The following is a 56,885-nucleotide window of genomic DNA, read 5'->3' on the forward strand; positions in this document are numbered from 1 at the left end:
AGCAGCAGCTGGTTGCGGCGCGAGGAGACGCCGTCGCACAGCGTCTCGATGGAGTCGCCCGCCGCGATCTGCTCGGGACGGACCTTGGTACGCAGGGCCACCAGCATGCGGGTGGCCGCGGGGGCGCCGAAGGTCAGGTCGTCCGGGCGGGGCGCGCCGGGGGCGGCGGTCGCGGCCGGAGCCGCGCTTTCTGATCGGTCCGCACCGGCCGTGCCGGGGGTGTTGACGGCCGGTGCGGGGTCTGTGGGGGCCGCCGAGTCGGCGGCCGGGGTGGAGGACCCGGTGGCGTCCACCGAGTCGTCGTCGTCGACCTCCACGCTGGGCGGCAGGGTGCCGTACAACGTCGCGGAGTCGCGCTCGACGTTGATCACCTGGGCGCGGGGGCCCCGGTGCGTGGGCAGGTCGAGGGTCTTGGAGGCGAGGTTCGCCACGGTCGGGGCGTTGGCCACGCCGACCTCGATGAAGCACTCGATGCCGAGTCCACCGCGCTCTACGGGCGTAAAGAGCAGCTCCTGGGTCTCGATCCAGCGGACCGGGCTGGCGAACTGCCAGGCCAGCAGCTCCACGAGCAGCAGCCGTCCGAGGCGCACGGGCGTGGCCGACCAGGCGTCCCAGTTGGCCAGCACGTCGGCCAGCGCCTCGGCGGGCACGAGGTCGGCGATCTCCTGCACGAAGTCCCGCTCGAGGCTGAACAGTCGCGGCACGAGGTTGGGGATGTACCGGCCCACGAGCACCGAGATGTCGATGTCGTGCGGGATCAGCGCGTCGAGGGTGGCCCGGAAGTCCGGGACCCCGCCGCGCAGGACGGTGGAGTGGAACGGGACGTCGATGCCCGGCACCAGGATGAAGGCGTTCTTGCCGCCCGAGACCTCGAGCTCGCGCGTCACGGCCTTCTCCAGCGCGTCGCAGCCGGCGACGGTGCCGGCGAGCGCGTACTGGGAGCCGGCGAGGTTGTAGTTGACGATCTCGATGAACTCGCCGGACTCGCGCGCCACCCGGGCGACCCAGTCCACCACCTCGTCGTCCGAGATCCCCATCTGCGAGGGGCGGATCGCGGCCATGCGGTAGTCGGAGCGCCCCTGCGCGTCACGCGGGACCAGCTGGTGCATGGTCGATCCGCGCTGGAAGACGATCTCCAGCAGCGGCTCGAGCTCGAGCACGCCGGAGATGGCGGCCAGGGCGTCGTACTCCCCGATCGAGTGGCCGGCGAAGTAGGCGTCGGCCGAGAACAGGCCGTCGGCCTCGAGCTCGGCGCGCTGCGCCACCGCAAGGCACGCCATGGCGACCTGGGTGAACTGCGTGAGGTAGAGCACGCCGTCGGGGTGCCGGTGGACGGTGCCGCGGACGGTCACCTCGGTGGGGTTCTCCCGGACGAGCGCCAGGATCGAGAAGCCGAGGGCCTCGCGGGTGTGCGTGTCGGCGCGGTCCCAGACCTCACGGGCGGCCGGGCAGCGGGTGCGGCCCTCCATGCCCATCCCCTTGGCCTGGATGCCCTGGCCCGGGAAGGCGTAGACGGTGCGCGGGGCCTCGGTCAGGGCGGTGGCCGCCATGACGGTGGCGCCGTCGACCGTGCACGTGACCTCGAGGACCTGGCCGCCTGAGTGGCGGCCGGTCTGGACGGCGCGGACCGTGATGTGGTCGCCGGGGCGGACCGGGGCGAGCATGCGGGCGGTCCAGCCGGCGATCCGCAGGGCGGGGGTCTTGCCGTCCGAGGACTGGACCGCGTGCTGGGCGGCTGCCGAGAGCCACATGCCGTGGACGATCACGCCGCCCAGCCCTGCCAGGTCGGCCGCGGTGTCGGAGACGTGGATCGGGTTGTGGTCGCCGGAGACCAGCGCGAAGGCGGTCATGTCGTGCGGCGCGGTGAGCGTGGTGGACACCCGCAGCTGGCGCGACGTCCCGGCGGGCTCGACGGCCCCTCCCGACGGGGTGACGAGCGCCCCGCCGGCCGGGCGGGGGTCCCCCACCTCGGCGCGGCCGGTGCGGCCGCGGATGGCGAACCGCTCGGACAGGGTGCACAGCGGGGCGCGGGCGCCGTCCGCGGCGACCGTGGCGACCTCGACGGACACCTCCACCACGCGGCCGAGGTCGGTGTCGCGGACCCCGCCCGACCGGGCGACGACGGCGAGGTCGGTCGTGGACTGCGGCAGCGCCGCGTGCATGCGGACACCGTGGTCCAGGTGGACCAGGTCGAGCAGCCCCTCGACCACGGTCCCGGCGCCGCCCGGGCGGCGGGCCTGGCCGAGCACCGCGAACACGGCCGGCCACGCGGCGCCCACGAGGGCGTCCGGCACGCCGTCCGAGGCGATGAGCGAGGTGGGCAGGCTGCCGGCCGTGACGCCGGTGTGGTCGGAGGCGAGGGTGGGATCAAACGTGAAGCGGGCGGTCGCGACCCCGCCGTCGACCTCGGGAAGCGAGTCGATCACGGCGCCGCCGGCGCCGCTGCGCCCGACCCCCGCCGCGGTGGCGAGCAGGGTGCGCATGGCCGACTCGGCGGCCTCGTCGGTCACGACCGGCGCGGCGCCGGTGGCCACGGACTGGCCGAGGGCGATGGTGATGGTCATCTCGGACGGGCCGATCGGCAGCGTCAGGTCGACGGTCCGGCCGTCGGCGGCCGGGGTGAGCACGGCGCCGGTGACCGGGTGGCGGCCGACGCCCTCGGCATCGATCTCCCAGGCGTGGAGCACGCCCAGGCGGTGGACCGGGCTCACCACGAGCCGGCCCGCCCACGAGACGTCGGGGGCGTTGAGGACGTCCGCGACCGGGCCCTGTGCGGTGGTCACGGTGCCCCGGCGGCGACCGCTGACGGCCTCGGTGGAGGGCAGGTAGCCGCGGACGCGGTCGGCCGTGGCGCTCTCGAAGCGGTCGAGCAGCTCGCCGACCGGCTCGTCGACGCGGGTGATCCCGGCGACCGCGGTCGTGCCGGGGATGACGCACACGGCGTCGGCGTCGTAGCGGGCGTCGTGGGCCTGCCACAGGGAGTCCGAGCGCCACCAGCGGCGCACGTCCCCGTCGATGACCGGCACGAACGGCACGGGCTTGCCGGGCAGCCGGCAGATGTCGAGGAACTCGATCGCGTCGGCGGGGTGCAGCGTGGCCGTGGCCAGCTCGGGGTAGCGGGCGGCGAGGGTCCGGACGACCTCGGCCGGGCGCTCCATCGCCTCGACGCGCGGGAAGGCCGAGAGGATGCGCCCGGTGTCGACGGAATCGAGGCGGGCCTCGGTGCGCTGCACCATGCGGTGGAAGCGGTCGCGGATGGTGGGATCGAGCCACACGGAGGCGGCGGAGTCGGGCGCCGAGTCGGGCGCGGCCGAGAGCTCGGCGAAGCGGCGCAGCCACTGCTCGTAGGTCATGGACTCGAGGTCACCGAAGTAGGGCTTGGCGGTGCCGTTGATCGCGGCGATGATCTCGTCGCGGCGCGCGGCCACAGCGTCGGCGTCACCGGCGACCTCGTCCAGCAGCCGACCGGTGCGGGCGGCGGTGTTGTCGATCTCGTGGATGTCGGCGCCGAGCTGGCTGCGGCCGGAGGCCATGCCGCCCTCGGCGTGGCCCGCGCCGACCCAGTGGTCCACGCCCACGGTGTCCACCAGGAGCTGCTTGACCTGGGGGCTGGTGGTGGCCTCGAGGGTGGCCATGGCGGCGGTGCCCACGAGGATGCCGTCGACGGGCATGGCCGGGTAGCCGTGGGCGTTGGCCCACGAGCCGGTGAGGTAGTCGGCGGCCCGCTCCGGGGTGCCGATCCCGCCGCCCACGCACAGGACCACGTTGGGCCGGTCGCGCAGCATAGGGTAGGTGGCCAGCAGGAGGTCGTCGAGGTCCTCCCACGAGTGGTGGCCACCCGCGCGGCCGCCCTCAACCTGGACGATCACCGGCATGTGCGGAACCTCGGCGGCGATCCGCACGACCTGGCGGATCTGCGCGACGGTGCCCGGCTTGAAGCTGACGTGGCGCAGCCCGGCCTCGGTTAGCTCGGAGATGAGGGCCACGGACTCGTCCAGCTCGGGGATGCCGGCGGTGACGATCACGCCGTCGAACGGGATACCCGCGGCGCGGGCCCGCTGCACGAGGCGCTTGCCACCCACCTGGAGCTTCCACAGGTACGGGTCGAGGAAGAGCGAGTTGAACTGGGCGCTGCGACCGGGCTCGAGGAGCTCGGCCAGGCGCCGGGTGTTCTCGGCGAAGATCGCCTCGGTGACCTGGCCGCCGCCTGCGAGTTCCGCCCAGTGGCCCGCGTTGGCCGCGGCGGCGACGATCTCGGGGTCGACGGTGGTCGGGGTCATCCCGGCCAGCAGGATCGGGGAGCAGCCGGTGAGGCGCGTGAACGAGGTCTCCACGTGGACGCTGCCGTCGGGGAGGGAGATCAGCTGCGGCTGATAGGCCGTCCACGGACGCTCGATCTCCGGCGTCGCGCCCGGGGTGAAGAGGTTCCGCAGCCCGCCGCGGGTGGCCGCGGCCACCACGCCGACGCCCTGTCCGCGGACCACGGAGCGGTTGAGGCGGGTCAGGGCCTCGCCCGGCCCCATGTCGAGGATCCAGTCGGCGCCGGCGTGAAGCGTCTCCGCCATCTCCTCGACCCAGTCGACCGGTTCGGTGAAGACCTCGCGGGCCAGCGAGGCCGCGCGCTCGGCGTCGAGGCCGCAGCGGCCGGCCCAGTGGTAGACGACGTCCACGGCCGGCGCCATGGCCGGATGGTGGAAGCCCACCTCCACGTCCAGCGGATCGAATACGGGGGCGAAGATCTCGCCGCCGGTGAGTTTGGCCTCGCGCCGACGGCGCGACTCCGCCTCGAGGTCGGCGCAGTGACTCCGCAGGTCCTCGAGGTCGGTCGGCCGGCCCACCACGACGTGGCGGCGCTGGGCGTTGCGGATGGAGACCGAGGGCCGGAGGGAGGGGTCGACCCCGGAAAACAACTCCTCGACCAGGGCCCGCAACTCCTCGCCGTCGATCCCCGACACGCCCACCATGGGGCTGGACTCGCCGCGGCGGAAGAGGCCGACCCGGCGCCCGACCAGGGTGGCGGCCGCACCGATGAGCTCGGCCACCGCGAGGAGCCGGTCGTCGATCGAGCCGAAGGTCTGGACCGACTCGACGGCCAGGATCCCCTGCGAGTGACCCACGACGGCGGCGGGGGCGGTGTCGTTGACGTCGAAACCCTCCGCCGCCAGCGCGCGGATCGCACCGATCTGGGTGAGGAGAACCGCCGGTAGCGAGACCGCCGCGGAGGAGAGCGAGGCGTCGTCCGGGAGATGGCCGTGATCCTCGTCCTCGCCCGTGGTGGTGTTGGCCCACTCGATGGGCCGGAAGCCGTGGGTCCGGACCACCGCGATCTCGTCGTGGACCGGCTCCGTGAGCGCGACGGAGGAGTCGACGAGGTCCTGGAGTTCGGGGCCGATCCCCGTTCCGTCGATCAGGTCGCTCAACGCGTCACGCCACGCGATCCCCTGGCCACCGAAGGCCAGCGCGTAGGCGGTGCCCTCACGGAGTTCGTCCGCGAGAGGGCTGGTCCGGCGGCGGGCCGCATCTCCGGTCTCGAGCGGGCGGGGGGTGAGGTCGCGGTCGTCGATCGTCACGTGGGGAACTCCTTGGCACTTGCGTCAGGGACATCTGTGCCGAACCAGTGACTGGTCCGGCGCAGCGCACAGACTGCCACAGAAACTTGAGGGAGTCCTCAGCTTGATGGGGTACGACCGACCTGTTCGGGGTCGCGCCCGGGCCGCGAGGCGTGACGCTCATCACAACAGGACATGATGGCCTCCTCATCTTCACAGGTGAGGGGGGCCTCAGGTTTGCCAGGCGGGGCCGTTATCCAATCGTTATACGATGCCCAGGGGAATCGGCGCCGGCCCCGGCGTGTCGCGCCCGGCCCCCGCCGTCACGCGCCGCAGCGGAGCGCGGCCATCTGGGCGGCGTCGAGCCCCCCGGCGGGACAGAGATCGGCGGTCAGCCTCCGCGGCCCGGACGACCATTCGACGTGCGCCGTGCGCACCGCGTCGCCGAACGCGAGCGTCACCAGACCGCCGACCCCCGGGACCTCGTCCGTAGCCAAGCCGCCCTCGCCGATCGTCTCGACCGCGGTCACCTCGGCGACCGTCGCGGGGCCCGGGGCGGGGATGAGCCGCAGCCGGATCGCCGTGCCGTCGTACGCGCCGACCCACGCCGCGAACTCGCCCGTCCCGTCGGGCCGCAACTCGAGCGTGTATCCGTGCGAGATCCACGAGCCGGTCTCGCGCACCACCTCCGCCGGGGTGGGGACCGCGGGGCCGGTCACCGCCGGGGCGGCCCCCGTCGGCACCGCGACGACCGTCGCGGCCCCCGCCATCATCACGGCGAGAGCGGTCGCCAGCGCCCCCCGCACGATCCCCCGACCCGCGCCACCTGTTCTCATGAATTCAACCTAGCCCCACCAGTCACACCGCGCGATACAGTACTTGCGTCGAATCGGTCACCAAACGGCAACTGGCCGACTACAAGTAGTAGATCGGCTGCCCGGAGCACTGAGTCTCCCCCTCTAGGAGGACGTCATGACCACACCCGCCGCCAAGGCCGGGACGCGACCACGGGAGACCTTCTCCCGACGGTCCGTCTTCGTCTTTGCCGCCATCGGTTCCGCCGTCGGCCTCGGCAACATCTGGCGCTTCCCGTTTGTCGCCTACGACAACGGGGGCGGCGCGTTCCTCATCCCCTACCTGGTGGCGCTGCTCACGGCGGGTCTACCGCTGTTGTTCTTCGACTACGCCATCGGCCACCGCTTCCGCGGGTCCGCACCGCTGAGCTTCCGGCGGATGAACCGGTTCGCCGAGCCGATCGGATGGATCCAGGTCCTCGTCGCCTTTGTGATCGCCGTCTACTACGCGGTGATCATCGGCTGGGCGGCGTGCTACGCCTGGTTCTCGCTGGACCAGCGCTGGGGCCAGACGTACGAGGAGTCCGCGACCTTCTTCCTCGAGGACTTCCTCAAGATGGGCAGCGGCTTCGGGGTGGACTTCGTCCCGATGATCGCCATCGTGCTCGTCGCGGTCTGGGTGATCACGCTCGGCGTCCTGCTCGCCGGCGTCCAGAAGGGGATCGGCGGCACCGCGCTGGTGTTCGTGCCCCTGCTCGTCGTGCTCTTCGCGGCGCTCGTCATCCGCTCGCTGTTCCTCGACGGCGCGATGGAGGGGCTCAACAAGTTCTTCACCCCGAACTGGGCCGTGCTCACCGAGCCGAGCGTGTGGATCGCCGCCTACGGGCAGATCTTCTTCTCGCTCTCCGTCGGCTTCGGCATCATGCTCACCTACTCCTCGTATCTCAAGCGCAAGACCAACCTCACCAGCTCCGGCCTGGTGGTCGGCTTCTCCAATTCCGCGTTCGAGGTCCTGGCCGGCATCGGCGTGTTCGCCACCCTGGGCTTCCTCGTCTCCACCTCGGCCGGCGCCGGATGGGATGACGTCGGCGGCGGTCCGGGGCTGGCGTTCATCGCCTTCCCCGCCCTCATCTCGCAGATGCCCGGCGGGCCGATCTGGGGCGTGGTCTTCTTCATCTGCCTCATCCTGGCCGGCCTCACCTCGCTCATCTCGATCGTCGAGGTGGTGATCTCCTCCTTCCAGGACAAGATCGGCGGCTCGCGCACCGTCGCGACCCTGGCGATCGGCGTCCCGATGGCCGTGATCTCGCTCGTGCTCATGCCCACCGAGCAGGGCCTGCAGAACCTCGACATCATGGACAAGTTCTCCAACAACCTCGGGATCGTCGGCATCGCGCTCATCGCCCTGTGCTCGGTGATGTTCGTCCTGCGACTCGGGCCGCAGCTGCGCGACCACCTCAACTCGGTCTCCTCCTGGAAGGTCGGGACGTTCTGGCTCTTCTGCCTGGCCGTCCTCACCCCGATCGTCCTGGCGTACGCGCTCATCACGACCATCATCGAGCTCATCAACGAGCCCTACGAGGGCTACGACGCCGCCGTGCTCGGGGTCTGGGGGTGGGGCATGCTCGCCACCGTCCTCGTTCTCTCGGTGATCCTGTCCGCACTGCCGTGGCGCGGATCCCGGCAACTCGACGGCCCTCCCTCCGTCGACGACGATCCGAGCGACTACACCTACGAAGAGGGCCTCACCCGACCCGCCGCGACCCCGGCACCCACCCGCTCCCCGAAGGAGGCCTGAGTCATGGACGCTCCCGCGCTCATCATGATGGTGCTGTTCCTGCTCGTGATCTGGGGCGGACTCGTCGCCAGCATCATGCACTACGTCGCCAACCCGGACGCCGAGGACGGCGCTCCCCCCTCACTGCCGCGCGAGCTCTAGATCCCGCCCGGCGCACCCGGACGTCGACTACCCGTCTTCCCTCCAGTAGGTCCTCGGCCACTCGGACTTCGGAGGGAGGTTGTCGATCTCCGGCTTCTGCCACTTCGACCTCGGGGGCAGGTGGTCGCGGTTGATGGCGCCGGAAACACGAGGCTCGGAGACGGTGCCCGTGATGAACCACTCGACCTCGAACTGCTCGGGGCTGTAACGGTGGATCAGACCGAGTGGGGAGAGAATCATCCAGTCGCCCCGCTTCACGTTCTGTTGGACAAGCCCCTTGTACGCGCCGAACCTGAACGCGGGGGGGTACCAGGCCTTGTTGACGTGAGGCAGGATCCGTCGGTCGTACGGGTCGGCGTCCCCGCCCGTGACAACCAGGTCACCGAACATGTGCCTGATGACGTCCTCGTTCTCAGGCAGCGAGCGGACAGCGATGAACTGACTCTCCCGATTCAGGGGTTCCGTACGACCCCTCTCCGCCTGTGCTCTCGAGACGACGGCTACCACCTCGCCCATCGCTGGCCTCCCCACCGCGTAGAGATCGGATATCCCACCGCGAAGGATGCACCACGCATACGACAGGGGTGCGCCCGGGGAGACTTGAACTCCCACGTCCGTAGACACTGGAACCTAAATCCAGCGCGTCTGCCAATTCCGCCACGGGCGCGTCACCCGGGGGTACCGGGCGAGGTGAGTTTACCCGGAGGTCGGCGGTACCGTGGAGGCGTGTCCGACACCCTGGGTTCCCCCGCGACCGGAAGCGCCACCGCGTCCGGCGAGTCGGCGTCGACCAGGGTCAGGCATCGCCCCGCGTGGATCGCGTTCGTCACCCTGGGCGCGATCTTCTGCCTGGGGATGGGGCTGTGGCAGCTCGCCCGGTACCGGGAGGCCACGGGGACCGTGCAGAACCTCGGGTACACGTTCATGTGGCCGTTCCTCGCCGGGTTCCTCGTCTACGCCTACGTGAAGTACGTGCGCATGGAGGCCGAGGAGGCCGACCGCATCTCCGCCACGGACGGCGCCGTGGGTGGCCATGCCGCGCGGGTCCGGGGCGAGGAGCGGGACGACGACGACGAGGTCGACCGCCCGTCCGGAACCGCGCCGACCGCCGGGACGAACCAAACCGGCCGGCGCCGCGGTCCCGTCGTGACGGAGATCCCCTCCGACCTGCTGCCGACTCGTCGGCCCGCCCGCGACGAGGGGGCCCGGGACGAGGGCCTGGACGCCTACAACGCATATCTCGCCGAGCTCGCCCGGAAGGACCGGGCCGACGGCACCCACCAGGAGAAGCCCGCCACATGACCGCCGCAGCCACCACGCACACCGACGACCGCACGCCGGATCCCGACGGAAGGATCCGCGGGGCCCTCACCCGGTACCGGGTCCTGGCCTGGATCACCGGCGTGTGGCTCCTGGTCCTCACCGCCGAGATGGTCTACAAGTACCTGATCCTGGACAGCTCGTCCGACGCCCCCGACTGGTTCACCTACATCGGGCAGGCCCACGGCGTCTTCTACATCCTCTACCTGTTCATGACCCTCGACCTGGCCATCAAGGCCCGCTGGCCCGCGGTGCGGACCCTGCTCACCGCGCTGGCGGGGACCATCCCGTTCCTGTCGTTCTGGTTCGAGCACATCCGGACCCGGGACGTCCGGGCGCAGTACGCGGTCTGACGTCAGCCGAGGGCGGCGAGCTCCCGCAACGCCGGCACGAGCGCGCGCAGTGCGCGGCCGCGGTGGGACGCCGCGTCCTTCTCCCCCGGCGTGAGCTCGGCGGCCGCGCGGTCCGTGCCGTCGGGGAGGAAGACCGGGTCGTAGCCGAACCCGCCCTTCCCGCGGGGCCCGCGCAACACGCTGCCCGGCCAGCGCCCCTCAGCGACCGTCTCGCCGTGGGCCACCCCGTCCGCCGGGCTGGGCGCCGGGCCGGGCGCCGGGCCGGGCGCCGGGCCGGGCGCCCGACCAGTCGCCGTGCCGGGCACACCCGGGCCGACCAGCGCGCAGGCGGACACGAACGCCGCGCCGCGGCGGTCGTCGGGGACGTCGGCGAGCTGCGCCAGCAGGAGCGCGTTGTTCGCCGCGTCGTCGCCGTGCCGGCCGGCCCAGCGCGCGGAGAGCACGCCGGGCATCCCGTTCAGGGCGTCCACCGCGAGCCCCGAGTCGTCGGCCAGGCACGGCAGCCCGGTCGCCCGGGCTCCCGACCGGGCCTTGATGAGCGCGTTCTCGGCGAAGGTGGCGCCGTCCTCCGGCTCCTCCGGGAACCCGGGCACCTCGTCCAGGCCGATCGGCTCGATCCCGACGATCCCCTCCGCCTCCAGCACCCGGCGCAGCTCGGCCAGCTTCTTGGCGTTCCGGCTGGCCACGAGCAGCCGCACGGTCACCGCTACCGCCCCTGGGACCGCGCGAGCGCGGGCGTCGGGAGCGCACCCGGGTAGGGGGCCGCCAGCGCCTCGCGCTGCAGGGCGAACAGCCGCTCGCAGCCGGCCTGCGCGGAATCGAGCATCGCGTCGAGGGTGTCCCGACCGAACGCGGCGCCCTCGGCGGTCCCCTGGACCTCGACGAGCTCCCCGGCATCGGTGCAGACGACGTTCATGTCCACCCCGGCCCGCGAGTCCTCCTCGTAGGGCAGGTCGCACAGGACCCGGCCGTCGACCACGCCGACGCTCACCGCGGCCACCGCGCAGACGAGCGGGTTGCCGGTGACGGCGCCCTTGTGCTGCAGCCAGGTGACGGCGTCCGCCAGGGCCACGTAGGCGCCGGTGATGGCGGCGGTCCGGGTCCCCCCGTCGGCCTGGAGCACGTCGCAGTCCAGGGCGATGGTGTTCTCCCCGAGCGCGGACAGGTCGATGCACGCGCGCAGCGACCGGCCGACCAGGCGGCTGATCTCGTGGGTCCGTCCGCCCACCTTGCCGCGCACCGACTCGCGGCCCGAGCGCTCGTGGGTCGCCGCCGGGAGCATCGCGTACTCGGCCGTCAACCAGCCCAGCCCCGAGCCCCTGCGCCACCGGGGCACGCCCTCGGTGACGCTGGCCGTGCACATGACCCGGGTCTGCCCGAAGGTGACGAGGACCGACCCCGCCGGGTGCGAGGTGAAGCCCCGCGTGATGGTCACGTCACGGAGGTCGCCGTCGGCGCGTCCGTCTACTCTGCCGTCAGAAGATGAGGTCACGACCGCCGATCCTAGCTGGTCACCACGCCCGGGGACCCGGTGCTACACGTCGATCCGCAGATCCGGCTCGGCCAGCAGGACCTCGCCGCTGAACTCGACGGCGGCCTCCGCGCGGACACGCTCGCGGTCGGTCCACGGCGGGATGTGGGTCAACACCAGCCGCCCGACCCCGGCCCGCCGGGCGGTGCGACCGGCCTCGGCCCCCGACATGTGGATCCCCGGCGGCCGGCCCTCCTCGTGCGTCCACGACGCCTCGCAGAGCAGGACGTCCGCGCCGGCCGCGAGGTCGACCAGCGCGTCGCAGTAGGCGGTGTCACCGCTGTAGACCAGGACGCGACCGGACACCGAGGTCAGGCGCATCCCGTAGGACTCCGGCGGGTGATCCACCCGACCGGCCCGCACGTGGAGGCCCACCTCGCCGTCGTGGCCCCTCATCTCCACCTCGGGAGTGACGTCCCACGACCCGACGTCGAAGGTGTCCGACAGGTCGTCCACCGCCCCGGGCTCCTCCGCGGAGGCCACCCCGATCCGGTACGCGGTGCCGGACGGCCCGATGAGCGGGACCCGCCGCGCCCGTTCGGCCTCCGGCCCGTAGCGCCGCAGCACCAGCAGCCCCGGGACGTCGAGGCAGTGGTCGGCGTGCAGGTGGGACAGCAGGACCGTGGCGTCCTCCGGCGAGACGAAGCGCTGCAGCGCCCCGAGCACCCCGGGCCCCATGTCGATCACGACCGGGGCCACCCCGTCGACCTCCACGAGGTACCCGGACGCCGGCGAGGTGGGTCCGCCGATACTTCCCGAGCACCCGAGGACAGTCAGAAACATGGGGACCATCGTGCCACGGCGGCACCGGCACCGTCCGGACGGTGCCCCTGTCGGCGGACCGCGGTACGGCGCGACCGGAGCGTCACGAGCCGTCCACGCGGCCGACCGCGACCAGTCCCGGACCGAGGAACCTCGACGCCACCCGCCGGAAGCTGTCGGGGTCGCCGGTGACGAGGAACTCGCGGGTGGCCGGCACGGACGGGTCGTGGGGGCGCAGCAGGTCCTCCGTCGTGAGGACGCGCAGCACGTCCTTGGCCGTCTCCTCCGCGCTGGACACCAGCGTCACGTGGTCGCCGACGGCCAGCTGCACCACCCCGGACAGCAGCGGATAGTGGGTGCAGCCCAGGACGAGGGTGTCCACGTCGGCGTCCCGGATCGGGGCCAGGTAGGCCTCCGCCAGTCCCAACACCTGGCGCCCGCTGGTGATCCCGCGCTCGACGAACTCCACGAACTTGGGGCACGCCACCGAGGTCAGGTCCACCCCGTAGGCGGCGGCCACCGCGTCGTCGTAGGCCCGGGACGCCACTGTCGCGCGGGTGGCGATCACCCCGATCCGGCCCGAGCGGGTGGTGGCCACCGCGCGCCGCGCCGCCGGCTGGATCACCTCGATCACCGGGACGGGGTAGCGCTCGCGGGCGTCGCGCAGCATCGCCGCCGACGCCGTGTTGCAGGCGATCACCAGCGCCTTGACCCCCCGGCCCACCAGGGAATCCGCCACCGCCAGCGCGTGGCGCCGGACCTCCGCCAGGGGCAGCGGACCGTACGGACCGTTGGCCGTGTCGCCGACGTACACCAGTGACTCGTCCGGGAGCTGGTCCATGATCGCGCGGGCCACGGTGAGGCCACCCGCGCCCGAGTCGAACACCCCGATCGGGGCCTGCGGATCGGGCGCCGTCACCTCGGCGGTCCGGCGGTCCACCGCACCTGCCCGGCGGTGACGGCCCGGGGCTTCCTGTCACGCTTGTGGCCGTACGCCGCCACCACGCCTCCGATCGCACCACCGAGGTGCCCCTGCCAGGAGACGCCGTCCTGCAGGGGGGACAGCCCGGCGAGCGCCCCGAGCCCGTAGTAGAAGCCGATCAGCACACCGATGATCAGGTGGAGGAAGCTGCGGGTGAACAGGCCCCTGACGATCACGTAGAAGATGTAGCCGAACACGATCCCGGAGGCCCCGATGTGAACGGTGCCGACGCCGCCGAGCAGCCACGACACCACGCCCGAGGCCACCCACGAGACGAGCGTGACCCGGATGAGCGGGGCCAGGCCCGAGAGCGCGATGATGGAACCCAGGATCAACAGGGCGATCGAGTTGCCGATCAGGTGACCCCATCCGCCGTGGAGGAACGGCTGGAAGAGGATCCCGAGGAGCCCGTCCGTCGTGAGCGGGCGGACCCCGTCGTCGTCCAGGCCCGGTGACCCCACCGCAGCCTGGATGACCTGGTCCGCCGCCTCGACCACCCACATCAGGGCGACAAAGGAGAAGAGCAGGATCAGGGCCGGCCAGCGGCGGGGATCCTTCGGCGTGGGCCCGGCCGCTCCGGCGGCCCCGGCCCCGTAGGCCCGCGGGTCTGGGTTCACGATTCTCTCCTCACTGGCGCTGTCCTCACTGCCCCATCAGGGCGGTGCACAGGGAATCCTGCATGAAGGTCAGCCAGTGGTAGACGTCGAGATGCGCCGACCGCGGGTCGTCCTCCGGAACGAATTCGGGGATGTCGGTGGCCGGGACGCCGTCCACGGACCCGGCGTCGAGGAGCAGCGCCCCGAGTCCCAACCGGACGTCATTGAGGCACCCCATCCACGCCTGGGCCTGCTCGGGGGTGAGGGACACCGTCCCGCCGCGCGCCGGCAGGGACCGCAGGACGACGACGGCGGTGGAGAGCTTGGCGTCGATGATCTCCGGCTCGTGGATCATGCGCATCCCCGAATTGTGGGCGCGGGTCACCGCGAGGGCGTCCGGGTCGTGGTCCTTGCCGGGCTCGGGCCGGTGGAAATCCGGCAGCAACCGGGCGAGCGGCGCCTGGTCGGGCAGGGCCGAGTGGCCGCTGCGCATCCCGGTGAGCTCGGCCAGGTCATCCCTGGGCGCGGAGTCGCGTCGCTGCTCCAGCATGTCCACGATGTTGGAGACCAGGGCGTGGAGGATCTGCACCTCGTGCGCCTCCATCACCGCCTTGATGCGGGGGCCGCCGAGCGAGCCCTTGCGCTGCCACGCCTTCACCGCGTCACGCCTCCCGCTGCATCGTGGCCCACAGCCCGGCCTCCTGCAGCTTGCGGACGTCGTTCTCCACCTTCTCCCGGCTGCCGGAGGACACCACCGCCCGACCGTCGTTGTGGACCTTGAGCATGAGATCGTGCGCCTTCTCGCGGCTGTAGCCGAACACCCGCTGGAAGACGAACGTCACGTAGCTCATGAGATTGACCGGGTCGTCCCAGACCACGGTGAGCCAGGGGTTGTCCACCCCACCGTCCAGCTCCGCCTCCGTGGACTCCACGGGCGCCGCCGACGGCATCGCCATCACGGGGACGACGTCCCGGTCGGCCGCGAGAGGCGTGGTCACGGTGTACATAGGGCCAAGGATACGGATATCCGGCGGGTCGGCCACGCCGTAGAGTCGTGCAGGTGACCTCGACGCCGCCCCCGCACTCCCCTCGCCCGGCGGGCCGCCCGTCCACCGCGCTGCTCACCGACAAGTACGAGCTCACGATGATCCGCGCCGCGCTGGCCGACGGAACCGCCGACCGTCCCTGCGTCTTCGAGGTGTTCACCCGACGCCTGCCCGCCGGCCGCCGGTACGGCGTCGTCGCCGGCACCGGCCGGCTCCTCGAGCGGCTGGCGGATTTCCGCTTCGGCGACGAGGAGATCGAGGTCGTGGCCGACTCGCTGGACGAGCGGACCACCGAGTGGCTCCGGGGGTTCCGCTTCTCCGGCCGGATCGACGGGTACCCGGAGGGCGAGTTGTTCTTCCCCGGGTCGCCGGTGCTGAGCATCCGCGGCGGGTTCGCCGAGTGCGTGGTGCTCGAGACGCTGGTGCTGTCCGTGCTCAACCACGACAGCGCCATCGCCTCCGCCGCCGCGCGGATGACGTCCGCCGCCGGCGGTCGTCCCATCATCGAGATGGGGTCACGCCGCACCCACGAGGAGGCGGCGGTGGCCGCGGCCCGCGCCGCGTACCTCACCGGCTTCGCCTCGACCTCCAACGTCGAGGCCACCCGGCGGCACGGCGTCCCCTCCGCGGGCACGTCCGCGCACGCGTTCACCCTCCTGCACACCGGACCGGGCGGACCCGACGAGGCGGCCGCGTTCCGCTCGCAGGTCGCCACCCTCGGGGTGGACACCACCCTCCTGGTGGACACCTACGACATCACCCGCGGGGTGGCCACCGCGATCGAGGTGGCCGGACCGGAGCTCGGCGGGGTCCGCATCGACTCCGGCGACCTGGGCGTACTGGCCCAGCAGGTCCGCACCCAGCTCGATTCGCTGGGTGCCCACGCCACCAGGATCGTCGTCTCCGGCGACCTCGACGAGTACGCGATCGCGGCCCTGCGCGCCGAGCCCGTCGACGTCTACGGGGTGGGAACCCGCCTGGTCACCGGGTCCGGGGCCCCCACGGCCGGGATGGTCTACAAGCTGGTCGAGGTGGACGGCATCCCCGTGGCCAAGCGCTCCGCCCACAAGGAATCCCTGCCGGGCGCCAAGCGGGCGATCCGACTGCACCGGCCCTCGGGGACCGCGGTCGAGGAGGTGCTCCTGCCGTGGGGCGGCGCGGCGCCCGACGAGCCCGGTCTGCGGCAGCGGGACCTGATGGTCCCCCTCGTGCGCGACGGCGACCCGGTGCCGGGCCTGCCGTCGCTGGCCGAGTCGCGGGAGCTGCACGCGGCCGCGATGGTGACCCTGCCCTGGGAGGGGCTCGCACTGAGCGAGGGCGACCCCGCGGTCCCGGTCCGCGTCGTCCCGCCGCCGACGTCCGGACGCTGACGCGGGATCGACTCGAACCGGTCCCCCACCTCCTGAGGTGGGATAAGTTTTCAACCACTCGGCAGCGCGCCGTCCACTGTGGCCGGCGGGGTCGGCCGGGACCGGCCGGGCCAGATCGACCGGTCCCCTCGCGAACGGGAGCACCAGATGAGCTATCCGAATTCCGGAGACGACCAGTCCGGCGACCAGGGCCAGGGCGGCCAGTTCGGCGGCGAGCCCCACTACGGTGGCGACCAGCCCTACGGCGGCGGCCAGCCGTACGGCTCGGGCCAGCAGTTCGGGTCAGGGCAGCAGTTCGGCGGGGGCCAGCAGTTCGGCGGTGGCCAGCCCTACGGAGCCGGCCAGCAGTTCGGCGGTGGCCAGCCCTACGGAGCCCCCGGGCCCGCGCCGGACAACAACCTGGTCTGGGCGATCCTCTCCACCCTCCTCTGCTGCCTCCCGCTGGGCATCGTGTCGATCGTCAAGTCGACCAGCGTCAACTCCCTGTGGGCCCAGGGTCGGTACCCGGAAGCGCAGAAGGCCGCCGAGGACGCCAAGAAGTTCGCCGTCTGGGGCGCGATCGCCGGGGTGGTCGTGGCGGTGGCCTACGCCATCTTCGCCGTGGTGATGGGCGTCGCGTCCTCGGGATACTGAGCCCCTCCCCCGTTCCTGAGGAACACCCGTGCACGCGACGACCCCCGCGACGACGGGCCCGGCGGTGACCGGTCGGTGGACCCGCCTCGCCGGCCCGGTGGCGACGCTCGCCGGCGCCGCCGGGGTCTGCGCCCTGGTCGCGTTGACCGACCCCACCACGCCGGGCGGGATGAGCCCGCCCTGCCCCACCAAGGCGCTGTTCGGGATCGTGTGCCCCGGGTGCGGCTCCGCGCGGATGCTGTACTCGGTCCTGCACGGCGACCTCCGCGCCGCGGCGGCGTACAACGCCGTGGGCCTGGTCGCCCTCGTGCTGGTCGTGTGGACCTACGTCGCGTGGTCGACGCGGACGATCACCGGGAGACGGATCCGGCGGTGGGAGACGTGGCGGTGGTCGCCGGTAGCAGTCGGGGTGGTCGTCGCGGTCTGGGCGATCATCCGGAACCTGCCGGTTTCCCCCTTCACCGCCCTCGCGGTCTGATCGTCCGCCGCGCCGTCCGACCGGGCCGCTAGGGTTACCGCGTGACCGACTCGCTCCCCTCCGTCTCCGACCTGCTCGCCACCGCGGTCGAGAGCCTGGGCGGGAGCGAGCGGCAGGGCCAGATGCTGATGGCCGAGGCGGTCGGCAACGCGCTGGCCACGGGCGAGCACCTGGCGGTCCAGGCGGGCACCGGCACCGGCAAGTCGCTGGCCTACCTCGTGCCGGCGCTGCGGCACGCCGTCGCCACCGGCGGCACGGTCGTGGTCTCCACCGCCACGATCGCCCTGCAGAACCAGCTGGTGGACCGGGACCTTCCCCGCCTGGCGGCCGCGCTCCGCCCCGAACTCGGCGTGACCCCCTCCCACGCGATCCTCAAGGGCCGCGGGAACTACCTGTGCCTGCACCGCGTCGGTTCCGGCCCGGTGGACCAGGTCGACCCCGACGAGATGGTGACCGAGGAGCTCTTCGACCTGCCGATCGGCGGCGAGTCCACCGCCGCGCGCGCCCCCGCCGGGTCCTCGCCCCGGGACACCGGCCCGAACTCCTGGCTGGGTCGCGAGATCGCCAGGCTCCACGACTGGGCGCAGGACACCGAGACCGGTGACAGGGACGACCTGCCCCGCGGCGTGTCCGACGCCGCCTGGCGCCAGGTGTCGGTGACCAGCCGGGAGTGCCTGGGCCAGCTGTGCCCCGAGTTCACCGAGTGCTTTGCCGAACTCGCCCGCCAGGAGGCGGGACGCGCCGACATCGTGGTGACCAACCACGCCCTGCTCGCGATCGACGCGATGACCGACGTGTCCGTCCTGCCCGAGCACGACGCGGTGGTGATCGACGAGGCGCACGAGCTCTCCGACCGCGTGACGGGCGTGACGACGGCGGAGCTCACCGGCGCCGCCGTGATCCAGGCCGCCCGGCGCGCGGCCAAACTCGTCGACCAGCAGACCGCCGACCGCATGGTGGCCGCCGGCGAGGGCCTGGCCGGGCTGCTGGACCTGTGTCCCGAGGGTCGGTGGGACCTCCTGCCCGAGGGCGCCGACCTCGCGCTCGCGGCGGTCCGCCAGACCGCGGAGAACTGCCGGAGCGCCGTCCCGGGCCCCAAACCCGGGGAGGCGGCGGGGGACCCCCAGGGGGCGTCCGACCGGCAGAAGACCCTCGCCGCGCTCGACGAGGTCGCCGACGCCGCCGATCGGATGCTCTCCTCGTTCGAGCGCGCCGTCACCGACCGTCTGGAGATCGTCTGGATGACCGAGGAGGACCGCCGCGGGCGGATCCTCCGCGTGGCCCCCCTCTCGGTGGCGGGGCTCCTCCGCGCCCGGCTGTTCGCCGAATCCACCGTCATCCTCACCTCCGCCACCCTCACCACGGGCGGGCGGTTCGACGGCCTCGCCGCCACCTGGGGGCTGCCCCCGGCCTCCTCCGCCCGCCCCGACCCGGCGAGCGCCGTGGCGCTCGAACCACCATCCGACGACGACGAGAGCAGCCTGCGATGGACCGGGCTGGACGCCGGTTCGCCCTTCGACTACCGCCGCAACGGCATCCTCTACGTGGCGGCGCACCTTCCCGCGCCCGGGCGGGACGGCGGCTCCCCGGAGGCGGGTGACGAGCTGGTCGACCTCGTCACGGCCGCGGGCGGGCGCACCCTCGGGCTGTTCTCCTCGATGCGCGGGGCCAAGGCGGCCGCGGAACTGCTGCGGGACCGCCTCGACACCCCCGTGCTGTGCCAGGGCGAGGACTCGACGGCCAACCTCGTCGCGCAGTTCGCCGCGGACGAGGAGACCACCCTCGTCGGCACGCTCTCCCTCTGGCAGGGTGTCGACGTCCCCGGGCGGTCGCTCTCCCTGGTGGTGATCGACCGCATCCCGTTCCCCCGACCCGACGACCCCCTGCTCTCGGCGAGACAGCGGGCGGTGGGGGCCCGCGGCGGCAACGGCTTCCTCGCCGTCGCCGGCAACCACGCCGCCCTCCTGCTGGCGCAGGGCGTCGGCCGCCTCCTCCGACGCACCGACGACCGTGGCGTGGTGGCCGTGCTGGACTCCCGACTGGTCACCGCCCGCTACGGCGGGTATCTCCGGGCCTCACTGCCGCCGTTCTGGCAGACCACCGACCGCGACGTGGTGATCGGGGCCCTCGAGCGGCTCCGCGACGCCTGACGCCGCCCGGCCGCCGTCCTCGGCGATCACCGTCACCGATCCCGGGGCGACCTCCGTGTACCCGGCGTCGACCACCCCGACCACCCCGGGGACCCGCGCGGCCACGGCCCCGGAGAGCTCACCCCACCGGCCCGGGTCGGCCTCGCGCACGGCCACGGGCAGACCGCCGGCGATCCACGCGTCGAGCCGGGCGCGGTCCATGCTCGCCGCCGACAGCATCACGCCGTGGCCGACCTGCGCTGCGGCCTTGCCCACGGTCATCGCGAGGGCCCCGTCGATCCAGATCACCGGGACGCCTGCGGGAGGCGGACCGGGGCGGTCGCGATCGAGGTCCGTGCCGCCGATCTGCAGCCGCCCCAGCCGGGGGTCGACCTCGTCGACCGGGCCCGGGACGAACGCCCTCGCGACGCATCCCGCCACCTCGCGCGTCACCCCGGGAACCTCGAGCGCGGCCTGCCACTGGGCGCCCCGGGCACGCCGGGCGATCTTGCGCATCCGGGCGTCCAACCACGCGGCGTAGGCCGGGTGCCACGGACCGCCCGGGGCCACACGCTCGTCCAGGCACAGCGCGGCCACGGCGCCCGCCACCGCCTCCAGCAGCGGGGTGCGACCAGGCGGCTCCGCCCTGGGCAGGTGCAGGACGATCGGCATCGACCGGATCGTGGTGCGGTCGTCGGGATCCTCCGCGCCGGCCGAGCCCTCGCGGAGCCGGGCATGGCACCAGTCGAGCGCGGCCCCCGATGCGATCACGCCAGCGGCACGCGGCGGTAGGTGCCGGCGGCGCTGTCGGCGGCCTCGATCTCGTCCCGCGTGATGCCGAGCACGAACAGGACCGTGTCGAGGAACGGCTTGGACAGCGAGGCGTCCGCGACCTCCCGCAGGGCCGGCTTGGCGCAGAACGCGATGCCCAGCCCGGCGGTGGTGAGCATGTCGATGTCGTTGGCCCCGTCCCCCACCGCGACCGTCTGGCTCAGCGAGATGCCGAGGTCGTCGGCGAACTCGCGCAGGAACGCGGCCTTGGCCTGACGATCCACCACATCGCCGACCACCCGTCCGGTGAGGACGCCGTCCACCACCTCCAGCGTGTTGGCGCGGGCGAAATCCAGCCCCAGGTCCTCGACGAGCCCGGAGATCACCTGGATGAACCCGCCGGAGACCACGCCGCACCGGATCCCGAGCCGCTTCAGCGTCCGGATGGTGGTCCGGGCGCCCGGTGTGAGGACGATGCTCGCGGCGACCTCGTCGAGGACGGTCGCCGGCAGCCCCTCCAGGGTCGCCACCCGCTCGTGCAGGGATTGCGCGAAGTCCAACTCGCCCCGCATCGCGCGCTCGGTGACGGCGCGGACCTCCTCCTCCTTGCCCGCGTGCGCGGCGAGCATCTCGATCACCTCGCCCTGGACGAGGGTGGAGTCGACATCGAACACCACGAGGCGCTTGGAGCGCCGCCCCAGGCCCGCCCGGTCCACCGAGATATCGACACCGTGGGCGTCCGAGAGCGGGGCGAGCGTCTCGCGCAGCCGGGCGTCGTCGGCGGCATCGCGCCCGGCCGTCGACACGTGCAACTCCAGGCCGGTGACCGGGTAGTCGGCGATGCCCCGGATCGCGTCGATGTTCGCCCCGATGGAGGCCAGCGACCCCGACACCGCGGAGAACGCGGACGCCGTGACGGGGCTGCCGAGGATCACCACGGCGTGGGTGGACGGTGGGGCGGCGGGCGCGATGTCGTCGAACTGGACGTCGAGCTGCATTCCCAGGTCATCGACCTGGTCGGTGAGTTCCCGCACCACCGTGACAGCGTCGACGTCCGCGCCCACCCGGACCATCAGTCCCAGGGAGAGGTGACCGTTGACCACCACCTGCTCCACGTCCACGAGATCGGCGTGGTGGGAGGCGAGGACGGACATCACCCTCGCGGTGACACCGGGCCTGTCGGGACCGGTGACGGTGAGAAGGGCCGGGGTGCCGGGGGTGCTCACGGGTGCTCCTGACGAACGGTCTGGGTGGGGATGGTCGGCCGCGCCGAGGGGCCGACACGCGGGAACCCCGCCGGTGGACGAGCCTACCGACGGGGTTCTCCGGGCCTGCGCCCGCGGGTGAGAACGGGCGGGGGTGTCAGGCCTTCTGCGGGGACGGGCCGCGCTCGGCCACGTCCTTCGCGGAATCCGGGTCCGTGGCCTTGGCGCGGCCGCCCACGTGGGCCTCCGCCCGCATCCGCTCACTCATGTGCGGGTAGTGCAGCTCGAACGCCGGGCGCTCGGAGCGGATCCGCGGCAGCGTCACGAAGTTGTGGCGCGGCGGCGGGCACGAGGTCGCCCACTCGAGGGAGTTGCCGGCGCCCCACGGGTCGTCGACCGTGACGATCTCGCCGTAGCGCCAGCTCTTGATGACGTTCCAGATGAACGGCAGCATCGCGATGCCGAGGATGAACGACCCGATGGTGGAGATCTGGTTGAGGACCGTGAAGTTGTCCGAGGGCAGGTAGTCCGCGTAGCGGCGGGCCATGCCCTGGTTACCCAGCCAGTGCTGGACGAGGAACGTGGTGTGGAAGCCGATGAACATCAGCCAGAAGTGCCAGTGCCCCAGCTTCTCGTCGAGCATCCGGCCCGTCATCTTGGGGAACCAGAAGTACACGCCGGCGAACGTGGCGAACACGATCGTGCCGAAGAGCGTGTAGTGGAAGTGGGCCACGATGAAGTACGTGTCCGAGATGTGGAAGTCGATCGGCGCCGAGGCCATCATGATGCCCGTCAGGCCGCCGAAGAGGAAGGTGACGATGAAGCCGAGCGCGAACACCATCGGCGTCTCGAAGGTCATCTTCCCGCGCCACATGGTCCCGATCCAGTTGAAGAACTTCACCCCGGTGGGAACCGCGATGAGGAACGTCATGAAGGAGAAGAACGGCAGCAGCACGGCGCCGGTGACGAACATGTGGTGCGCCCACACCGCCATGGACAGCGCGGCGATGGCGAGGGTCGCAAAGACCAGGCCGGCGTAACCGAAGAGCGGCTTGCGCGAGAACACCGGGAAGACCTCGGAGACGATGCCGAAGAACGGCAGCGCGAGGACGTACACCTCGGGGTGACCGAAGAACCAGAACAGGTGCTGCCACAGGATGGCGCCACCGTTGCCCGGATCGTAGATCCGCCCGCCGAACTGGCGGTCGTAGAAGACGCCGAGGGCGGCGGCGGTGAGCAGCGGGAAGATCAGGAGGATGAGGACCGAGGCCACGAGGATGTTCCACGTGAAGATGGGCATGCGGAACATGGTCATGCCCGGCGCACGGAGGCAGATGATCGTGGTGACGAAGTTGACCGCGCCGAGGATGGTGCCGATGCCGCCGAGGCCCACGCCGAGGATCCAGAGATCCGCGCCGACGGCCGGGGAGTGGATCTTGTCGGCCAGGGGCATGTACATGGTCCAGCCGAAGGCCGCCGCACCGCCGGGGGTGAGGAATCCCGAGAGCATGGTGATGCCACCCACGGTGAACAGCCAGAACCCGAAGGCGTTGAGACGCGGGAACGCGACGTCCGGGGCGCCGATCTGGAGCGGCATGATGTAGTTCGCGAATCCGACGACGATCGGGGTGCCGTACAGCAGCAGCATCACCGTGCCGTGCATGGTGAAGAGCTGGTTGAACTGCTCGTTCGACAGGAACTGCATGCCCGGGAAGAAGAGCTCCGCACGGATGAGCAGCGCCATGAGGCCGCCGATGAAGAAGAAGATGAAGCACGAGACGATGTACATGATGCCGAGCATCTTGTGATCGGTCGTCGTCAGCATCTTCCACACGAACGACCCCTTGCGGGCGTTACCCGTGGGTTCGCCCGGTGGGTGGTCGAGATCGTGGACCGGCTTGGGGGCCACTGCGGTCATAAGGGTCCTCCTGAACGCCTCACCCGACGCCGTGGGCCGAACCACCGACCCCACGTCGAACGCATAGGAATAGTGCGTGAGCGCAATCCTAACCCTCCGCTGAGACAGTGCACCACCCACCCCGCCGAACTCGTCACGGGTGCCGACCCCCGGGAATCGCGGCCCGCCGCGTCGGGCCGCGAACGACGTCCATACCCGCCGCCACCGGCACGGGGACGGGGCCCGGGCGGCGATCTCCTAGGCTCTCCCCATGACCGTTTCCGCCCCGATCCGACCCCGTCGCCCCGACCGGGGGTACCTGAGTCGGCCGGCACGGGCCGCGGCGCCTCTCGTCGCCGGTCTGGTGCTGGCCGCCTGCGGCCCCTCCCCCGTCGACATGGTCGACCAGCCGATCACCACGACGCCCTCCCGGATGGCCGGCGAGGAACTCCAGAGATCCGCCGAGCCGGACGAGTCGTGCGCGCCCGAGCCGGCACCGGTCGAGTTCCCCGGAGGCGGGGAGCGCCGGGTCCCGTCCGGGGTCGCGGGACCGGACCAGGTCGGGGTCCCGCGATCGCCGGAGCGGATCCTCGCGCTCGGGGCGGGCGCCGTGGACGTCGCCTGCGCCCTGGGGCTGCAGGGTCTCGTCGTCGGGACGTCCGGGTTGCCGCCCGACGCCGACGTCTACCTACCCGCCTCCCTCCTCGGGCTGCCCGACCTCGCGATCACCGCCGGGTCCGCGCCCGCCGGGGTCGCGGACGCGGCCCGCGCACTCGGGCCCGACCTCATCGTGGTGGCCGCCGACCAGGTGCCGGACCCGGACGTGGCGCGGGCCCTGGCCGGGGTGGCCCCCACCGTGGTCTACGACTCGGACGTCCTGCGGTGGAGCGAGGCCACCGCGGAGATCGCCGACGCCTACGGCCGACCCCGCGCCGGCGGGGACCTCCTTCTGGACGTGATCGAGCGGGCCCGGATCACCGCCGGCGCCACCACCCCCTCCGATACGTGGGTCTCCCTGCTCTCGGTGGCGGGCGCGGACGGGGAGGCAGTCTCGGTCCAGGGCCCGGACACCCTCGGATCGTTGATGCTCGAGGCCGTGGGGGCCGGCCGGCCCCCGGCCCAGCGCACCCGGGACGGCCGGGGCGTCCCGCCGGCGCCCGAGTCGCCTCCCGTGGGTGACCCGCTCGACGGCGACGTGATCTTCGCGGTGGTGGGCGGCGGTGACCGGTCGGAGGAGGCCGCCCGGGAGGTGTTCGCCTCGACCAGGTGGAGGGACCTCGACGCGGTGGGCGCCCGCCGCGTGTTCGTGGTGGACCGCGCCGTGTGGGAGGGCGCCGGGCCCGTCGCCGCCCGCGCCGTCCTGGACGACATCAGGAACTCCATCAACGGGATCGCCCCCGACGGCTAGGGGCGATGTCCGGCCGGACGGGTGAGCCCCCGACATCTCCGGGTGGATGTCGGGGGCTCACCACGCGCTGCGGGAGGGTCAGAAATCCCAGTCCTCGTCCTCGGTGGCCTCGGCCTTGCCCATGACGTAGGAGCTGCCGGACCCCGAGAAGAAGTCGTGGTTCTCGTCGGCGTTGGGGCTCAACGCCGACAGGATGGCCGGGTCGACGTTGGTCTCGTCCTTGGGGAACATCCCCTCGTAACCGAGGTTCATCAGCGCCTTGTTGGCGTTGTAGCGCAGGAACTTCTTGACGTCCTCCGTCCAGCCGACCGAGTCGTACAGGTCCTCCGTGTAGTCCGCCTCGTTGTCGTACAGCTCGAACAGCAGCTCGAAGGTGTAGTCCTTGAGCTCGTCGCGCTCGGCCTGGCCGACGTGCTCGAGGCCGCGCTGGTACTTGTATCCGATGTAGTACCCGTGCACCGCCTCGTCGCGGATGATCAGCCGGATGATGTCCGCGGTGTTGGTGAGCTTGGCCCGCGAGGACCAGCGCATCGGCAGGTAGAAGCCGGAGTAGAAGAGGAAGGACTCGAGGAGGGTCGAGGCGATCTTCCTCTTGAGCGGGTCGTCCCCCGAGTAGTAGCCCAGGATCACGTGGGCCTTGCGCTGCAGGAACGTGTTCTCCTCGGCCCAGCGGAAGGCGTCATCGATCTGCGGGGTGGAACAGAGCGTCGAGAAGATGGTCGAGTAGCTCTTGGCGTGGACCGACTCCATGAACGCGATGTTGGTGAGGACCGCCTCCTCGTGCGGGGTGGAGGCGTCGGGGATCATGCTCACGGCCCCCACCGTCCCCTGGAGGGTGTCCAGCAGGGTCAGGCCCGTGAAGACCCGGGTCGTGAGCTCCTGCTCGACATCCGTCAGCGTCTGCCACGACGGGATGTCGTTGGACACCGGGACCTTCTCCGGCAGCCAGAAGTTGCTGGTGAGTCGTCCCCACACCTGGTCGTCGACCTCGTCGGTGACCCGGTTCCAGTTGATCGCCGACACGCGGTCGACCAGTCGCGGGGCGAGCCCGGCGGCGGGGCTGTGGGAACCGGGAGCGTGCAGCTCGGCGGTCATCGGATCTCCTCGTGGTGGCGGGTGTGGTTCGGGCCGCAGGCCTGCGGTCGGCGGGTCAGAGCATGCACGAGACTCAGAGCATGCACGAGACTCAGAGCATGCACGAGACGCAGCCCTCGACCTCGGTGCCCTCGAGCGCGAGCTGGCGCACCCGGATGTAGTACAGGGTCTTGATCCCCTTGCGCCACGCGTAGATCTGGGCCCGGTTGACGTCGCGCGTGCTGGCCGTGTCCTTGAAGAACAGGGTCAGCGAGAGGCCCTGGTCCACGTGCTGGGTCGCCGCCGCGTACGTGTCGATGATCTTCTCGTACCCGATCTCGTACGCGTCCTGGTAGTAGTCCAGGTTGTCGTTGGTGAGGTAGGGCGCCGGGTAGTAGACGCGCCCGATCTTGCCCTCCTTGCGGATCTCGATCCGCGAGGCGACGGGGTGGATCGACGAGGTCGAGTTGTTGATGTAGCTGATCGAACCGGTGGGCGGGACCGCCTGGAGGTTCTGGTTGTAGATGCCGTACTGCTGCACGTCGGCCTTGAGCGCGCGCCAGTCGTCCTGCGTCGGGACGGCGACCTCCGCGTCCGCGAAGAGCTGACGGACCCTCTCGGTGGCCGGCTCCCACCTCTGGTCGGTGTACTTGTCAAAGAACTCGCCGGAGGCGTACGTGGACTCGGGGAAGCCCGCGAACCACGTCCCCCGCTCCCGCGCGAGGGCGTTGGAGGACCGCAGCGCGTGGAACAGCACCGTGTAGAAGTAGATGTTCGTGAAGTCCACGCCCTCCTCGGATCCGTAGTGGATCCGCTCCCGCGCGAGGTAGCCGTGGAGGTTCATCTGCCCCAGGCCGATCGCGTGGGACTCCGAGTTGCCCCGCTCGATCGACGGGACGGAGTCGATGTGGGTCTGGTCCGACACCGCGGTCAGGCCCCGGATCGCCGTCTCGATGGTCTGGCCGAAGTCCGGCGAGTCCATGGCCTTGGCGATGTTGAGCGAACCGAGGTTGCAGGAGATGTCCTTACCCACGTGCGAGTAGGTGAGGTCCTCGTTGTACTCCGACGGCGTCGAGACCTGGAGGATCTCCGAGCACAGGTTGGAGTGCGTGATCTTGCCGGCGATCGGGTTGGCCCGGTTCACCGTGTCCTCGTACATGATGTACGGGTAGCCGGACTCGAACTGCAGCTCCGCGACGGTCTGGAAGAAGTGGCGGGCGTTGATCTTGGTCTTCTTGATCCGGCTGTCCTCGACCATCTCGTGGTAGTGCTCCGAGATGTCGACGTCCGCGAACGGCTTGCCGTAGATGCGCTCGACGTCGTACGGCGAGAACAGGTACATGTCGTCGTTGCGCTTGGCCAGCTCGAACGTGATGTCCGGGATCACCACGCCCAGCGAGAGGGTCTTGATGCGGATCTTCTCGTCGGCGTTCTCCCGCTTGGTGTCGAGGAACTTGAAGATGTCCGGATGGTGGGCGTGCAGGTACACGGCGCCCGCGCCCTGGCGGGCTCCGAGCTGGTTGGCGTAGGAGAAGGAGTCCTCGAGCAGCTTCATCACGGGGATGACGCCGGACGACTGGTTCTCGATGTGCTTGATGGGCGCGCCGTGCTCACGGAGGTTCGAGAGCAGCAGTGCCACGCCGCCACCCCGCTTGGACAGCTGGAGGGCGGAGTTGATGCTGCGGCCGATCGACTCCATGTTGTCCTCGATACGCAGGAGGAAGCACGAGACGGGCTCGCCGCGCTGCTTCTTGCCCGAGTTGAGGAACGTGGGCGTGGCCGGCTGGAAGCGGCCGTCGATGATCTCGTCGACCAACTGCCGTGCCAGCACCTGGTCGCCCGCCGCGAGGGTCAGCGCCACCATGCAGACGCGGTCCTCGTACCGCTCGAGGTACCGCTTCCCGTCGAAGGTCTTGAGCGTGTACGAGGTGTAGTACTTGAACGCGCCGAGGAACGTGGGGAAGCGGAACTTCTTGGCGTAGGCATGGTCGAACAGCTCGCGCACGAAGTTCCGCGCGTACTGGTCGAGCACCTCGCGCTCGTAGTAGTTCTTCTCGACCAGGTAGTCCAGCTTCTCGTCCAGGTTGTGGAAGAAGACCGTGTTCTGGTTGACGTGCTGGAGGAAGTACTCCCGCGCGGCCCGACGGTCCATGTCGAACTGGATCTTCCCGTCCGCGTCGTACAGGTTGAGCATGGCGTTGAGCGCGTGGTAATCCAGGCGCTGCCCCTCGCCCGCCTCTCCCGCGATGGTGCTGTCCGGGGTCACGGTTGGTGCTGCCAAAACTCTTCCAATCCTTCTCGGACGCGGATGACGTCCTCGTATGTGCCCATCAACTCGAACCGGTAGAGGTACGGGACCTCCAGCTTGCGAGCGATCACGTCGCCGGAGCGACCGTAATCCGATCCGAAGTTGGTGTTGCCGGCGGCGATGACGCCCCGGCAGAGGCTTCTGTTGTGCGCGTTATTGAGGAACGCGACCACCTGGCGCGGAACCGAGGCCCCGCTTCCCCCCGTGATCTCGAGGCTTCCCCCGTACGTCGGGACGATCAGAACATACGGGTCCGACACCACCAGCTCGGGCTCGGACCTGCGCACCGGGATGCGCAGTGCCGGCAGCCCCAACCTGTCGACGAACCGCTTGGTGTTCTCGGAGATGTTGGAGAAGTAGACGATCCCCACCGGCTCGCCGGCCGGCAACGGAGCCGCCATGACCGCCCCCTCTACCTCACGTCAGTGTGTTCCCACCGGTTCCGGACCGACCGGGCCTCAGGCCGCCACCGAGGCGAGCGCCTTGATCCGATCCGGGCGGAAGCCCGACCAGTGGTCGCCTCCGGCCACCACGACGGGCGCCTGGAGGTACCCCAGCGCCATCACGTACTCCCGCGCGTCGTCGTCCATCGAGATGTCGACGATCTCGTAGTCGATGCCCTGCTTGTCGAGCGCCTTGTAGGTGGCGTTGCACTGGACGCAGGCGGGCTTGGTGTAGACGGTGACCATGAGTCGGGGTCCTCTTTCGGCACGGGCGCCGGGCGGCGCGGAGGGGTCTTCTCTAGCGGTCATCGGTTCCGGCGCTCTCGCCCGGCCTGTGGACAACCGCGGTGTCTGTCATGGTTCACGACCCGAACTCCACGAGTGGCATTCATCGGGACCGCGACGCCTCTAGACACTACCCCTAGTGGCTGGAAGGTCAACCAACCACAACATTTTGGTCTTACAACGCTGGTATTCCCAGGTCGCGATCCCGCCTTGTGGACGCTCGCGACCCCGCCCCGGAACCGCCGTCCCCGAGCCCCGCCCGGGGCCGGCGCCCCGTCCCCCGCCCGACCGGCGGACGCCCCTCGCGGCGGATCCCGACCGTCCACAGGCCCTCCCCATGTGGCCCACATGTTGTCCCCACTCCCTCCACACGACGGACCGGGGCGGGAGGGGACGGGACGACGACGACAACGACGACGACGAGGGCCCGCCGCCGGCAAACCGGAGACGGGCCCTCGAGGGTGCGTGGGAACCCACGCGGCGGAACTCAGCCCTGACGGGCCTTGAACCGGGGATCTTTCCTGTTGATCACGAAGACCTTGCCGTGACGACGGACAACCTGGGCGCCCGGCTTGTTCTTCAGCGACCGAAGGGACTTGCGGACCTTCATCTGGCGCTCCTTAGGCTCTCGGGCGGCCATGAGGGCCGCCGACTCGTCTGGGGATGACTGTGCGAGACGTCCGGCCACGGGGCCGGATGCACGACACACAACTGGTCCATCGTAACGGAAGGCCCCACCAGAACTCCAACCGGCGGAGAAGTCCCCGCACCCTATGCTGGCACCCATGGCTGACACCCCCATCGGAACAGAGATACGGACCGCGATCATCGAGGAACTCGGGGTCCGGCCCGAGATCGATCCGGCGGCCGAGGTCGATCGCCGGGTCTGCTTCCTCGTCGACTACCTCCGCTCGACCCCGGCGACGGGATTCGTGCTGGGCATCAGCGGCGGTCAGGACTCGACGCTGGCGGGTCGGCTCTGCCAACTCGCCGCGGAGAAGCTCCGGGACGAGGGCCTGGCGGCCGCCCGGTTCGTGGCGATGCGGCTGCCCTACGGTGCCCAGTCCGACGAGGCCGACGCGCAGACGGCCCTTGAGTTCATCCGGCCCGACGCCGCCATCACGGTGGATGTCCGGGCCGCGTCCGACGCCGCGTCCGCCGCCGCGGCCACGGCCCTGGACGCCCTCCCCGATCACGCGGGCCCGCTCCGCGACCTCGTCCGCGGCAACATCAAGGCGCGCGAGCGGATGATCGCGCAGTATGCGGTCGCCGGGCAGTTGGGCCTCCTCGTCGTGGGAACCGATCACGCCGCCGAGGCACTGACCGGGTTCTTCACCAAGTACGGCGACGGTGGCGTGGACCTCACCCCCCTGACCGGCCTCACCAAGCGGCAGGGCGCCGCCCTGCTGCGCCACCTGGGCGCACCGGAGTCGACCTGGCGCAAGGTCCCCACGGCCGATCTGGAGGACGATCGCCCGGGCCTGCCCGACGAGGTCCGGCTGGGCGTGACCTACGAGCAGATCGACGACTACCTCGAGGGTCGCGACGGCGTCCCGGCGGACGCCGCGGCCCGGATCGAGCAGATGTTCGTCGTGTCCCGCCACAAGCGCGCCGTGCCCGCCTCCCCGCTCGACACATGGTGGAGAGAAGGCCGCCCGTAAGGCGCATCACGTTGCCGTGTTGACTGTTCTCGATCCATTCACTCCAGGAAGGGCACCACTTATGCCAGCACACAGACTCCTCACCGGACTCGCGACGGCGACCCTGCTCGGCGCCGGCCTCACGACCACCGCGGCCGTGGCCACCGCCGCAGAGGGCGGTCAGCGCACCGGACCGGTCCAGTTCTGGGCCGAGGACCTCGGAAACTGCAAGGCCGAGTTCACCATCCGCAACACGACCAACGTCACCACTTACACCCTCGACTGGCGCATCGACGACGAGCCGCTGCGGACGGTGGACGGCATTCCGTTCGACATCGGCCGCACCGGAGGCATGGCGTCGACCGTGCTCGAGGGCCCCCGGTGGCCGGACGACATCCCGACCGAGGGCCCGAACACCGTCGACAAGAGGTGGATGGTGTCGGACCGGGCGCCGTCGACCAAGACCTACGTCCAGGACCTGAAGGACATCACCGGGACGTACAACCCGCCGCTCCCCAACCCGGAGTCCGACACCCACACCGTGTCCTACCGCATGGTGCTGGGCCCCCCCGGCAACAACGGCCAGACGCAGGACGGAAATCCCGAGTGGCTCGGAGATCGCCAGTGGCACTCGATCGAGGTCACCGGATGCAATCCCCCGGTCGATCCGCCCGCCACCGGCTCGCTCGCGGGGTTCCTCGGCAGCCTCGGCAGCGTCGGCAGCCTCGGCCGGGGCTGATCGACCCGGGACCGCCCACCGGGCAAAAAAAGAGATACCCCGGATCATCTTCCTCAGATGATCCGGGGTATCCCCGTGGTGGAGCTAAGGGGATTCGAACCCCTGACCCCCACACTGCCAGTGTGGTGCGCTACCAGCTGCGCCATAGCCCCGTATCCAGTTGTCCGCCGCCAACCTCTCGGCCACCGGCTCGACCAAAGTTACACCATCGCGGTCGGGCCCTCCAAATCGCCTCCGGCCCCGCCCGCGTGGGACGGGGCCGGCGGCGAGCACGGCCGGACGGCGCTACGCCAGGATGGTGTCGAGCCAGGTCGGGTCCGAGATCTCGACGACCTTGCCGTCGAAGGCGACGGTCGGCGTAGAGACGCGGTCGGTGATCTCGCGGATGCTCTTCTGCGCGTTGTCGGCGCTGTCGGAGGCCTTGTCCATGCCGCCGTTCGTCTCCACGTTGCCGATGCACTCGACCGAGTCGGCGTTCGCGCCCGCGGCCTCGGCGGTGTCGGCCAGCTCCTTCGGGGTGCGGTCGCCGCCGCCCTCCGAGGGCTGCTGGGCGAAGAAGGCGTTCTTGACCTTGAAGAAGACGGGCAGCGAGTCCTTGGCCGCGACGCACTGGATGGCCGCGAGGGCGCGGGTGGAGTACTCCCCCGACCCCGACTGGCCGTTGAGGAAGTTGAGGGTGTGGAACTCGACGCGCAGGTCCCCTGCCTCGACCGCGGACGCGATGCGCTCGCCGTTCTGCCCCTCGAAGGAGCCGCACGCCGGGCACATGTAGTCCTCCCAGATCTGGACCGTCGGCGCGCCCTCCTCGCCCACCGTGACCACTCCCGCGTCGGAGATCCCGATCAGGGGGTCGGCCGTCTCGCCGAACGTGATCGGGTTGGCCTCCCCGCCCCGCTGCGCCATCCAGACGATTCCTCCGAGCACCACCACGGCGACGGCGATCAGGGCCGCGACCGTGATGAGCATCCCGTTGTTCGACTTGGTCTGCAGCACCTTGGTGCTCTTGTTACCTGCGGGCTTGGCGTTCACGTGTGCGCGGGCCTCTCTCTACTGGGATGCCGACGGCCCCTGTCCGGGCGATCGGCGACTACCGAGAGGGTACCGAAGCGCCGCTGCCCGCTCGGAGCCGCGGGCGGTCGGGCAGGTGAAATGCACCGAGCCCCCGGTCGGTGATCGACCGGGGGCTCGGCCCGATGGTGGAGCTGCCGGGAATTGAACCCGGGTCCTCCGCAGCCTCGGCAGGGCTTCTCCGTGCGCAGTCCGCTGTGGCATCTACTCGGATCTCGCCCTCATACGGACATGTCGGCGATGACGATCCCAGTCACTGTGAGGTGTCCCGACCCACCCCGTGACCGGGTGGGGCGGTGATCTCTCTAGATGATGCCGGTGACCGGGGCGAGAGCGACCCCGGGCCGACAGACTACGAGCTCGCTATCAGGCAGCGAGGGCGTAGTCGCGCTGATTGGTATCGGCGCGTAATTGGTTGCCGCGACGCTTACGGTGGTCTCTGGCCTGCACCGGCACGCTTCCCCTGCGTCAACTCACGTAGTCGAAACCACATCAGCCCCGTCAGGTCCGCCGACTCACGCCGACGGACTCCCGACCATACCCCGATGTGGGCGGGCCCGCCAGGGTGATGTGCCTCACCGGGTCAGCCCAGCGCGAGCAGGACGATCGCCGCCCCCGCCAGACCGAGCCCGGCCAACTGCACCGGGCGCAGGCGCTCCCCTCCGTGGGTGACGGCCAACGCGACCGTGAACGCGGGGTAGAGCGCGGCGATCACGCTGACGAGCGAGAGCATGCCGGCCTGCGAGGCGAAGTAGAAGCTGCCGTTGGCGACGGCGTCGAACACCGCGATCACCAACCCGATGGCGACGAGACGACCGGAGAACCCGAACGACTCGCGTACGGCGATGGCCGCGGCCAGCACGACGACGGTGGCCCCGATCCGTGACGCCGCGACCGGCCACAGTCCCTCGCCCGGCGGAACCTGCGCCAACAGGACGAAGAAGCCCGCGAACGCCAGGCCCGAGATCACCGTGAGCGCCATCAACTGCGGGGTGAGCCGCCCGTGTTCGGCCGAGGACCCCTCCTCGCTCTCCAGCGACACCAGGACCGTGGCGACGAGGGCCAGCGCCATGCCGAGGAGCGCGTTCCCCCCGGGCCGCTCCCCCGCCGCCAGGCCGACGCCGAGCGGGACGGCCGCGGCGAGCACCGCGGTGATCGGCGAGATCACGCTCATCGGACCGCGCGAGAGCGCGACGTAGAACGACCACACCGCGATCCCCGACGCCAGTCCCGAGGCCACTCCCCACGCCACCCCGACGAGAGTGGGCGAGCCACCGGCCACCACCGCCGCCCCACCGACCAGCAGGATCGACAGCGGGTACGCCACGCTGACCACGCGCAGCGCGCGGGCCCGGCGGGACGCCACCCCGCCGAGGTAGTCGCTGATGCCATACGCCACCGCCGAGGTCGACGCCAGCGCGACCGGCATCATCCGGTCATGCCCTTGATCTTCCTGCCGATCTCGCGGACGGCCTCGCGCTCGGCGGTCCGCTTGGCGATGTCCTGACGCTTGTCGTGCGCCTGCTTGCCGCGCGCCACGGCCAGCTCGACCTTGACGCGCCCGCCCACGAAGTAGAGGGACAGCGGGATCAGGGTGGAGTTGCCGTCCCGGACCTTGCCGACCAGCGAATCGATCTCGCGGCGGTGAAGGAGGAGTTTGCGGGCCCGCTTGGGGGCGTGGTTGGTCCAGCTCCCGTGCGAATATTCGGGAATGTGGAGCCCGCGGAGCCACACCTCGCCGTCGTCGACCGTCGCGAACGCGTCGACCAACGAGGCCTTGCCCTCGCGCATGCTCTTGATCTCCGTGCCGACCAACGCGATGCCCGCCTCGTAGGTGTCGAGGATCGTGTACTCGTGTCGGGCCTTGCGGTTGCTGGCGATCACGCTCCCGTCGGAGCCGAGCGACGACGCGCCCTTCTTCTTGCCCTTCTTGGCCACGTCGGCTCACCTCCTCGTTCGGCGTGGACTGGCAGACCCCCGAGTGTAGATCAGCGACTGATCAGTGCCGAACCGTGATCCGCAGGGTGGCCCACGCGGTCAACGCGGATACGACGGCGCCCGCCGCCACGAGAACCGGGGCCAGGAGCAGGATGTCCGCGGTGGTGATCCGTTCCACCAGATTCGCGCGGTAGGCCTCGGCCAGCACCCGGTCGAGGAACACGCCCTTGGCCGCCAGGAGGCCGCCGACGGCGAGCAGCGCGCCGACCACCGCGGCGATCACCGCCTCGAGGATGAACGGGAGGTCGGTGTACCAGCGGCTCGCCCCCACCAGGCGCATGATCCCGACCGCGGTCCGTCGGGTGAACGCGGCGATCTGGGTCATGTTGGCGATGAGCAGGACGGTGGCCAGGAGCTGGACCACCGCGATGGTGAAGGCGGCGTTCCGGACCCCGTCCAGCACGGAGAACACCCGCTCGACCAGCTCACCCTGCCCCTGGACGATCTCGATCCCCTCGACGTCGGCCAGGGCCTGCGCGACCGACTCCGCCCGGGTCGGGTCGACGAGCGTGAGCGTGAACCGCGAGCCGAGCGCGTCGGGGGAGGTCGACTCCACCAGGACCGGATCGGTCGAGGAGAACAGTTCGACGAACTCGTCGTACGTCTGTCGGGGGTTCTTGTACTCCACCGAGGCGACGCCGTCCGTGGCCTCGAGCTCGGCGCGGATCCGCCCGCACGCCGACGTGCAGTCGGGATCCTCGAGCGAGATGGAGCGGTCCACGTAGACGCGGAACTCGTTGAGGTAGTCGTACTTGGCCTGACTGGCGGAGGCGGTCATCACCACGAGCACGCCGGCCCCGAGCATCGCGAGCGCGACGGCGGTGGTGATGATCATGGCCAGGGTCATCGACAGGTTGCGGCGCAGCCCCTGCCAGACCTCCGACGCGATGAACGTGACGGCCATCAGCGGTCCACCCCGTAGGTGCCCCGGTCGTCGTCCCGGACGACCTTCCCGTCGACCAGCTCCACCACCCGGCGCCGCGAGCGGTCGACGATGTGCCGGTCGTGGGTCGCCATCAGGACGGTGGTCCCGGTCCGGTTGATCCGGTCGAGCAGCAGCATGATGTCCTCGCTGGTCTCGGGGTCGAGGTTGCCCGTCGGTTCATCGGCGAGCAGCAGCAGCGGCCGGTTGACGAACGCCCGGGCGATCGCGACCCGCTGCTGCTCACCGCCGGACAACTCGTGCGGTCGACGATCGGCCTCACGGGCGAGGCCGACCATCTCGAGGGTCTCCGGCACGACCTTGTCGATGGTCCGGCGCGACTTGCCGATGACCTGGAGGGCGAACGCCACGTTCTCGGCGACGGTCTTGCCCTCGAGCAGCCTGAAGTCCTGGAAGACGCAGCCGAGGGTGCGCCGGAACGCGGGGACGGACGAGGACTTCATGCGGGTGAGGTCGTGCCCGGCCACGACGAGGGTGCCCGAATCGGGCGTGTCCTCGCGGAGCAGGAGCCGGAGGAAGGTGGACTTGCCGGACCCGGAGGCGCCGATCAGGAACGCGAACTCGCCCTTGGCGATCTCCACGCACACATCGGACAGTGCCGGACGCGTCGAGGACGCGTACGACTTAGTCACATGAGAAGCACTGATCACAGCAGTAGCGTAGCGCCACTTCAATCACACGTGGTCGGGCAGGTGCCCCAACCGGAGGACCGCCCCCTCCCCTGACGGTCCCGCCGACCTCCCCGGACCTCACGCCTGGGGCGACCCCGCGCCTCCGGCGACGGGGGCCTCCTGCTGGTCCTGTCGGGGCTGTTGCTGTGGCGACTGGTCCGGCGTCGGCTGGGGGCTCGTGGGGCCGCCCGGTCGGTCGGACGGCGTCGGGCTCTGCTGGCGCGGCGTCGCGACCTCGGAGCTGACCGAGGACCCGGTCCCCGGCGGGGTGGACTGCCCGGTCGGGGCCGGCTCGGAGGAGTCGACGACCGGCGCGGTCGCGGTCGGGGCGGGCGGCGGGGCCGGCTCCGTGGTCGCCGGGGCAGGGGCCGGAGCCGGGCCGAAGCCCACCACCGGCTGCTCCCGGACCAGGAGGTACAACGCCCCGGTGAGGACGAAGGCGATCAGCAGGACCGCGGTGGTCCGCGACATCCTGAGGAACTCCCCCGCGAGGGCCAGGATCGCCGGGCGGGGGCGCCGGGACCGCCCGTCGGGATCCGGCGTCCCGCCGGGGTTCGACCGGTCGCGTCCGACCGGAGGTTCGCCGGTGGTGTCATCTCGGGTCCCGGACATCAGACCGCCCCCTCTCCGCTCGGCTGTCGCAGCATCCCCGCTCGGATCGCCGCGAGTCCATCCGGGTCGAGGTTGATGCCCTCGGCGCGGAAACGACGCAGGATGACCGCCCTCATCCGGCGCCCCACCTCCCACTGCATCCCGGGCTTGGTCCGCGCCAGGAGCCGGATCACCGTCTGCTCGAGCCGGATCGACTGCACACCCATGACGGTGGGCTCGTCGAGGATGTACTCGCCCACCCGGTCGTCCTCGATGATGTCGCGGCAGACCTGCGCCAGCACCTCGTGGGCCTTGTCCATGTCGGCGTTGTTGGGCACCGGGACGTCGATGACCGCACGCGCCCAGTCCTGCGATTGGTTGATCGCGGTGACGATCTGGCCGTTGGGGACGATCACGGCCTCGCCGTCGAGGTTGCGCAGCCGGGTGATCCTCAGCGTGACGTCCTCGACCGTGCCCGAGGTGACGCCGGTCGACGTGGTGAGTTCGACGATGTCGCCGTAGGCGTACTGCCGCTCGGCGAGGATGAAGAATCCGGAGAGGAAGTCCTGCACGATCTTCTGCGCGCCGAAGCCGAGCGCCGCGCCGAGCACCGTGGCCGGCGCCACCAGGGTGACCAGGTTGACGCCGAAGCGCAGCAGGATCTGGATGCCGACCAGGACGTACAGGACGCCCACCGCGACGTAGGAGAACACCTGGATCAGCGAGTGGAGGTGTTTGGACTCCTCCGACCAGTACTCCTCGTCGACGTGCCGGGAGTCGATCCGTCCGGTCCACATCCGGGCGATCTTGGCGATCACCCGCGTCATCAGGGCCGCACCGAGGATCAGGAGGACGACCTCCAGCCCCTGGTTGCTGAGCCAGGTCAGGATTCCACTGAAGTCGGCCCGGAACCTCACTCGGCGCCTGCCCCCTCCCGCATCCGCCAACGGATGCCCGCCTCGATGAACCCGTCGATGTCCCCGTCGAGCACGGCGGACGGGTTGTTGACCTCGTACTCGGTGCGCAGGTCCTTCACCATCTGATACGGATGCAGGACGTAGGAGCGCATCTGGTTACCCCACGAGGCGTTACCGCCAGCGCCGAGGGCGTCGAGCGCCGCCCGCTCCTCCTGCTGCTTGCGGGCGAGCAGCTTGGCCGCCAGGACCTTCATCGCCGCGACCTTGTTCTGCAGCTGGGATTTCTCGTTCTGGCACGTCACCACGATGCCGGTCGGGACGTGGGTGAGCCGGACCGCCGAGTCGGTGGTGTTGACGGACTGCCCACCGGGCCCGGAGGACCGGTAGACATCGACACGCACCTCGTTCTCGTCGACGTCGATCGAGTCCGTCTGCTCGACGACGGGGAGGACCTCGACCTCGGCGAACGAGGTCTGGCGGCGGCCCTGGTTGTCGAACGGGCTGATCCGCACCAGCCGGTGGGTGCCCTGCTCGACCGAGAGGGTGCCGTACATGTAGGGGTCGTGGACCACGAAGGTCGCGGACTTGATGCCCGCCTCCTCCGCGTACGAGGTGTCGTAGACCTCGACCTTGTGACCGGCCTTCTCCGCCCACCGGATGTACATGCGCATGAGCATCTCCGCGAAGTCCGCCGCGTCGATGCCGCCGGCGCCGGAGCGGATGTTCACCACGGCCTCGCGCTGGTCGTACTCGCCGCTGAGCATCGTCTTGACCTCCATGGCCTCGACGTCCTCGCGGAGAGCGGAGCGTTCGGCGTCCGCCTCCGCGACCGCGTCCTCGCCCTCCTCCTCGGCCAACTCGTACATCAGGGGCAGGTCCTCGATGCGCTGACGCAGGTCACGGCACTTCCGGAGGTCGGCCTGGATGTAGGAGAGCTCGCTGGTCACCTTCTGGGCCCGGTCCTGGTCGTTCCACAGGTCGGGATCGGCGGCCATCTGTTCGAGCTCGTCGACGCGGCGGGCGAGCTCCTCGATGTCGAGGACCTTCTCGACGGTGGTCATGGTGGCGTCGAGGGCGCCGATGTCGGCGGAAACGTCAGGGTGCACGGAAGCCAACTCTACGCGGACCGGACGTCGTCTCGCGTTTGACCACCCGACTCCCTCCCGTGGTCCGCCGCACGCTCACCCGTCGCCCGTCGGGGGTAGCGTCGACCGCGGCGTACCCGCCACCGGACGAGGTCAGCGGGCCGCCCGAGGCCCTAGCGGAGGAAGTGCATGTCCATCGACACCAGCCGCCCACGCCCACTTCCCCACGAGACCGTCGCGCCGATGACCGACGCGGACCTGGCCGCCCGCCTCGTCGTTGGCGCCGGAACCCTCGCGCGACGCCTGCGCGAGGACGGACTGGACGTCCACCGCAAGACCTCGGTCTCCGATGTGGTCACCGAGGCCGACGAAGCGGCCGAGCGGGAGATCACCGCGCTCCTGGCCGCCCATCGCCCCGGAGACGGGGTCCTCGGGGAGGAGGGCACCCTCGTGCCGGCCGAGCACGAGCGTCGATGGGTCGTGGACCCTGTGGACGGGACCTACAACTTCGTCACCGGTTCCGACTACTGGTGCTCGGCGGTGGCCGTGACCGGCGGCGACGGCTACCTGCTGGGGGCCGTCCACCGCCCCGTCACCGGGGACACCTTCGTCGGCGGCTCCGACCTGCCCACCCGCCGCAACGGGGTGCCGGTCGACAGGCTCACCCCGGGCGACCTCGCCGACGGCAGCCTGGCCACCTATCTCCACCCGCCGTTCTTCGCCGACCCCGACCTCGCCGAGCCCTTCCACCGGGTCAGCCGGGGAGCGGCGACCATCAGGATGCTCGGCTCGGGCTCCGTGGACCTGGCATCGGTGGCGTGTGGCGTCCACACCGTGTGGTGCCAGCACTCCTGCCCGGAATGGGACTGGCTGCCCGGGCGGGCGCTGGTCGAGGGCGCCGGCGGGGTCTGCACCACCGTCGAGGTGAACGGCTACGACTGGTTTGTCGCCGGGCGACCCCGCGCGGTCGATCAGGCCGTCGCCCTCCTGCGCGGCTGAGCTCGCCGCCCCCACCTGCGACTTCCACCCCTCGCGGGGAAAGTGTGGCGTCCGGAACTTACTCCGAAGTAAGGTATCGGGGACAGCACCGTCCACCGTCCGTCACGAGAACAGCTGGTGATGATGAGCAAGAACCCCACGCCCCCGTCCACGACCGGACGCGCGGAGACCTCGACCCCGGGCAAGAACCCCACGCGCATCGACGCGATCGGCGCCGCGATGCGCGCCCTCACGACCATCACGGGGTCGGAGTTCGCCGAGCGCTTCAAGCTGCGGCAGAAGGTCGACCGGGTGGCCTACGAGGCCACCCGGACCGGCTTCAAGACCCTGGGCGCCGCGACGGAGTCCTTCAAGAAGGTGTCCGGCGGCGGCGCGCCCAAGCGGCTCCCCGACGCGGACACCGAGGCCCGGCCCGACCTGTTCGACCTCACCCTCGACGACGAGCAGCAGATGATCGTCGAGACCGTGCGCGACTTCGCCGCCGAGGTGATCCGTCCGGCGGCCCACGACGCCGACCACGCCGCCGAGGCGCCCGCGTCGCTGATGGCCCGGTCCGCCGAGATCGGTGCCGCCCTGCTCAACGTCCCCGAGGAGTTCGAGGGCATCGCCACCGAGCGCGGCGTGGTGACCAACGCGCTCGTCGCCGAGGCGCTCGCGTACGGCGACATGGGCCTGGCCCTGCCGATCCTCGCCCCCTCGGGCGTGGCGACCACCCTCACCCAGTTCGGCTCGGACGCCCAGCAGAAGTCCTATCTCCCGGCGTTCGCCTCCGAGAAGGTCCCGGCGGCCGCGGTCGTGGTGGCCGAGCCGCGTCCACTGTTCGACCCGTTCGATCTCAGGACCACGGCCACGCGCGTGCCCGGCGGCTTCTCGCTCTCCGGCGTCAAGTCGATGGTGCCCACGGCCGGGAGCGCCGAACTCTTCGTCGTCGCCGCCACCCTCGACGGTTCCCCGACCTTCTTCGTGGTCGAGTCGGACACCGACGGCCTCGTCGTGGAGGCCGACCCGTCCATGGGGCTCCGCGCCGCCGGCCTCGGTCGGATCGTCCTCACCGACGTCTCGCTGCCCGCCGACGCGATCCTCGGAGGCCCGGAGGCCTCCCCCGAGGACCGGATGGCCACCTACGCCGACATCGTCCGGCTCTCGCGGCTCGGGTGGGCCGCGCTCGCCGTCGGCACCTCCCACGCCGTCCTGGACTACGTGACCCCGTACGTCAAGGAGCGCAGGGCGTTCGGCGAGCCCATCGCATACCGCCAGGCGGTGGCGTTCGCCGTCGCGGACATGGCCACCGAGCTGGACGGCATGCGCCTGGTGACCTGGCGTGGCGCCTCGCGCGCCGAACAGGGCATGTCCTTCGCCCGCGAGGCCGCGCTGGCCCGCAAGATCGCGGCGGACAAGGGCATGCGGATCGGCCTGGACGGCGTCCAGCTCCTCGGCGGCCACGGCTTCACCAAGGAGCACCCCGTCGAGCGGTGGTACCGCGACCTGCGAGCCGTGGGCGTGGCCGAGGGCGTGGTGGTCCTGTGAGCGCCGCCCACCAGACCACCTCCCCCACCCGGACGTAAGGACCATCGACGATGATCAACCTCGAACTCCCCAAGCGGCTCCAGGTGGGCGCCAACCAGGCCCGCCAGGTCGCCACCCAGATCTTCCGTCCCGTCTCCCGCAAGTACGACCTCGCGGAGCACGAGTACCCCGTCGAACTCGACACCCTCAAGGCCCTGATGGAGGCCATGGAGGACGCCGGCAAGGCGGCCTCGGGCGCCACCATGGGCTCGGGCGGTGCCCCGCGTCGGGAGGGCGTGTCCAACGGCGGCAACATGAAGTCCCTGCTCAACATCATCGAGACGTGCTGGGGCGACGTGGGACTGACCCTGTCGATCCCGCGTCAGGGCCTGGGCAACTCCGCCATCGCGGCCGTCGCCAACGACGAGCAGATGGAGAGGTTCGGCCGGGTGTGGGCCTCCATGGCCATCACCGAACCCGAGTTCGGCTCCGACTCCGCGGCGGTCTCCACCACCGCCCGGTTGGACGGCGACGAGTACGTGATCAACGGGACCAAGATCTACATCACCTCCGGCGCGCGCGCGGACCACATCGTGGTGTGGGCGACGCTGGACAAGAGCAAGGGCCGCGCGGCCATCAAGTCCTTCGTGGTGCCCCGCGAGCACCCGGGTGTCAACGTGGACCGGCTCGAGCACAAGCTCGGCATCCGCGCCTCCGACACCGCCCAGATCACGTTCACCGACTGCCGTGTCCCCAAGGAGAACCTCCTGGGTGACCCGGAGATCCGGGTGGACAAGGGCTTCGCCGGCGCCATGCAGACCTTCGACAACACCCGGCCCCTGGTCGCGGGGATGGCCGTGGGCGTCGCCCGCGCCGCCCTCGAGGAGATCCGCACCCTCCTCGAGGAGGCGGGGATGGAGATCGACTACGACCGGCCGGCCACCAGCCAACCCGCCGCGGTCGCCAAGTACCTCGAGCTCGAGGCCGACTGGGAGTCCGCGTACCTGCTCACGCTGCGCGCGGCGTGGATGGCCGACAACAAGATGCCCAACACCAAGGAGGCGTCCATGTGCAAGGCCAAGGCCGGTCGCACCGGCTCCGCGGTCACCCTGGGCGCGGTCGAACTCGCGGGCAGCTACGGCTACTCCGAGCGCAGCTTCCTGGAGAAGTGGGCGCGCGACTCGAAGATCCTCGACATCTTCGAGGGCACCCAGCAGATCCAGCAGCTGGTGATCGCCCGACGGATGCTGGACCTGTCCAGCGCCGAGCTGAAGTGACCTGACACCCGGCCGGACCACGGGGGCGGCACGAGAGGGGCCCGGTACCGAAGCGCTTCGGTACCGGGCCCCTCTCGTGCCGCCGGGGCGACCGCGCGTCAGGCCTGCTGGAAGCCGCGCCCCGGCCAGTTGCGGGCCGTGGCGTCGGCGACGATCGCGTCAAAGGAGAAGGCGAAGGCCGGGACGAAGAAGGGGCTCTGCGCCGGGTGGACGCACGGCGGCAGGACGGAGGACACGCTGCCGAGCGGTCCCGCGGCCGGCGCCATCTGGCCCCCGGACAGCAGTCCCACCAGGCGACCGTCCCGGGTCACGGGCCCACCGGAGTCACCGTGACCGGCACACGCGTGGGCCCAGAACTTCACCCCGTCGCGCTGCCAGGTGATGCCGCAGGTGTGGCCGGTCGACGCGCCGTCCTTGCAGACAACATCGCCGAACTCGGGCGCGGGCCCCCGGCCCGTGACGCCCGGCTGGCGCACCGGCACCGCGACGCGCGGGTCGAGCCGGATGACCGAGTAGTCGAGGATCTCGTTCCGCGTGACGACGGTCCCGATCACGCCGGCAGCCTCGTCGTCCCGGAGGATCACGGGGGCGTTGATGCGGTCGCTGCAGTGTGCGGCGGTGAACGCGACCGGGGTTCCGCCCGCGTCGTACCCCGCCGTGGTCAGGGTGCACCCCGCGGTTCCCCCGACGAGCACCGGGGTCCCGCCCGCGACCGGCACCGCGGCCTGCGCCGCCGCCGGGGCCACGAGGACCGTCGCCCCCGCCAACAGAGCCGTCGCGGCGAGTCGCGTCAGACCGGTGAACCTCATGTGCGTGTCCTTCCCACTCCGGCGGACATGCCGGGGTTTACGCCCCCGGCAGTCTATCGGTCGCCGGCCCCCGGCGCACGACCCACGACGGGCGGCGGCCCGGCTCCACGGGCGTCACCGGCGTTCCACGGTGATGCCGATCGAGGGACGACCCGTCGGGTCACCGTCCACCTGCGACCAGATCGCGGCCACGATGGGCTGGAGGAACAGCTCGCCCACCTGATCCATGATCGTGCGCACCACCTGGACCTTGTCGGGCGTCCGCGTGGACGCGTGCCCCCCGCGCCGCAGCCCGTCGACCTCCCTGGTGGTGAGCTCGACGATCGCCTCCAGGAGCGAGGCCCCGCGCCCGTCGGGCTCGAGCAGGGCGCGGTTGAGGTACCTCACCACCTGCGGGTTCTCCCGGAGCATCGCGCGGACTGCGACGTTGCGCGCCTCCACAACCTCGGCCGCCGACCCCGTGTGGTGGACCGTCGCCAGCGCGCCGACCACCCGTTCCACCACCAGTCCGTCGACGGCCCGGCGCAGCCCCTCCTTGGTCCCGAAGTGATGCTGGATCAGACCGATCGTCACCCCGACCTCGGCGGCCACCCTCCGCATGGACACCCCGTCCTCTCCGTGCTCGGCGTAGAGCTCGAGCGCCGCGGCGCGGATCCGCGCCCGTGCGGACTGGTCTGCCTGCATGGTGCCCCCTGAGTTCTCGCGTCACGCGCGATGTGAGCGGATCGGTCGACGTTCGCGACCATACGCTTGTATTGTAGCGTCTGAGACGGGCCGACCGGCCCAGATCACCTCGATTCCCCTGGAGATGACCCGTGTTCGAGCCCGCCCCCTACCGTTCCACATGGATGACCGACGACCTCGACGCCCTCCGCGCGCACACGCGGGCGTTCCTCGAGAAGGAGACCGCCCCCAACCTCGAGCGCTGGGCCGAGGAGGGTGCCGTCGACCGCGAGTTCTGGAACAAGGCCGGAGACGCGGGCCTGCTGTGCATCTCCATCCCGGAGGAGTACGGCGGCGGTGGCGGCACGTTCGCGCACGAGGCCGTGATCGCCGAGGAGCAGACGCGCGCCCTCGACGACGGCTGGGGCAACTCGGTCCACAGCACGATCGTGGCGCACTACATCCTCCAGTACGGCACGGAGGAGCAGAAGCAGCGGTGGCTGCTCAAGCTCGCCAGCGGCGAGATGGTGGGCGCGATCGCCATGACCGAGCCCGGCGCCGGGTCCGACCTCCAGGCGCTGCGCACCACCGCCGCCCGCGACGGCGACGACTTGGTGGTCAACGGTGCCAAGACCTTCATCTCCAACGGCATGCACTGTGACCTGCTCATCATCGTCGCCCGCACCGGCGGCGAGGGCGCACAGGGCCTCTCGCTCCTGGTGGCCGAGACCACCGACCTGCCCGGCTTCGACCGCGGCCGCAAGCTGGACAAGATCGGCCTGAAGTACCAGGACACGATGGAGCTGTTCTTCGACGACATGCGCGTGCCCGCCGGCAACATCCTGGGCGGCGTGGAGTGCGAGGGTCAGGGCTTCATCCAGCTCATGCAGCAGCTCCCCCAGGAACGGCTGATCATCGCCGTCACCGCGGTGGCCGCCGCCGAGACCGCCGTGAGGCTCGCGACCGACTACGCCAAGGAGCGCGAGGCGTTCGGCAAGCCCATCCTCAAGTTCCAGAACCTGCGCTTCGAGCTGGCCGAGTGCAAGACCGAGGCCCTGGCCTCGCGCACCCTGCTCGACCACTGCATCAGCCTGCACCTGGAGGGCAGGCTGGACCCGGCCACCGCGTCGATGGCCAAGTACTACTGCACCGACAAGCAGTGCGAGATCATCGACCGCTGCCTCCAGGTCTTCGGCGGCTACGGCTTCATGACCGAGTACCCCATCGCCCGGATGTACGCCTCGGCCCGCGTGCAGAAGATCTACGGCGGCACCAACGAGATCATGAAGGAGCTGATCTCCCGGACCCTCTGAGCCCTCCCCCGGGCGGGTCGGCGAGGATCGCCCGCACCGCGTCGCGGCCCGCCCGGTTGGCTCCCACGGTCGACTGGGACGGGCCGTAGCCGAGCAGGAACAGCCGCGGCTCGTCGAGCGCGCGCCCGTCGGCCACCCGGATGCCGCCCTCGGGGGTCCGCAGCCCGAGCGGCGCGAGGTGCGCCACGGCCGGCCGGAACCCGGTCGCCCAGAGGATCACGTCGGCCTGCTCCAGCGTCCCGTCCGGCATCCGCACCCCGTCCGGTTCGATCCGGGTGAACATGGGGTGGCGCACGAGGACCCCACGTTCCTCGGCCCGCTCGATCCAGGGGGCGCGGAACATCCCGGTCACCCGGACCACGCTCTCGGGCGGCAGGCCCTGCGCGGTGCGCGCGGCCACCCGGTCGATCGCGGCGGAGAAGTTCTCCGGCGCCGGCCCCGTCTCCCACTCGATCTCCCGCCGGGTCACCCAGAACGTGTCCGCGACCAGCGAGATCTCCTCCAGCAGTTGCGTGGCCGAGATTCCCGCGCCCACGATCACCACGCGCCTCCCCGCGAACTCGTCGGCCGAGACGTAGTCGTGCACGTGGACCTGGCGCCCGCGGAAGGTCTGCCGGCCGGGGTAGTGCGGCCAGAACGGCCGCGTCCACGTCCCGGTGGCGTTGACGACGTGGCCGGCGATCCACACCTGCGACGCGGACTCGCCGGGCGGGTCGTCGACGCCGGTGACGGCCGCGGCGCCGCGGCCGGGGACCGGTCCGGAGACGACGACGAGGTGATCCCCCGCCGGGTCGCCCCGCTCCGGCACGGGTCTGCGGACGGAGCTCACCCGGACGGGCCGCCGGACGTCGAGCGCGACACTGTCCTCGTACTCGGCGAAGTAGCGGGGCAGGGCCTCCCGACTGGGCGCGCTCCCGTCCACGGCTGGGACCGGGTGGCCGGGGAGCTCGAAGATCCCGTTGACGGTGCTCATCGTGAGCGACGCCCAGCGGTGCCGCCACGCCCCGCCGGGGCCGTCCTCCGAGTCCAGCACGACGAACGACCGTTCGCCCTCGCCGGCCCGGTCGACCGGCACGAAGCCCCGGCGCCGGAGGTGGTAGCCGGCCGAGAGCCCCGCCTGGCCCGCCCCGATCACCGCGACGTCTACCGGGCGTGCCGGGGTCGGGTGCCGGGCGGTCATGTCGCCATGGTGGAGCACCGGGGCGCCGGCGGGATCGGAACCGCCCCGATCAGGCGCCGTCCGGGAGCGAGGTGAAGTCGGGCTGCCTGCCCTCGGCGAACGCCGCGAGCGCCTCCGCGTTGGCGGGCCCGCCCATGAGGTCGGCGAAGCACCGGTTCTCCCGCTCGCGTGCCTCGGCGATCTGGCGGGTCAGGGGCTCGATCATGGTCCGCTTGACCGCGCGCAGGCTGGACACGGGCAGCCTCGCCAGTCGCCGGGCGTGGTCGCCGGCTACCGCGTGCAGCTCGTCCGGGGCACAGAGCTTCCACACCAACCCCATCTCGTGGGCGTCGCGGGCGGAGATCCACTCAGACGAGAGCAGCGCCCACGCGGCGTTCTGCCGGCCCACCAGCCTCGGCAGCAGGTAGCTCGACGCCGCCTCGGGGGCCACCCCCAGGCTGGTGAACGGGCACTTGAGACGGGCGTCGTCGGCCATGAAGGCCAGGTCGGCGAACCCGATCACGGTCATGCCGATGCCCAGGCCGAGCCCGTTGATCGCCAGGATCAGCGGCTTGTCGAACGCCGCCAGGGCGTCGATCAGCCCCATGAAGCCGTGCGCCCCCGGGACGAAGTCGGGGTCGGTGATCCGTTGCCCCATCTCGAGCAGGTCGGTGCCCGCGCTGAACGCCCTGCCCTGTCCGGTGAGAAGGACGACCGCGACCGAGGGGTCCCGCGCGGCCTCGCGCAGCGCCTCTGTCAGCGCGTCGTACAGGGTCTCGTTGAACGCGTTGAGCGCGCCGGGGCGGGACAGCGTGAGGGTGCGGACACGATCGGCGTCCCGCACCTCCAGCACGCGGTCGGGCCCGCCCTCCGAGTTCCCGGCCACGCCCCGTCAGCCCTCGCCGGCCGCGGCCGACTCGCCCAGGTAGACGGTCTTGAGCTCGGTGTACTGCGCGAGCCCCTCGGGGCCGAACTCCCGGCCGACCCCGGAGGCCTTGAAGCCGCCGAAAGGGGCCGCGAAGTCCATCGTGTACGTGTTGACGCCGTAGGTCCCGGTGCGGACCCGGCGGGCCACACCCAATCCGGCCTCGCGGTCGGCGGTCCACACCGTGCCCGCCAGCCCGTACTCGGAGTCGTTGGCGATCCGCACGGCGTCGTCGACGTCGTCGTAGGCGATCACCGACAGGACCGGGCCGAAGATCTCCTCCTGCGCGATCCGCATGGAGTTGTCCACCCCCGCGAACACGGTCGGCCGCACGTACCAGCCGGTGTCCAGCCCGTCGGGCCGTCCGGTGCCGCCGGTGAGGAGCCGGGCGCCCTCCTGCTGACCGATCTCGATGTAGGACGACACGCGCTCCTGCTGCCGCCGCGCGACCATCGGGCCGATCTCCGTGGCGGGATCGAGCGGGTCGCCGACGACCATCGACCCGATGCCGGCGGCCAGGGCCTCGGCCACCTCGTCGTGCCGCTCGCGGCTCACCAGGATCCGGGTCTGCGCCACACAGGCCTGGCCCGAGTTCATCACGCCGAGGAACTTCATCCCCTCGACCACGCTCGTCAGGTCCGCGTCGTCCAACACGATCGCCGCGGACTTGCCGCCGAGTTCGAGCGAGCACCGCTTGAGCTGCTCACCGCAGATCGCGCCGATCTTGCGGCCCGCCGCGGTGGACCCCGTGAAGGCCACCTTGTCGATGCCCGGGTGGCGGACCAGGTGCTCCCCCACCTCGCGGCCGCCGGCCACGATGCTCACCACGCCCTTCGGCACGCCCGCCTCGATCAGCAGCTCCGCGAGGAGGTACGTGTCGAGCGGGGTCTCCGGCGCCGGCTTGACCACGATCGTGCACCCGGCCAACAGGGCGGGGATGACCTTGGACAGGACGGTGAACTGGGGGACGTTCCACGGCGGGATGGCCGCGACCACGCCGACGGGCTCGTGGCGCACCATCACGTCGCCGCCCAGCGCGCCCGGCCGGACCGACTCCCACGGGAACTCGCGGGCGATGGCCAGGAACGACTCGATCTGCATCCACGGGGCGGGCGCCTGGGCCAGCTTGCTGAAGGAGATCGGCGAGCCCATCTCGGTGGAGATCAGCGTCGCCATGTCGTCCAGCTTCGCGGCGTACAGGGCGGACAGGGTGGCGACCACCTCGATGCGCTCCTCCGGGCTCATCCGGGGCCACGGGCCGTGGTCGAACGCCTCGCGGGCCGCGGCCACGGCGGCGTCGATGTCGGCGACGGAGCCCTCCGGGACCCGGGCCACGACCTCCTCGGTGTGGGGGCTGATCACCTCGATCACGCCGTCCGTCGCGGGGGCGCGCCATTCGGTGCCGATCAACAGGGCGTCGCGATCGAGAGAGGTGGTCACGGAGGGTCTCCTAGGGTCGAACGGACATCTGATCAGACAGTTGTCCACTTTAATGTGACGCGCATCTCCCCACAAGGGACCCGCCCAAGCCGCTCGAGCCGCTTGCGCTGCCCCTCCGGCTTACGCTGCCCCCCTGGACCTAACCGCCATCGCGACCCCGCGAAAACCGAGCATTCGGCCATCGCACGCCGGAGGGGCAGCGCAAGCCGAAGGGGCAGCGCAAGCCGGAGGGGCAGCGTAAGCCGGAGGGGCGGGGCGGGGCCGAGGGGAGCCGCCCGCGGCGCGAACGCAAAAAGACCCCCTGGTCAGTGTTTCCACTGATCAGGGGGTCTTTCGTGGTAGCGGGGACAGGATTTGAACCTGCGACCTCTGGGTTATGAGCCCAGCGAGCTACCGAGCTGCTCCACCCCGCGTCGATTGCGTCTTTGACAGTACGTCCCTCTCACAACGGAATGCAAATCGGGTGAACGCAGATCGACCGGAACATGACGCAACTCACATCGCGGGTCAGTTCCCCAGCGCCTGGTAGGCGTCGACCGCAGCCTGCAGCTCCTCGAGCGCCGTGCCCAGGTCGGCGAGGTCGCCCCCGCCGCTCTGGGCGGAGCGGACGGCCGCCAGCGCCTCACCGAGGGCCCGCACGGCCGCCGCGCGGTCGGCGTCGCTGCCGCCTCCGGTGGTCGGCGCGGCCGGGGCGGACGGGCGCGGGGCGCTCGCCGCGGCGCCCGGCTTGGCCGCGCTCCCGGCCCGGGCCTCGGCCGCCCCGCTCTCGTCGATCCGCACGACGTTCGGGTCGGCCTCGATGCCCACCTGACGCAGAGCCTCGTACAGGGTGGGCGCGTAGCCCACGGCCCTGTCGTAGGTCACCATCACGCGCAGCAGCCTCGGGAACGCCGACTCCTGGTCCTTGCGCTGGGTGTAGATGGGCTCGACGTAGAGCACCGAGTCGTCGGCCAACGGCAGTGCGAGGAGATTACCCTCGGTGATCTCGGCGGTCTCGCCCCACAGTCGCCGGTCCTGGGCGATCGCCGGGGAGGCGATCATGATGTCCTGCGCCTGGTTGGGGCCCTGCGCGAGCGGTTCGGTCGGCCGCTGGACGCGGACCGTGATGGCGCCGTAGGTGTCCGGGTCCGAGCTGGCGGACATGTGCGCGGCCAGGAACTCGCGCTCATACCCGCGGAAGGCCGAGATTAGCTGGAACGACGGCCTGTCGGAGCCCGGATCGGTCGGGTCGGAGACCACCACGTAGTACGGCGGTTGACTCGGGCCGCTCCGGTCGACGGTCTGGGCCGCGGCGGGACCGCCGGCCGGCCCGGTCACCGGTCCGCCGAGGGGTGGGGTCTGCGGGTTCTGGATCGACGAGGTGATGGTGGGATCGGAGGGGACCGACCAGAAGGCGTCGTTGGTGAAGAACTGACCCGGGTCGTCGACCTGGTACTTGGCCAGGAGCTCCCGCTGGACCTTGAACAGGTCCTCCGGGTAGCGGAGGTGCTCCTCGAGCTCCGGGGAGATCGCCTCCCGCGGCTGGACGATGCCGGGAAGCGCCTTCATCCACGTCTGCAGAACGGGATCGGACTCGTCGAAGGCGTAGAGGTCCACCGTGCCGTCGTAGGCGTCGACCGTGGCCTTGACGGAGTTGCGGATGTACGAGACCTTCTCGTCCGGAAGGACCCGCCCGCCGGTGGCGCTGATCGAATCCGAGGTCATGGCCTCCAGTGAGCTCAGCTGTGCGTACGGGTACGTCTTGAGCGTGGTGTAGCCGTCGACGATCCACTTGATCCGCCCGTCGATCACGGCCGGGTAGGTGTTGGTGTCCGTGGTGAGCCACGGCGCGACCTTCTGCACGCGGTCTCGCGGGTCGCGGTCGTAGATGATCCTGGAGTCGTCGCCGATGAGGCTGGAGAGCAGGATGTTGCGCTCGGCGAACTTGAGCGCGTAGGCCGTGCGGTTGATCCAGCCCCCGACCGGCACCCCGCCCTCACCGGTGTAGGTGTACTGCTCGGCATCGGTGTCGTACTCGCGCGGGCCGTCGCCGTTGTCCCCGACGATCGCGTAGTCGGGGTCCGACTTCGCGATGAGCTCACCGAAGTAGATCCGCGGCTGGGTCACCGGGATCATCATCTCCTGACCGCTGGAGATGGCCTCCAGGTCCGAGACCTGGTAGTTGGGGAGCCCGCCGCGGTCCGAGCCCGCGTCGTCCGCGATCTCGTTGACGCGGTTGGCCGGCGCGGCCACGAACCCGTTCCCGTGGGTGTACACGGTGTGGCGGTTGATCCAGTCGCGCTGGTTGGCCTGCAGGGCCTGCGGGTTGAGCTCCCGGGCGGCCACGAGGAAGTCCCGCATCTCGCCGTCGATCGTGTAGCGGTCGATGCTCAGCGTCTCGGGGAAGCCGTAGAAGTTGCGCAACTGCTGCTGCTGCGTGAACGTCGGTGCCAGTACGTTGGGGTCGAGCACGCGGATGTTGGACAGGGTCGTGATGTCCGAGGCGGCGTCCCGTGGGTTGGGGTTGGCCGAGCCCCAGTTCTCGAGGTAGGTGACCCGATCGTCGCCGATGTCGTACGCCGCGCGGGTGGCCTCGATGTTCCGGGCGATGTACTCCCGCTCCTTCACGGCACGGTTGGGGTTGACGGAGAACTGCTCCACCGCCAGCGGCCACGCCGAGCCCACCACGAGCGCGGAGAACAGCAGGAGCACCGTCGCGAGGGCGGGGATCCGGAGGTCCTTGATGACGATCGCGGAGAAGAAGGCGGCCGCACACACCAGCGCCACCGAGAACATGAAGATCTTGGCGGGCATGACCGCGTTGACGTCGGTGTACCCCGCGCCGGTGAAGGTGGAGTTCTCGCGGAACAGCAACTCGTACCGGTCCAGCCAGTACGCGGCGGCCTTGAGCAGCACGAACAGCCCGGCCAGCCCGAGGAGCTGGATCCGTGCCGCCCGGGTGAGCGCACCCTCACGGGCACCGGGCCGGAGTCCGCCGAAGAGGTAGTGGGTGACGAGGTTGGCGAGGAACGCCAGGAACACGGCCACCATGAGCCAGGTGACGAGCGCGCGCCACACGGGGAGCTCGAAGGCGTAGAAGGAAATGTCGAGCCCGAACTGCGCATCGGTCCGGCCGAACGACGTCGAGTTGAAGAACGCGAGGACGGACTGCCAGCCGGTCTGTGCGATGGACCCGGTGAGCACGGCGAGCGCCAGCGGCACCCAGAACACCGTCCTGGCCGGGGACGACCCGACGGCCGCGCGGTACCGGGCCAGGGCGTCCGGCATGCCGGGCTGGGCCAGGAACACGGGACGGTAGCGGAAGGCCAGCAGGATCCCCGCGGACACCGCGGACCCCACCAGGAGGGCGACCACCGCGAAGAGCCCGATCCGCGTCAGCAGTTCGGTCCGGAAGACACTGGTGGCGTCGACGGAGCCGAACCACAACCAGTCCGTGTAGGCGGTGTTCAGCCGCGGCAGGACCTGGATGAGGATGATGAGGACGACGACGACGACGGCGACGGCTCGACCGCGTCGCGAGATCGCGATCGGTCGTCCGGGATTGCCGGGTGGGCGGACGGACACCTGGGAAGCTCCTGGACTGCTGGGGCGGACTAGCTCGTGGGCCCCACCTTACGGAAAACCGCCGTCTCACCCGCAGGTCGGCGGCTCTCCCCCCGTCGCGGCCACCTCCAGGGCGTCCAGCGCACCCCCGAGGGTCTCCACCTCGATCAGCCGGATCCCGCCCGGCGGGTCCTGCACGGCCTCCGCGCAGTTGCCGGCCGGGACGAGGAACTCGGTCGCCCCCGCCTCGTGGGCCGCCCGGATCTTGTGGGTGACGCCGCCGATCGGGCCGACGGTCCCGTCCGGCTGGATGGTCCCGGACCCGGCCACCTTCGCGCCGCCGGTCGAGTTGCCCGGGTCCAGCTTGTCCACGATCGCGATAGCGAGGATCAACCCCGCCGAGGGGCCGCCCACGTCGGGGTCGATGTTGATGGTGACGTCGGTGCCGTCGGCGGGGGTGTCCCCGACGAGGATCCCCAGGCGGCCCTGGTCGGGGTCGCCGTCCGGGCCGGCGGAGGCCAACCTCGTCGTCGTCGTCTCCTCCCGCCCGTCCCTCGTGAACCCGATCCGGACCTCGTCTCCGGGCCGGTGGGCACCGACCTGCTCGACCACCGCCGTGGCGTCGGACACCCGCTCACCGTCGACGGAGGTGAGGACGTCCCCCACGCGGAGCAGGCCCGCGGCCGGGCCGTCGGGGTCGACGCCCTCGACCCGGGGCTGCATGGGGATGCCGAGGTAGCCGTAGGCGGCGGCCTCGGCCGAGTTCTCCGACCCCACCATCTCGGCGGCGTTGGACTCACGGACCTCGTCCCTGGACCGCTCCGGGGGGAACACCTGGTCGCGGGGGACCACCACCTGGACCGGGTCGAGCCAGAACCGCACCGCGTCGGCCAGGGTGAGGCGGTCGCGGACCGCGACGGTCGTCATCCGGAGGGTGCCCTCGGTCTGGTCCGCCTCCCGCCCGCGGACCTCGATGATCGGCACCGTCTCCACGCCGCCCTCGACCTGCACCTCGGCCTCGCCGAACGTGTCGTACGTCGGGCCCGGGCCCATGGCGACGAGCGGGACGGTCGCCGAGGTGGCGAGAACGAACAACAGGACCGCCGGGACCAACGCGGCGAGGAGGGTCAGGAGACGTCGGGACACGGGGCAAGGGTAGTCCGTGTGCCCACACCGTGACGTCACGCCCGGGCCCGCGCGCCCGTGGGGGCTGTACCGTTGTGGCATGAACCAGCCCTTCGGATTCTCCGCCTCCGACGACGACGGTCGAGACGAAAACCGGGACCGCGAACCGGGCGACTCCGGCGGGCCCGGCGGCTTCGGCGGATTCGGGGGGGCCGGCGGCTTCGACCCGTCCCAGTTCGGCCAGTTCGGGCAGATGCTCTCGCAGTTCGGCCAGATGCTGGGTTCGATGGGGTCGGCGATGAGCGGCCCCGGCAGCTCCGGCCCCGTCAACTACCAGCTGGCCCGGACGATCGCCCTCCAGGCCCTCGGCCGCACGCCCGTCATCACCGACGCCTCGCGGACCGCCGCCGAGGAGTCCGTCCGCCTGGCCGAGTTGTGGCTGGACGAGACCACGGTGTTCCCCACCGGCGTGCACCGGACCGAGGCGTGGACGCCGCAGCAGTGGGTCGAGAAGTCGCTTCCCACCTGGGAGAAGGTCTGCACCCCGGTGGCCGAGCAGATGAGCTCGGCCACCAGGGGCGCCATGCCGGAGGAGGCGCGCCAACTCGCCGGCCCCCTCCTGGGCATGCTCGACCAGATGGGGGGCCTGGGCTTCGGGATGCAGCTCGGGCAGGGACTCGGCAGGCTCGCCCCCGCGGTGCTGTTCTCCTCCGAGGTCGGGCTCCCGTTCGGCGACGACGGCGTGGCCGCCCTCTGCCCGTCGGCCATCGACGCGTTCGCCGACGAGCTCGAGCTACCGCGGCAGGAGGTCGTGGTGTTCCTCGCCGCCCGCGAGGCCGCGCACCTGCGGCTCTTCGCCGGCGCCCCCTGGTTGCGGGCGCGGATCCTGGCCACGGTCGACGAGTACGCCAAGGGGATCCGGGTCGACACCTCGGGCCTCGACGACCTCGCGGCGGGGCTCGACCCGTCAATCCTCCAGGACCCCACCAAGCTGCAGGAGCTGCTGTCCGGCGGCGCCGGGGCGATCGGCCCCAAGGTCACCAACGTCAACGAGGCCGCGCTCGGCCGCCTCGAGACGCTCCTCGCCCTGGTCGAGGGCTGGGTCGACGCCGTGGTCACCGATGCCGTGGGCGACCGGCTCCCCAGCGCGGACAAGCTGCGCGAGACGTGGCTGCGCCGCCGGGCCGCGGGTGGCGCCGCCGAGCAGGCGTTCTCCAGCCTGGTGGGGCTCGAACTGCGGCCGCGGCTGGCGCGGGAGGCCTCCGAGCTGTGGCGCCGGGTCGGTGAGGCCGTCGGCACCGAGCGCCGCGACGGCCTGTGGAGCCACCCGGATCTGCTCCCCGTGGGCGAGGACCTCGAGAACCCCGCCGCCGTGATCGACCGCCTCCTGGACGAGTCCAGCGGTGAACAGTCCGGGGTGGACGAGATCGAGCGGTTCCTCCGGGAGGCCGGCGGTGCCGGCGGCGGCGGACCCGAGGCCGACGGACCAGAGGCCGACGGACCGGAGGCCGACGGACCCGACCGGAACGCCTGACCCGCGGCCCGGGCGGCGCGGAGAGGTCAGGTGATGACGCCCTCGTCGTCGTCGCCCTGGACCAGGTCACCCGCGTCCTCGTCGCCGGCCCCCTCCTGCCGCGCCGCCCCACCGCCGCCCCGGCCGCCCTCCGGGCCCGCCCCGAGCACGCGGGAGTACGCCTCCAGGTAGCCCATGGCCCGCTCCGTCCGCGGGTAGCGCCGGACCGCGTCCCAGAACTCGGGAGGATGGCCGCCCGGGACGACGAGGTGCGCGAGTTCGTGGAGGACGACGTAGTCCAGGACGTACGACGGGACCTCTCGCAGCGCCTCGCTGATCCGGATCTCCCGTGACCCCAGCGAGCACGACGCCCACCGCGTGGTCATGGCCGGGACCCACCGCACCGACGCCGGCCGCGGCGCGCCGCCGAGCCACGCGGACGACAGGGCCGTCGCTCGCGTCATGAGGTCCTCGTCCGAGGCTGCGGTCCCGGTCCGGCGCCTCGGACGGCGCAGACGGGCCAGCATGTCGGAGATGAGCCGGCGCTCCTCGGCCCGGGGCAACCCCGCCGGCATCAGGACCACCACCGTCTGCCCCTCGACCCGCGCCGACACCGTGCGCTTGCGCCGGCGCGAGCGCCGCACCTCGATCCGGGGATCGTCCGGGCTGGTGGGGAGGTCGGCCGCCGCCAGGGGGGACGGGTCGGGAGTCGGGTTCGGGTGGGTCGCGGGGGGGGGGGGGGGCGCCACGCGCCCACGGTAGACGCCCCCGCCGACACCGGTTCTCCACAGGCGGCGCGGAGACCGCGGGCCTGTGGACAACCGCCGTCTCGGGGCGCCCGCGGGCGGCCTCCCCGTGCCACGATGTGCCCGTGACCCCAGCCACCACCTCCGCCGTAGCCCCGCCCGCCGCGACCCGCGGCCCATCCGCCGCGCTCGGGCAGTCCCGTGCCGTCCTCCGCGCGGGCACCGTCGTGGTGATCCGCGACGCCGATTCGGTCCAGGTGGGCCTGGCCCCGGACCGTGCCGTGGTGGTGCGCGCCCCCGCCTCGTGCGGCCCCCGCGGACTGGCCGCGCTGCTGAGTGAGCTCGAGGAGGGCGCCGATCTGGACGAGGCCGCCGCGCGGGCGGGGGTCGACGAGCGGGACCTCCCCGCCGTCGCACGGATCCTCGTCCGACTCGCCGAGTTCGGCCACGTCCACCTCACCACTCCGGGCTCCGGCCCACCCCCGCCGGACCCGACCCCGCGCCCGTCACCGGTGCGCCGGGTCCACATCCTCGGGACCGGCCAGGTGTCGGAGGTGTTGCGCGGGCCGCTGTCGGTCAACGGGTGCAGGGTCACCACCGGCCCGAACCCCGGGCTGGACCTGGACGCGGACCGGCCGCCCTGGCACCGCCGCGGGGCGGCACCCGACCTGGTGATCCTCACCGGATCCATCGCGGTCGACCCGGTCCTCACCTCCTCGCTCACCCGTTCCGGCCAGGTCCACCTCCACGTGTACTGCCGGGACGGGCGCGTGGTGGTGGGACCGACCGTCCTTCCCGGGGACAGTCCGTGCCTGAGGTGCATCGACATGTTCCGCGCCGGGCGGGACCCGCGGTGGCCGTTCGTCGCCGCGCAACTCGTCGGCCGGGCCCCGGACGCCGGGGTCCCGGCGCTCACCGCCTCGGCGGCCCTCGTGCTGGCCGAGATCTCCGCCAGCCGGGAACCCGGGCGGCCGCTCCAGACCGTCGGCGCCACCGTCGAGATCAACCCGGCGGAGGGACTGTGGCGGCGCCTCGAGTGGCCGGCGGCCGATCGCTGCACCTGCGGAGCGGCGACGCGGCAGCGACCTCTGTCATGATTGGAGGCGTGTCCGAACTCCCCCGTTCCTCATCCCGCCGAGCAGCACGCCTCGCAGGCCTGCCCTTGGGAATCGCAGGTCGTGCGGCCGGCTCCCTGGGCCGGCGCGCCCTCGGCAGAGGCGAGGGCGATTTCACCGAGGAGCTCGCCGACCATGCCGCCGAGCAGGTGTTCGCCGTCCTCGGGGAGCTCAAGGGCGGGGCGATGAAGGTGGGCCAGGCGCTGAGCGTGTTCGAGGCCGGAATG

The 56,885-nt window shown here is 71.4% G+C and carries 52 protein-coding genes, 3 tRNA genes and 1 other RNA gene (2 of these 56 only partly in view); 18 read left to right on the plus strand and 38 right to left on the minus strand.

The genetic code is table 11. The annotated features are described in order from the left end of the window. A protein-coding gene (locus tag Q0444_RS09070; RefSeq protein WP_299023037.1) for a type I polyketide synthase crosses the window boundary here: on the minus strand, positions 1-5,570 show its 5' portion. The gene continues 3,787 nt to the left of window position 1, outside the view; the window shows 5,570 of its 9,357 coding nt (coding positions 1-5,570); it begins with the start codon at positions 5,568-5,570; its stop codon lies off the left edge, out of view. A 302-nt stretch (positions 5,571-5,872) separates the two neighbouring features. Continuing rightward, a complete protein-coding gene (locus Q0444_RS09075; protein WP_291082146.1) occupies positions 5,873-6,385 on the minus strand; it encodes a hypothetical protein in 513 nt (170 codons plus the stop codon). A gap of 136 nt (positions 6,386-6,521) precedes the next feature. Here Q0444_RS09075 and Q0444_RS09080 point away from each other — a divergent pair, with 136 nt between their 5' ends. After that, positions 6,522-8,141 carry a sodium-dependent transporter gene (locus tag Q0444_RS09080; protein WP_291082149.1) on the plus strand — a complete coding sequence of 540 codons (1,620 nt, stop codon included), beginning with the start codon at positions 6,522-6,524 and terminating at the stop codon, positions 8,139-8,141. 3 nt (positions 8,142-8,144) lie between these two features. Continuing rightward, positions 8,145-8,282 carry a methionine/alanine import family NSS transporter small subunit gene (locus Q0444_RS09085; RefSeq protein ID WP_291082150.1) on the plus strand — a complete coding sequence of 46 codons (138 nt, stop codon included), beginning with the start codon at positions 8,145-8,147 and terminating at the stop codon, positions 8,280-8,282. A 27-nt stretch (positions 8,283-8,309) separates the two neighbouring features. Here the strand turns inward: Q0444_RS09085 and Q0444_RS09090 are convergent, their stop codons facing one another. Both Q0444_RS09090 and Q0444_RS09095 read right to left on the minus strand, forming a co-directional pair. After that, positions 8,310-8,798, minus strand: a complete 489-nt coding sequence (locus tag Q0444_RS09090; protein ID WP_291082153.1) for a hypothetical protein — start codon at positions 8,796-8,798, stop codon at positions 8,310-8,312. 69 nt (positions 8,799-8,867) lie between these two features. Beyond that, positions 8,868-8,949 (minus strand) — tRNA-Leu (locus tag Q0444_RS09095). 59 nt (positions 8,950-9,008) lie between these two features. On the opposite strand from Q0444_RS09095, the gene Q0444_RS09100 reads away from it, so the two are divergent. Both Q0444_RS09100 and Q0444_RS09105 read left to right on the plus strand, forming a co-directional pair. Continuing rightward, a complete protein-coding gene (locus tag Q0444_RS09100) occupies positions 9,009-9,584 on the plus strand; it encodes a hypothetical protein (RefSeq protein WP_291082156.1) in 576 nt (191 codons plus the stop codon). After that, positions 9,581-9,955 (plus strand): DUF3817 domain-containing protein, encoded by a 375-nt coding sequence (locus Q0444_RS09105; protein ID WP_291082159.1) that lies wholly within the window; start codon positions 9,581-9,583, stop codon positions 9,953-9,955. Before Q0444_RS09100 ends, Q0444_RS09105 begins: the two co-directional genes overlap by 4 nt. Positions 9,956-9,957: 2 nt before the next feature. Here the strand turns inward: Q0444_RS09105 and Q0444_RS09110 are convergent, their stop codons facing one another. From Q0444_RS09110 to clpS, 7 genes are all read right to left on the minus strand, one after another. Next, positions 9,958-10,659: a non-canonical purine NTP pyrophosphatase gene (locus tag Q0444_RS09110; protein ID WP_291082162.1), complete on the minus strand. Its 702-nt coding sequence runs from the start codon at positions 10,657-10,659 to the stop codon at positions 9,958-9,960. A gap of 2 nt (positions 10,660-10,661) precedes the next feature. Then, positions 10,662-11,447 (minus strand): ribonuclease PH, encoded by a 786-nt coding sequence (gene rph / locus Q0444_RS09115; RefSeq protein ID WP_299023040.1) that lies wholly within the window; start codon positions 11,445-11,447, stop codon positions 10,662-10,664. 42 nt (positions 11,448-11,489) lie between these two features. Beyond that, positions 11,490-12,269 carry an MBL fold metallo-hydrolase gene (locus Q0444_RS09120; protein WP_291082165.1) on the minus strand — a complete coding sequence of 260 codons (780 nt, stop codon included), beginning with the start codon at positions 12,267-12,269 and terminating at the stop codon, positions 11,490-11,492. An 82-nt stretch (positions 12,270-12,351) separates the two neighbouring features. Further along, positions 12,352-13,188 carry a glutamate racemase gene (murI, locus tag Q0444_RS09125; protein WP_291082168.1) on the minus strand — a complete coding sequence of 279 codons (837 nt, stop codon included), beginning with the start codon at positions 13,186-13,188 and terminating at the stop codon, positions 12,352-12,354. Then, a complete protein-coding gene (locus Q0444_RS09130; RefSeq protein ID WP_299023042.1) occupies positions 13,164-13,847 on the minus strand; it encodes a rhomboid family intramembrane serine protease in 684 nt (227 codons plus the stop codon). The genes murI and Q0444_RS09130 overlap by 25 nt, the downstream gene beginning before the upstream one ends. 25 nt (positions 13,848-13,872) lie before the next feature. After that, positions 13,873-14,484 carry a DUF2017 domain-containing protein gene (locus tag Q0444_RS09135; RefSeq protein WP_291082174.1) on the minus strand — a complete coding sequence of 204 codons (612 nt, stop codon included), beginning with the start codon at positions 14,482-14,484 and terminating at the stop codon, positions 13,873-13,875. Between the two features lie 4 nt (positions 14,485-14,488). Beyond that, positions 14,489-14,776 (minus strand): ATP-dependent Clp protease adapter ClpS, encoded by a 288-nt coding sequence (clpS, locus tag Q0444_RS09140; protein ID WP_291082270.1) that lies wholly within the window; start codon positions 14,774-14,776, stop codon positions 14,489-14,491. A 110-nt stretch (positions 14,777-14,886) separates the two neighbouring features. Here clpS and Q0444_RS09145 point away from each other — a divergent pair, with 110 nt between their 5' ends. From Q0444_RS09145 to Q0444_RS09160, 4 genes are all read left to right on the plus strand, one after another. After that, the gene (locus Q0444_RS09145) at positions 14,887-16,242 is read left to right on the plus strand and encodes a nicotinate phosphoribosyltransferase (RefSeq protein WP_291082176.1); all 1,356 of its coding nucleotides are present in this window, start codon (positions 14,887-14,889) and stop codon (positions 16,240-16,242) included. Positions 16,243-16,389: 147 nt separating this feature from the next. Then, positions 16,390-16,875: a CD225/dispanin family protein gene (locus Q0444_RS09150; RefSeq protein ID WP_291082179.1), complete on the plus strand. Its 486-nt coding sequence runs from the start codon at positions 16,390-16,392 to the stop codon at positions 16,873-16,875. Between the two features lie 28 nt (positions 16,876-16,903). After that, positions 16,904-17,353 (plus strand): DUF2752 domain-containing protein, encoded by a 450-nt coding sequence (locus Q0444_RS09155; RefSeq protein WP_291082181.1) that lies wholly within the window; start codon positions 16,904-16,906, stop codon positions 17,351-17,353. 41 nt (positions 17,354-17,394) lie between these two features. Next, positions 17,395-19,503 (plus strand): ATP-dependent DNA helicase, encoded by a 2,109-nt coding sequence (locus Q0444_RS09160; RefSeq protein ID WP_291082183.1) that lies wholly within the window; start codon positions 17,395-17,397, stop codon positions 19,501-19,503. Here Q0444_RS09160 and Q0444_RS09165 read toward each other — a convergent pair. From Q0444_RS09165 to ctaD, 3 genes are all read right to left on the minus strand, one after another. Further along, positions 19,429-20,253 carry an aminoacyl-tRNA hydrolase gene (locus Q0444_RS09165; protein WP_291082185.1) on the minus strand — a complete coding sequence of 275 codons (825 nt, stop codon included), beginning with the start codon at positions 20,251-20,253 and terminating at the stop codon, positions 19,429-19,431. The two genes, Q0444_RS09160 and Q0444_RS09165, sit on opposite strands and share 75 nt — an antisense overlap. After that, positions 20,250-21,479 (minus strand): phosphoserine phosphatase SerB, encoded by a 1,230-nt coding sequence (serB, locus tag Q0444_RS09170; RefSeq protein WP_291082188.1) that lies wholly within the window; start codon positions 21,477-21,479, stop codon positions 20,250-20,252. The genes Q0444_RS09165 and serB overlap by 4 nt, the downstream gene beginning before the upstream one ends. 136 nt (positions 21,480-21,615) lie before the next feature. Then, positions 21,616-23,376: a cytochrome c oxidase subunit I gene (gene ctaD, locus Q0444_RS09175; protein WP_299023043.1), complete on the minus strand. Its 1,761-nt coding sequence runs from the start codon at positions 23,374-23,376 to the stop codon at positions 21,616-21,618. Between the two features lie 250 nt (positions 23,377-23,626). On the opposite strand from ctaD, the gene Q0444_RS09180 reads away from it, so the two are divergent. Further along, on the plus strand, positions 23,627-24,763 hold the full coding sequence (locus Q0444_RS09180) for an ABC transporter substrate-binding protein (RefSeq protein WP_291082200.1): 1,137 nt from the start codon (positions 23,627-23,629) through the stop codon (positions 24,761-24,763). 78 nt (positions 24,764-24,841) lie between these two features. Here the strand turns inward: Q0444_RS09180 and nrdF are convergent, their stop codons facing one another. From nrdF to ykgO, 5 genes are all read right to left on the minus strand, one after another. Further along, positions 24,842-25,858, minus strand: coding sequence for a class 1b ribonucleoside-diphosphate reductase subunit beta (gene nrdF / locus Q0444_RS09185; RefSeq protein WP_291082203.1), 1,017 nt, complete (start codon positions 25,856-25,858; stop codon positions 24,842-24,844). A 91-nt stretch (positions 25,859-25,949) separates the two neighbouring features. Continuing rightward, positions 25,950-28,031: a class 1b ribonucleoside-diphosphate reductase subunit alpha gene (gene nrdE / locus Q0444_RS09190; protein WP_291082273.1), complete on the minus strand. Its 2,082-nt coding sequence runs from the start codon at positions 28,029-28,031 to the stop codon at positions 25,950-25,952. Positions 28,032-28,099: 68 nt separating this feature from the next. Beyond that, positions 28,100-28,546, minus strand: coding sequence for a class Ib ribonucleoside-diphosphate reductase assembly flavoprotein NrdI (nrdI, locus tag Q0444_RS09195; protein ID WP_291082206.1), 447 nt, complete (start codon positions 28,544-28,546; stop codon positions 28,100-28,102). 57 nt (positions 28,547-28,603) lie between these two features. Then, the gene (locus tag Q0444_RS09200; protein WP_291082209.1) at positions 28,604-28,834 is read right to left on the minus strand and encodes a redoxin NrdH; all 231 of its coding nucleotides are present in this window, start codon (positions 28,832-28,834) and stop codon (positions 28,604-28,606) included. Between the two features lie 526 nt (positions 28,835-29,360). Beyond that, complete coding sequence (gene ykgO / locus Q0444_RS09205; RefSeq protein WP_291082212.1) at positions 29,361-29,483, minus strand: type B 50S ribosomal protein L36; 123 nt, start codon at positions 29,481-29,483, stop codon at positions 29,361-29,363. A gap of 175 nt (positions 29,484-29,658) precedes the next feature. Here ykgO and nadE point away from each other — a divergent pair, with 175 nt between their 5' ends. Both nadE and Q0444_RS09215 read left to right on the plus strand, forming a co-directional pair. Continuing rightward, positions 29,659-30,534, plus strand: coding sequence for an ammonia-dependent NAD(+) synthetase (gene nadE, locus Q0444_RS09210; RefSeq protein ID WP_291082215.1), 876 nt, complete (start codon positions 29,659-29,661; stop codon positions 30,532-30,534). Positions 30,535-30,595: 61 nt separating this feature from the next. Continuing rightward, positions 30,596-31,252, plus strand: coding sequence for a hypothetical protein (locus Q0444_RS09215; protein ID WP_291082218.1), 657 nt, complete (start codon positions 30,596-30,598; stop codon positions 31,250-31,252). A 76-nt stretch (positions 31,253-31,328) separates the two neighbouring features. On the opposite strand, the gene Q0444_RS09220 is transcribed toward Q0444_RS09215, so the two are convergent. From Q0444_RS09220 to prfB, 10 genes are all read right to left on the minus strand, one after another. Further along, positions 31,329-31,404: transfer RNA gene (locus Q0444_RS09220), tRNA-Ala, on the minus strand. 133 nt (positions 31,405-31,537) lie between these two features. After that, entirely contained in the window at positions 31,538-32,281 is a 744-nt protein-coding gene (locus tag Q0444_RS09225; protein WP_291082221.1) for a thioredoxin domain-containing protein, read from the minus strand. 165 nt (positions 32,282-32,446) lie between these two features. Then, positions 32,447-32,820: a transfer-messenger RNA gene (ssrA, locus tag Q0444_RS09230) on the minus strand. An 83-nt stretch (positions 32,821-32,903) separates the two neighbouring features. Further along, positions 32,904-33,752, minus strand: coding sequence for an EamA family transporter (locus Q0444_RS09235; protein ID WP_291082224.1), 849 nt, complete (start codon positions 33,750-33,752; stop codon positions 32,904-32,906). Further along, positions 33,749-34,258 (minus strand): SsrA-binding protein SmpB, encoded by a 510-nt coding sequence (gene smpB / locus Q0444_RS09240; RefSeq protein WP_291082227.1) that lies wholly within the window; start codon positions 34,256-34,258, stop codon positions 33,749-33,751. The genes Q0444_RS09235 and smpB overlap by 4 nt, the downstream gene beginning before the upstream one ends. Before the next feature lie 61 nt (positions 34,259-34,319). Continuing rightward, positions 34,320-35,222: a permease-like cell division protein FtsX gene (gene ftsX / locus Q0444_RS09245; RefSeq protein ID WP_291082230.1), complete on the minus strand. Its 903-nt coding sequence runs from the start codon at positions 35,220-35,222 to the stop codon at positions 34,320-34,322. Beyond that, the gene (gene ftsE / locus Q0444_RS09250) at positions 35,222-35,911 is read right to left on the minus strand and encodes a cell division ATP-binding protein FtsE (protein ID WP_291082233.1); all 690 of its coding nucleotides are present in this window, start codon (positions 35,909-35,911) and stop codon (positions 35,222-35,224) included. The genes ftsX and ftsE overlap by 1 nt, the downstream gene beginning before the upstream one ends. Positions 35,912-36,010: 99 nt before the next feature. Further along, positions 36,011-36,544 carry a hypothetical protein gene (locus Q0444_RS09255; RefSeq protein WP_291082236.1) on the minus strand — a complete coding sequence of 178 codons (534 nt, stop codon included), beginning with the start codon at positions 36,542-36,544 and terminating at the stop codon, positions 36,011-36,013. Further along, positions 36,544-37,440, minus strand: a complete 897-nt coding sequence (locus tag Q0444_RS09260) for a mechanosensitive ion channel family protein (RefSeq protein WP_291082239.1) — start codon at positions 37,438-37,440, stop codon at positions 36,544-36,546. Before Q0444_RS09260 ends, Q0444_RS09255 begins: the two co-directional genes overlap by 1 nt. Beyond that, on the minus strand, positions 37,437-38,546 hold the full coding sequence (gene prfB / locus Q0444_RS09265) for a peptide chain release factor 2 (protein WP_291082242.1): 1,110 nt from the start codon (positions 38,544-38,546) through the stop codon (positions 37,437-37,439). The genes Q0444_RS09260 and prfB overlap by 4 nt, the downstream gene beginning before the upstream one ends. A gap of 168 nt (positions 38,547-38,714) precedes the next feature. On the opposite strand from prfB, the gene Q0444_RS09270 reads away from it, so the two are divergent. The 3 genes from Q0444_RS09270 (at position 38,715) to Q0444_RS09280 (ending at position 42,307) form a co-directional block, all read left to right on the plus strand. After that, positions 38,715-39,524: an inositol monophosphatase gene (locus Q0444_RS09270; protein ID WP_291082245.1), complete on the plus strand. Its 810-nt coding sequence runs from the start codon at positions 38,715-38,717 to the stop codon at positions 39,522-39,524. A 120-nt stretch (positions 39,525-39,644) separates the two neighbouring features. Further along, entirely contained in the window at positions 39,645-41,051 is a 1,407-nt protein-coding gene (locus tag Q0444_RS09275) for an acyl-CoA dehydrogenase family protein (protein WP_291082248.1), read from the plus strand. Positions 41,052-41,101: 50 nt separating this feature from the next. Further along, positions 41,102-42,307, plus strand: coding sequence for an acyl-CoA dehydrogenase family protein (locus Q0444_RS09280; protein WP_291082250.1), 1,206 nt, complete (start codon positions 41,102-41,104; stop codon positions 42,305-42,307). Between the two features lie 98 nt (positions 42,308-42,405). Here Q0444_RS09280 and Q0444_RS09285 read toward each other — a convergent pair whose 3' ends face one another. Both Q0444_RS09285 and Q0444_RS09290 read right to left on the minus strand, forming a co-directional pair. Beyond that, entirely contained in the window at positions 42,406-43,116 is a 711-nt protein-coding gene (locus Q0444_RS09285; protein ID WP_291082252.1) for a peptidase S1, read from the minus strand. Between the two features lie 114 nt (positions 43,117-43,230). Then, positions 43,231-43,800, minus strand: coding sequence for a TetR/AcrR family transcriptional regulator (locus Q0444_RS09290; protein WP_291082255.1), 570 nt, complete (start codon positions 43,798-43,800; stop codon positions 43,231-43,233). A gap of 164 nt (positions 43,801-43,964) precedes the next feature. Between Q0444_RS09290 and Q0444_RS09295 the strand changes: the two genes are divergently transcribed. Continuing rightward, positions 43,965-45,092 carry an acyl-CoA dehydrogenase family protein gene (locus Q0444_RS09295; RefSeq protein WP_299023048.1) on the plus strand — a complete coding sequence of 376 codons (1,128 nt, stop codon included), beginning with the start codon at positions 43,965-43,967 and terminating at the stop codon, positions 45,090-45,092. Here Q0444_RS09295 and Q0444_RS09300 read toward each other — a convergent pair. From Q0444_RS09300 to Q0444_RS09325, 6 genes are all read right to left on the minus strand, one after another. Continuing rightward, a complete protein-coding gene (locus Q0444_RS09300) occupies positions 45,061-46,272 on the minus strand; it encodes an FAD-dependent oxidoreductase (RefSeq protein ID WP_291082261.1) in 1,212 nt (403 codons plus the stop codon). The two genes, Q0444_RS09295 and Q0444_RS09300, sit on opposite strands and share 32 nt — an antisense overlap. A 49-nt stretch (positions 46,273-46,321) precedes the next feature. Next, complete coding sequence (locus Q0444_RS09305) at positions 46,322-47,137, minus strand: enoyl-CoA hydratase/isomerase family protein (RefSeq protein ID WP_291082264.1); 816 nt, start codon at positions 47,135-47,137, stop codon at positions 46,322-46,324. A gap of 6 nt (positions 47,138-47,143) precedes the next feature. Continuing rightward, complete coding sequence (locus Q0444_RS09310; protein WP_291082267.1) at positions 47,144-48,616, minus strand: aldehyde dehydrogenase; 1,473 nt, start codon at positions 48,614-48,616, stop codon at positions 47,144-47,146. 336 nt (positions 48,617-48,952) lie between these two features. Next, positions 48,953-49,029, minus strand: a tRNA-Met gene (locus tag Q0444_RS09315). A 94-nt stretch (positions 49,030-49,123) separates the two neighbouring features. Then, positions 49,124-52,180 carry a UPF0182 family protein gene (locus Q0444_RS09320; RefSeq protein ID WP_299023050.1) on the minus strand — a complete coding sequence of 1,019 codons (3,057 nt, stop codon included), beginning with the start codon at positions 52,178-52,180 and terminating at the stop codon, positions 49,124-49,126. Positions 52,181-52,246: 66 nt separating this feature from the next. After that, entirely contained in the window at positions 52,247-53,305 is a 1,059-nt protein-coding gene (locus Q0444_RS09325) for a PDZ domain-containing protein (protein WP_291085505.1), read from the minus strand. A 79-nt stretch (positions 53,306-53,384) separates the two neighbouring features. On the opposite strand from Q0444_RS09325, the gene Q0444_RS09330 reads away from it, so the two are divergent. Next, complete coding sequence (locus tag Q0444_RS09330; RefSeq protein WP_291085503.1) at positions 53,385-54,818, plus strand: zinc-dependent metalloprotease; 1,434 nt, start codon at positions 53,385-53,387, stop codon at positions 54,816-54,818. Positions 54,819-54,844: 26 nt separating this feature from the next. Here Q0444_RS09330 and Q0444_RS09335 read toward each other — a convergent pair whose 3' ends face one another. Then, positions 54,845-55,546: a M48 family metallopeptidase gene (locus tag Q0444_RS09335; RefSeq protein WP_299023052.1), complete on the minus strand. Its 702-nt coding sequence runs from the start codon at positions 55,544-55,546 to the stop codon at positions 54,845-54,847. Positions 55,547-55,668: 122 nt separating this feature from the next. On the opposite strand from Q0444_RS09335, the gene Q0444_RS09340 reads away from it, so the two are divergent. Together Q0444_RS09340 and Q0444_RS09345 are read left to right on the plus strand one after the other, a co-directional pair. Beyond that, positions 55,669-56,640, plus strand: a complete 972-nt coding sequence (locus Q0444_RS09340; RefSeq protein WP_291085497.1) for a hypothetical protein — start codon at positions 55,669-55,671, stop codon at positions 56,638-56,640. Positions 56,641-56,648: 8 nt separating this feature from the next. Beyond that, on the plus strand, positions 56,649-56,885 hold the 5' portion of the coding sequence (locus Q0444_RS09345) for an AarF/ABC1/UbiB kinase family protein (protein WP_291085494.1). It continues 1,080 nt past the right edge of the window; 237 of the gene's 1,317 nt are visible here — the first part of the coding sequence; it begins with the start codon at positions 56,649-56,651; its stop codon lies beyond the right edge, outside the window.

Source organism: uncultured Dietzia sp. (genome assembly GCF_937873725.1).
GTDB lineage: Bacteria > Actinomycetota > Actinomycetes > Mycobacteriales > Mycobacteriaceae > Dietzia.

What these genes read in the sequence shown, in the direction of transcription:
- Q0444_RS09075 (WP_291082146.1), bottom strand. Translation starts at nt 6,385, where the DNA reads ATGAGAACAGGTGGCGCGGGTCGGGGGATCGTGCGGGGGGCGCTGGCG.
- Q0444_RS09080 (WP_291082149.1), top strand. Translation starts at nt 6,522, where the DNA reads ATGACCACACCCGCCGCCAAGGCCGGGACGCGACCACGGGAGACCTTC.
- Q0444_RS09085 (WP_291082150.1), top strand. Translation starts at nt 8,145, where the DNA reads ATGGACGCTCCCGCGCTCATCATGATGGTGCTGTTCCTGCTCGTGATC.
- Q0444_RS09090 (WP_291082153.1), bottom strand. Translation starts at nt 8,798, where the DNA reads ATGGGCGAGGTGGTAGCCGTCGTCTCGAGAGCACAGGCGGAGAGGGGT.
- Q0444_RS09105 (WP_291082159.1), top strand. Translation starts at nt 9,581, where the DNA reads ATGACCGCCGCAGCCACCACGCACACCGACGACCGCACGCCGGATCCC.
- Q0444_RS09120 (WP_291082165.1), bottom strand. Translation starts at nt 12,269, where the DNA reads ATGTTTCTGACTGTCCTCGGGTGCTCGGGAAGTATCGGCGGACCCACC.
- clpS (WP_291082270.1), bottom strand. Translation starts at nt 14,776, where the DNA reads ATGCCGTCGGCGGCGCCCGTGGAGTCCACGGAGGCGGAGCTGGACGGT.
- Q0444_RS09150 (WP_291082179.1), top strand. Translation starts at nt 16,390, where the DNA reads ATGAGCTATCCGAATTCCGGAGACGACCAGTCCGGCGACCAGGGCCAG.
- ctaD (WP_299023043.1), bottom strand. Translation starts at nt 23,376, where the DNA reads ATGACCGCAGTGGCCCCCAAGCCGGTCCACGATCTCGACCACCCACCG.
- Q0444_RS09180 (WP_291082200.1), top strand. Translation starts at nt 23,627, where the DNA reads ATGACCGTTTCCGCCCCGATCCGACCCCGTCGCCCCGACCGGGGGTAC.
- nrdF (WP_291082203.1), bottom strand. Translation starts at nt 25,858, where the DNA reads ATGACCGCCGAGCTGCACGCTCCCGGTTCCCACAGCCCCGCCGCCGGG.
- nrdE (WP_291082273.1), bottom strand. Translation starts at nt 28,031, where the DNA reads ATGCTCAACCTGTACGACGCGGACGGGAAGATCCAGTTCGACATGGAC.
- nrdI (WP_291082206.1), bottom strand. Translation starts at nt 28,546, where the DNA reads ATGGCGGCTCCGTTGCCGGCCGGCGAGCCGGTGGGGATCGTCTACTTC.
- Q0444_RS09200 (WP_291082209.1), bottom strand. Translation starts at nt 28,834, where the DNA reads ATGGTCACCGTCTACACCAAGCCCGCCTGCGTCCAGTGCAACGCCACC.
- ykgO (WP_291082212.1), bottom strand. Translation starts at nt 29,483, where the DNA reads ATGAAGGTCCGCAAGTCCCTTCGGTCGCTGAAGAACAAGCCGGGCGCC.
- nadE (WP_291082215.1), top strand. Translation starts at nt 29,659, where the DNA reads ATGGCTGACACCCCCATCGGAACAGAGATACGGACCGCGATCATCGAG.
- Q0444_RS09215 (WP_291082218.1), top strand. Translation starts at nt 30,596, where the DNA reads ATGCCAGCACACAGACTCCTCACCGGACTCGCGACGGCGACCCTGCTC.
- Q0444_RS09235 (WP_291082224.1), bottom strand. Translation starts at nt 33,752, where the DNA reads ATGATGCCGGTCGCGCTGGCGTCGACCTCGGCGGTGGCGTATGGCATC.
- ftsX (WP_291082230.1), bottom strand. Translation starts at nt 35,222, where the DNA reads ATGGCCGTCACGTTCATCGCGTCGGAGGTCTGGCAGGGGCTGCGCCGC.
- Q0444_RS09255 (WP_291082236.1), bottom strand. Translation starts at nt 36,544, where the DNA reads ATGTCCGGGACCCGAGATGACACCACCGGCGAACCTCCGGTCGGACGC.
- Q0444_RS09270 (WP_291082245.1), top strand. Translation starts at nt 38,715, where the DNA reads ATGTCCATCGACACCAGCCGCCCACGCCCACTTCCCCACGAGACCGTC.
- Q0444_RS09275 (WP_291082248.1), top strand. Translation starts at nt 39,645, where the DNA reads ATGATGAGCAAGAACCCCACGCCCCCGTCCACGACCGGACGCGCGGAG.
- Q0444_RS09280 (WP_291082250.1), top strand. Translation starts at nt 41,102, where the DNA reads ATGATCAACCTCGAACTCCCCAAGCGGCTCCAGGTGGGCGCCAACCAG.
- Q0444_RS09285 (WP_291082252.1), bottom strand. Translation starts at nt 43,116, where the DNA reads ATGAGGTTCACCGGTCTGACGCGACTCGCCGCGACGGCTCTGTTGGCG.
- Q0444_RS09290 (WP_291082255.1), bottom strand. Translation starts at nt 43,800, where the DNA reads ATGCAGGCAGACCAGTCCGCACGGGCGCGGATCCGCGCCGCGGCGCTC.
- Q0444_RS09295 (WP_299023048.1), top strand. Translation starts at nt 43,965, where the DNA reads ATGACCGACGACCTCGACGCCCTCCGCGCGCACACGCGGGCGTTCCTC.
- Q0444_RS09300 (WP_291082261.1), bottom strand. Translation starts at nt 46,272, where the DNA reads ATGACCGCCCGGCACCCGACCCCGGCACGCCCGGTAGACGTCGCGGTG.
- Q0444_RS09330 (WP_291085503.1), top strand. Translation starts at nt 53,385, where the DNA reads ATGAACCAGCCCTTCGGATTCTCCGCCTCCGACGACGACGGTCGAGAC.